This window comes from Rhodococcus cercidiphylli (genome assembly GCF_033042225.1).
GTDB lineage: Bacteria > Actinomycetota > Actinomycetes > Mycobacteriales > Mycobacteriaceae > Rhodococcoides.
In genome coordinates this window covers 1-57,671 of record NZ_JAWLKE010000009.1, presented here as the reverse complement: position 1 = coordinate 57,671, position 57,671 = coordinate 1, and the positions used below count along the sequence as shown (strand labels likewise).

The window sequence follows — 57,671 nt, the reverse complement described above, 5'->3', positions numbered from 1 at the left end:
ATTCGCAACAGGCACACCACCACGAGCGTCGAGATCAGCCATTTACCGAATTCGAAGAAATCGCCGATTCCGGTTGCCATGACGACGACCGACAGTGCGGACAGGACGATCAGCGTTATGACGGTCGTTTCGGGCAATGTGATGCGGCTCACTGCTGTGCGGTGAATCACAGTGGCGAAGATCGTCGCGACGGCGAACGTGAAGACCAACGGCGCGGGTGTTCCCGGTACATAACCGAAGGGGAGTGCCCCCAATGAAAAGGCAAGAGCGCGAGTCAAATACAGCGGATGACGTAGGCCTATGTATGCTCCCACGGTCAACGCGACGAGGGCGAATGCCCCCAATTTCGCTGGAGTTCCGCCGACGATCATGGCGAATGTAACGGTTACGGGGATTGCCACGATGGCGACCCATCCGACCCGCTGCATGATGCTCATGGGTTCTGATGTTGTCACGCTTTCATCTACTCGCAACATGTACGCCGTGCCGAATCCTTCGCTGCGCTTTATTCTTTGCCCTTGACCGTCGGTTATTCGATAGGAGCATTCGTGGAGATTCGAGAGTATTGGCGGATCCTTCGCGCGGGATGGTGGATCGTCGCTCTCGCGACGATCATCGGCGTCGCCGGGGGTTATGCCTACACGTTCTTCACGACGCCTCAGTACCAAGCGTGTGCTCGTTTGTTCGTCACCACCGAAGGCGGCAGTTCCGTCGGTGAGGCGTACCAGAACAATCTGTTCTCGCAGGAACGCGTGTCCTCCTACGCCGGGTTGGCCACCAGCACACAGGTTGCGCAGCGAGCCGTCGATCAGTTGCAGCTGCAGCAGTCCGCGGCGGAACTGCGGTCCAGGATCACTGCGACGCCGATCGAGAAGACGGTGTTGCTCGATCTGTGTGCCACCGACGCCGATCCCGCGGTCGCCCAGGCGTTGACCAATGCGGTCGCCGGGCAGCTGACGCAGGTGGTGCAGGAACTCGAAACATCCCAGCGCGGAGGCAACCCCGCGGCCGGTGCCACCATCGTCGATCAGGGTGACGTTCCGACGGCGCCGATCGGCATGGGTCTGGTCACGGCTCTCGTTCTCGGCGGCGCTGTCGGCTTCGTGGTCGGCCTCGCCCTCGCGTTGCTTCGTGGTCTGATGGATCGCTCCATTCGCGATCGGGCACGCGCCGAAAACGTCTCGGGCCGCGTCGTACTCGGCGGCCTCCCGGTGGATGCGACGCGTCCCACGGTGCCGGTGGCGTCGATGGCGACGATGGGCGAACCACTGCGCGTCCTGCGCACCAACATTCGCTTCCTCGGCGGCGGCTCCCCGCCGCGCATCATCACGATCACCAGTGCGGCTGCGGACGAGGGACGCACCAGCACGGCCATCGATCTCTCCGCCGTTCTCGCCGAGGCCGGGCACACGGTGTTGCTCGTCGGCGGCGACTTACGAAGCTCGACCCTGGGCAGCCGCTTGGGTATCGAACAGGACAGTGGCTTGTCGACAGTTCTCTCCGGTGAGCACAGCGTGGAGGATGCCATCCAGGATGACGTGTTCGACGGTGTGTCGGTGCTTCCGGCAGGGCCGGTGCCGCCGAACCCGAGTGAGTTGCTCGGATCGGACCGCGCCCAGGAACTGCTGACAGCGCTGCGCGGTGACTACCGCTACGTCATCGTCGACACCCCGCCCCTGCTCGACGTCACCGACGGCGCAATTCTCACGGCATTGTCCGACGGCACAGTGCTTCTCGCTCGCACCGGCCGCACCACACGCGACAAACTGCGGCGTGCGATCAAGGCGCTCGACGGCGTCGGCGGCACCGTGCTGGGCGTGGTGACCACCTTCGAGCCCGCGGCCCGACGCCTCCGCGGTGGCAGCTCCGCAGCAGGCGAGGGTTCCAGTGAAACAACCGCTGCTGCAGACAGTTCCGCTGTGCCGACCGCGCACGCCCCGTCGGGGCCCGCCCACGCCGCGGTCCGGCCGAGGCCGGCGAACAACGACTCTGCGACGTCCTCGGCGAGCAGAGGATAGCTTCGATGTCAGGGAGGTGGACGGTCCGAGTCGGTGCCCTGCTGTGTGCAGCAGGGGTGTCGATCTCCTGCTCACAGCAGGCTCCGATCGTGCTGCCGCCCGGCGCGCAGACGGCTCCCGTCACGGCCGCTCCGGCGACGTCGGAGCCGCTGCCACCGTCCGATTTCGGTGGTACCGCTCCGGGTTCGTTGATCTCGGCCGAGCCGATCGAGGACATCGCAGCAGACATCACCGAGCTGGGTGCTACCGCGACTCGTGTGGTGTACCGATCGACGTCGGGAGTCACCGGGGAGCCGACGGACGTGTCGGGCACCGTGGTGATCCCGGGTGGCACTGCGCCCGAGGGTGGTTGGCCGGTGGTGTCCTACGGGCACGGCACGACGGGCGTGCTCGAGGCGTGCGGGCCGTCGAGGTACGCCAACCTTCTCGGCAGTGCCCCCATCGTGGCGGCGCTGGTGCTCAACGGTTTCGCCGTCGCGATGACCGACTATCAGGGGCTCGGGCTCGGCGGGTCGTATCACCCGTACCTGGACTCGAAGACATTCGGCTACAACATGATCGACGCTGTCCGTGCAGCGAGGAACTTCATGCCCACCCTCAGTCCGCGGTGGGCCGCCTACGGTGTCTCGCTCGGCGGCATGGCGGCCTGGGCGGCAAGCGACCGCAATGCCGAGTACGGCGGCGGGCTCGAGCTGGTGGGCACCGCGGCGATGGTGCCGGTCTCGGACATGTCCGGGTTGGCCGACGCTGCCGCGAATCAGACTCTGACGCGGGCCCAGTACCCGCTGCTGATGTACGCGCTGCACACGTTGGCGATCAGTCATCCCGAGATGAACCTCGACGATTACCGATCCGGGTTGGCGCGGGAGCGGTGGGACGACTTCATGGAGTGCGTACCTCCAAAGTCCGACGACGTGCCGGGGCTGTTGGCAGGTCTGAGCGCTGCGGACCTGACACCCGTCAGCGTCGAGGCGACGGATCGGCTGCGCGGCTACCTGGCCGATATGGCTCTGCCGCAGCAGCGTTCGTCGACACCGCTGTTGGTGATGTACGGCAGCGAGGACGATCTGATTCTCGAACCGTGGACCGAGAAGGCGTTGCAGCGCGCGTGTGATTCCGGAGATCTCGTCGAGTACGAGCTGCATCAGGGTGAGGGACACGGCGATCTGGACAGCAGCCGGTCGCTGCCGTGGGTCAAGGGCATGTTCGCCGGCCAACGACCGGTGAACACGTGCGAGCTGAATCGATGATCGCGCCCACGGGTGTGCCAACCCTCAGGGACTACGGCCGTATTTTGTTGTCCGGATGGGCATTGATCCTCGCCGCGGCAATTCTGTCGGCGGGTGCCGGGTTGTTGGCGACGCAGGTGGTCGAGCCGACGTACACCGCAGCGTCTCGGGTGTTCGTCACCGCGCCCGGTCCCACCTCTCCCAAGAATTCGCTCGAGGGCAATCGTGGGTCACTGGTTCGCGTCGAGACGTATGTTCAGTTGGCCACCGGGGAACAGGTGTTGCGGCGGGTCATCGCCTCGCAGGGGTTGCCGCTCGAACCGGAGACGCTGAAGAACGACATCCTAGTGGTACCCACTCCGGGCTCGGCGCTGATCGAGATCTCGGTGGTGAACTCCGACGCCGAGCAGGCACGCGACATTGCCAATGAGGTTGCGGTGCAGCTCATCAAGCTGGTCGGTGAGATCGACCTGGGTGCAGACGGAGCGGTGTCGGAGGTGACGCTCGTCGATGCGGCCACCACTCCTGATCAGGTCACCACACCGACGCCGATGAGCAACATGATTCTGGGGGGAGTGATGGGCACGATCCTGAGCAGTGTGCTGGTTCTGGCATTCGGAATCGCACGCGACTCGATCGACCATCGCGATCAAGTGGAGAACATCGTGAAGCAGGCGGCCGCTGCCCAGCGGACGCCTGCTGCAGAGGGGGTCCGATGACACTGTCGAGAACGAGCCGAGCAAGACGAGCGAGCGGTGCCTGCGCACTGGCTTTGATCCTGGTGACGGCGGGGTGTTCCTCCGACGAACCTCCTGCTGATCCGTACTCGGTATCGGAGTCCGCTGCGTTCGGTGCGACGCTCGACGCCGATTACGGTGAGGCGGGCCCCGGTTCGCTCGAGAGCGCGCAGCAACTGCTGACCATCGATCGCCGGGTCAGTGCTGTGTCCTCGGTCGCCGCGCGGGTGGTCTACTCGTCCACTTCCGGCGTGGACGGTTCTCCGCAGCGCGTCTCGGGCACGATCTTCGCACCGGAAGGCACACCGCCCGAGGGTGGTTGGCCGATCATCGCGTACGGCCACGGCACCACCGGCGTGCTCGAGGATTGTGCGCCGTCGACCGATCCGGAGTTGCTCGGCAGCTCGCAGATCGTCGCAGCGCTGGTGCGCGCCGGGAACGTCGTCACGGTGTCGGACTATCAGGGACTGGGCCTGGAGGGCTCGTATCATCCCTATCTCGACGCTCGGACCGTCGGCAACAATCTCATCGACTCGGTGCGTGCCGCCCGCAAGCTGATACCCGAGGCGTCCACGAAGTGGGCGGCGTTCGGCGGGTCTCAGGGCGGTCAGGCCTCCTGGGCTGCAAACGAACTCGCGAGCAGCTACGGCGAGGGTCTCGAGCTGGTCGGCTCGGTCAGTTTGGTACCGGCCGCCGATATGGTCGGTCTCGCCGACGCCGCCGCGAACGGCACCCTCACCGACGATCAGAAGCCGCTGCTGCAGTGGGTTCTGGTGGGTCTGGCCCAGTCTCATCCCGAGCTGGACCTGGACGACTATCGCAGGGGCATCGTCGCCGAGAAGTGGGACGAGCTCTCGGCGTGCGGCGGCGTTCTCGCTGCCGACCGTACGTCGTTGGCGGCACAGATCAGCGACGACGATCTGCGTCCGGCTACCCCCGAGGCGACGGCGAAGCTCGCGGAGTACCTGCGCGAGATGAGCTTGCCGATGTCTCCGGCCGCCGCACCGATGCTGGTTCTCTACGGCGGCAAGGACACGTTGATCTCGCAGGCGTGGACCGAGACCGCCATCGCGGCCGGCTGCGCCGCCGGGGACACGATTCAATCTGTACTCCAACCGAATTCCGGTCACGCAGACATCGACGGTGCTGCTGCGTTCGGATGGCTCGAAGACCGGTTCGTCGGCACCGAGGCCATCAGCTTCTGCCCGCCTCCTGCGCCATGACCTCCAGAAGGTACCCATGACCGCCACTCCAGACAGCACTGCGACCGCCGCCACCGCGGTCGCCCCCGATACCGGTACCAAGCGTCCAGCCCGCCTCGTCGGGCTCGACGGCCCCCGTGGATTCGCCTGCCTGTGTGTGCTCGCCGTGCACGTCGGCGGTCACTACTCGCCGCAGACTGTCCTGACCTACAAGCTCGGGGTGCTGGGGCAGGGGTTGATCTTCTTCTTCGCGCTCTCGGGCTTCCTGATCTTCCTCCCGATGGTCCGAAAGCTGTTCGCCGGCAAACCGATGCCGAACAACGTCAGCTACGCGATGCATCGGCTGCTGCGGGTGTTTCCCGCGTACCTGTTCATCTTCTTGTTCGCCAACTACGTGATGCGTGCGGTGTTCGTGGAGAATGCTGCCGTCGCCGAACAGCACTTCACCGACAACGGCCTGGGCATCCTCACCGATCCGCTGACGCTGGTGGCCAATCTGACGCTGGTGCACACCTACATACCGAGCATGATCCAAACCGGCATCAACCCGTCGTGGTCGCTGTCGCTGGAGTTCGCGTTCTACATCGCACTTCCGCTGCTGACGAGCATCGCGTTCTTCCTGCGCAAGCGCACGTCCATCTCGGCACCGGTGCTGGCGTTGATGCCGGTGGTGATCATGTTCGTCATCGGGATCACCGGAAAGCTCTACACCGCCTCGCGCGTGGGGCCGTCGGGCATCACCGATCCGAAACTGCTGGAATGGGGACCCAACGAGATCGCGGTGCTCAGCCGTAGTTTCTGGTCGCTGGCAGACAATTTCACGTACGGGATGCTGGCGGCGGTGGTGTTCGTCGCGATCGACAACGGAATGTTCAAGGGTGCCATGGTCAGCCGCATGCGGTGGTGGACAGGCATCGCGATGATTCCCACCGCGGTGATCTCACTGATGCTGATCGACAACAACTCGCGTTGGCAGACATCCACTGTGTCCTTCGGATCGGCACTGCTCATTCTGTTCATCATCGTGCCACTGGCACGCGGTGAGCAGTCGAAGCTCGCCGAACGGGCCGATTGGACACCGCTGAGCTACGTGGGCATGATCTCGCTCAGCGTCTACCTGTGGCACTTTCCCATCCTGATCATGTTGGGGCGCTTCGGATGGATGGCAGGCGACAGCCCGTTGGGGCTACTGCGGAACTTCGTGTTGGTGAGCGCGGTGAGCATCGCGTTCGGGGCGGTGACGTACCGCTTCATCGAGAAGCCGTCGTTGACGTACGCGCGTAGATTCAAGGCGAGCAAATAGATTCATGCGCACCGTGTTTAGGCTCGTCGCTCCGCTGATGCTCCTTCCTCTGCTCGCCGGATGCGCCGTGGTGGTGCCGCTCGGTGTGCAGGCGCAGGGGGCAGTGGCAGCGGCGGTGCGTGGCTCCGATCCGGAGCCGATGGACATCGCGAATCCCGGTACCGGTAGCGGCTCCATCGTCAGCGCCGAGACGATGCCGAATCTGCCGCTGCTGGTCCGGATGTCGGGCCTCGAAGCAGCGAAGGTGGTGTACCGCTCGGTGCAGCCGGGGGCGGGTGAGCGCGAGGTATCGGGCACGGTGTTCACCCCGTCCGGTGACGCGCCCGAGGGTGGGTGGCCCGTCATCTCCTACGCCCACGGCACCACGGGTATCGAGCAGGCGTGCGCGCCGTCGCGGTCTGCGTCGCTGCTGGGTGCATCCGCGCTCGTACAGGGTTACACCACAGCAGGATTCGCGGTCGCCATCACGGACTACGAGGGCCTCGGGCATCCGGGAAACCATGCGTACCTGGACAACATCACCGCTGGCTACGACGTCATCGATGCCGTCCGGGCATTGCGTACGGTCTTTCCCGATGTGGGTACGCAGTGGGCCGCGTTCGGGGGTTCCCAGGGCGGTGGTGCTGCCTGGGCCGCGAACGAACTCGCCGCTTCCTACGCGCCGGAGCTGAATTTGGTCGGTGCCGTCGCTCTGGCACCCACCGCGAACATGGTGGGCCTGGTGGACAAGGCGGTGGCGGGCACGTTGACCGAGGACCAGGGACCGGTGCTGCAGTGGATACTCGAATCCCTCTCTCGGCGTGACGAGAATGTCGATCTCGACGATTACCGCAGCGGCAACGCCGAGCAGGACTGGGACACGCTCACCCAGTGCACGCCGGCCCAGGCGGGTGCGCGTACCGATGCGGCGAAGAGGCTCGGTAGCAACGACTTTGCGCCGAAGTCCCCGGCGGCGGCTGCGGCGCTTCGTGACGAGCTGACGCAGATGGCCCTGCCGAAGGGTCCGGCGTCGGCACCGATGTTGGTGGCCTACGGAGATGCCGACACCTACATCGACGTGGCATGGACCGATGCGGCACTGCAGTCGGCATGCGGACTGGGCGATGTCATCACCATCGACCGTCAGGCCGGACGCGGGCACGGTGACGTCAACGGCGACGCCGTCAATCAGTGGTTGGCCGATCGATTCGCGGGGACACCGGCTCAGAACGATTGCACGTGAACAGGGGGAGCGTCATGGGGTTCGGTCAGAATGCGAAGGTACGGGCCAAGGACGTCGTGAAGAAGCGTCTCGGACGCGGCATCGCGGTGGAGGCGATCGACGAGCCGTATCTTGTGGTGGCGGTGCTGGGGCAGTCCAATGCCCACGGTGCGGGCAGCGGGTTGGACCGATCGGGTCTCGATGCGCCGCATCCACGGGTGCATCAGTGGGCAGCATCGGGCCGGTCGAAGAACACCATCGTGGCGGGCAGCAATCCACTGTTTCACGAGGTGCCCTCCAAGGCAGTCGGATTCGGTCCCACGTTCGCCGCGCATCTCGCCGATGCGACCGGAAGACCGGTGTTGCTGGTTCCGCATGCGCGCGGCGATTCGGGCTTCGCGCGGATTCACGGTATTTCTTGGGATCCGGCCGATACCGGGGCACGAGTCAATTTGTTCTGGGATGCACTGCAGCGCATTCGCACGGGATTGGCGACCACGCCCGGCAACGAGCTCGCGGCGGTGCTGTGGCATCAGGGGGAGAGCGATGTGCCGCTGCTGACCGGGCCGGTGTACGCGGAGAAGCTCGACAGCCTCATCGATACCCTGCGCGGCGAATTCGGTGACGTTCCGTTCGTCCTCGGTCAGATGGTGCCGGACGAAATCGAATCCGGGGATGCGAACTACGCCGTCATCGACGCGGTACACGCCGATACGCCCAGACGCAGAGCCGGAGTGGCGTACGTGCCGGGCCCGCGGGAGCTCTACAACAGCGAGACCGAGAAGATCCACTACAACGGCGAGGGGCAACGGGAACTGGGACGCCGAATGTGGGAGGCCTTCGCCGAGATGTCTCCGAGCGTCCGACGTTCGACCGACACTGCTTGACACGGGGTGTGGATGTCGCGCTAATTGGTGGTCGGGAAAGACCGCGGTGGGGGCCACTGGGAGAAGTCGGCAACGCTGTCGATGCGTGCGATTAATGCAGTGGAAACATGTAACGACCTGCGGGTTCATGGCGATCAAACCACCGTCACCAAGTGACACGACAAGTACGACAAGATAATCTGCACGACGGGGTGGCACGGAGCTGTGTCGATCACGCAAGGGTTCGGCAACGCGTACGTACCGAGGGGAAATCAGTGTCAGTCAGCGATCTGGAAGCGCAGAGTTCGGTTGTCTCGCGGCGTGACGCTCGACGGTTGCGCAGGGTGACGTCGCGTCGTGAATGGGAAACGCATTACACCGAGGGCTTGCGTGTCACGGACACGGTGGTCGTTCTCGGTGCGGTGACGGTGGCGCAGATCATCCGCTTCGGAGACATCGATTTTCGTGAACCGTGGTCCATCGTCGGCTACTTCGGGATATCCGGGATACTCGCAATTCTGTGGCTGACGTTTCTCGCCATTTTCCGTACTCGTTCTCCGCGAGTGATCGGTAACGGCTCGGAGGAGTACCGCCGCATCGTGTCGGCCACGTTCCGGCTTTTCGGAACCATCGCGATCCTCTCCCTGTTGTTCCGTCTGGACATCGCCCGTCTGTATCTCGCGATTGCACTGCCCGTCGGCCTGGTCGGGCTTCTGTTGAGTCGGTGGGTATGGCGAAAGATAGTGTCGCGCAAACGTGCTCGTGGCGGGTATCAAACCTCGGTGCTCATTGTCGGCAGCCGTAGTTCGGCTCTGGCCATGGCCACGTCGTTCGAGCGTTCTCCCGAAGCCGGCTACAGCGTGGTCGGTATCTGCCTACCCAACTACGAGCCCGGCAACGACTCGTCGTTCACCATCGACGGCGTCGAAATTCCAGTACTCGGAGACGAACACAGCGTCGTCGAGGCCATCGAGACCTCCGGCGCAGACACCGTCGCGGTGACGGCCACCGAACACATCGGCCATCATGGTCTGCGAAAGATGGTGTGGGACCTCGAGAAGAAGAAGGTCGACCTCGTGGTGTCGCCGGGAGTGGTGGACGTGGCCGGTCCGCGTCTGGTGATGCGTCCCGTCGCGAACTTCCCGCTCATCCACGTCGAGAAGCCGCAGTACAACGGCGCGAAGCGATTCAGCAAGACAGCGTTCGACTTCCTGTTCGCCGCCTCGATCCTGTTGTTGATCTCGCCGGTTCTGATCACTCTCGCCGTGATCATCAAGCTCACCAGCAAGGGCTCGATCTTCTACAAGTCCGAGCGAATGGGCATCGACGGCAAGCCTTTCCAGATGATCAAGTTCCGCAGCATGGTCCAGGACGCCGACAAGCGAGTGCAAGAACTGGCTGCCCTCAACGAAGGGGCGGGCGGGGTGCTGTTCAAGATGCGCGACGATCCACGGGTCACCCGGGTGGGCAAGGTGATGCGCAAGTTCAGTCTCGACGAGCTGCCGCAGTTCGTCAACGTGCTCAAGCGTGAGATGAGCGTGGTGGGTCCGCGGCCGCCGCTGCGCAGCGAAGTGGAAACGTACGACGGTGAAGTGCGTCGTAGGCTGCTCGTCAAACCCGGTATCACCGGGCTGTGGCAGGTGAGTGGTCGTTCGGATCTGTCGTGGGAGGAGAGCGTGCGCCTCGATCTCTCGTACGTCGAGAACTGGTCCATGACAGGGGATCTGCTCATCATCGCCAAGACCGCAGTCGCCGTTCTCAAGAGCGACGGCGCGTACTAGTAGCGCTGAGGCTCACCCTGCGGCCGGTCGGTTTTGTTCGTATCATTGCGCAATGACAACTGTGTCGCAGAACGGACGTGATGTATCCATGGGGCAGAACACGTTTCACGATTTCCTCGCAGATCGCATCGACGTGATCGCCCGCGTCCATCTGAATAGGTCCACCTCGCTGCACGCTGTCATTTCCGACAGCGTGGACGCCTACACCTCGGCGTTCGCGGAGTTTCACGGCACCGAGGCACCGTTGGATCTTCTGGCTCCGGAGGTCCGCGCCGAGCTGAGCGATTTCGTCCACCGCTGCGCCGAGGCCGTCGAGGAGCCGGAGAACCCGCAGTTTCCCGTTCGTCGCTGAGAAACCTTCGCTCTGCCGGTTGTTCAGCTCGTCCTGTGACTGCAGTCTCCTGGGTGACGGGCGTGATGGCCTGTGTTTACTATTCCCCTGTGTGCGCGTGATCTGAAGGCGTTGTCCTCCAGATACTTACTGTGACGCTTCGTCACGGACTCTTGTCGAGTACGCCATTGCTCAGAACGACTGACGGGGAAGAATCAAATGCGAATCACAGTGTTCGGTACCGGGTATCTCGGTGCCACTCACGCCGCGTGCATGGCCGAGCTCGGCCACGAGGTTCTGGGCGTCGACGTGGACCCGGCCAAGCTCGCGAAGCTCGAAGCCGGCGAGGTCCCGTTCTGGGAGCCCGGTCTCGAAGAGGTGCTGCAACGCAACATCGCCGCCGGACGGCTCCGCTTCACCGCGTCGTATCAAGAAGCTGCGGACTTCGCAGAGGTTCACTTCCTCGGTGTCGGCACTCCCCAGAAGAAGGGTGAGTTCGCAGCCGACATGAAGTTCGTCGACTCGGTCATCGAGACACTTGCGCCGTTGCTCACCAAGCCGGCCGTGATCTTCGGTAAGTCGACTGTCCCCGTGGGCACAGCCGAGCGTCTCGGCAAGATCGCCCGCGAACTCGCGCCTGCCGGCGACGACGTCGAGGTCGCGTGGAACCCCGAGTTCCTGCGTGAGGGCTTCGCCGTCAAGGACACTCTGCACCCCGATCGTCTGGTGCTTGGCGTGGACCGCGCCCGTCCGGGTCGCGCCGAGGAACTGGCACGTCAGGTCTACGCGCAGCTGCTCGAGGAGAAGATTCCGTTCCTGGTCACCGACCTGGCGACGGCCGAGCTGGTCAAGGCGTCCGCCAACGCGTTCCTGGCCACCAAGATCTCGTTCATCAACGCCATCGCGGAGGTATGTGAAGCTGCGGGGGCAGATGTCACCGTGCTCGCCGATGCCATCGGTCACGACGAGCGTATCGGTCGCAAGTTCCTCAATGCCGGTATCGGCTTCGGCGGTGGTTGCCTGCCCAAGGACATCCGGGCCTTCATGGCGCGGGCGGGTGAACTGGGCGCTGACCAGGCACTGACGTTCCTGCGCGAGGTCGACAACATCAACATGCGACGCCGCACCCGCATGGTCGAGCTGGCGCGCGAGGCCTGCGGATCTCTCCTCGGTGCTCGGGTCGCCGTCCTCGGCGCAGCATTCAAGCCCGATTCGGACGACGTTCGTGATTCACCGGCCCTGAACGTGGCCGGTCAGATTCAGCTCCAGGGTGCTGCGGTCAACGTGTACGACCCCAAGGCGATGGAGAACTCCCGGGCTCTGTTCCCCACTCTCACCTACAACAGCACTGCGCTCGAAGCCTGCGAGGGCGCTGACGTGGTGTTGGTGCTGACGGAGTGGAAGGAATTCAAGGCTCTCACTCCTATGGACCTGGACGGCGTCGTGCGCAGCAAGAAGCTGATCGACGGCAGAAACTGCCTGAACCCGGAGCAGTGGCGTGCGGCCGGATGGAACTACCGAGGCCTTGGACGTCCCTGATCGCGTTCGACCCGAACGAATGATTCATTCGATGGAATGAATTCGTGTGGCCGTTTTCTTTCATGTGACTTTTCGTTATTTGGGCTTCCCGTGAGCTTCGATGTCGGCGATAACCTTGTTTCACCCCAGGCTGATCGGTGTGAAGGTTTGTTCAGCGCGCTATTGGCAGGAGCGAGGCCATCGATCGCACGACAAACGGCGCTACATCCTGTGAGGTCTCACATTGCAATGCCGATTGCGCTCATGTGTAACGTTTTTGGGCCGCGGCACGGTTACACCCGGTGGGTTCCTGTCGCACATATCGCCTCGTCAGAGATGGTGTGGTAAACCGGATACCTGCTGTTATTCGTTTGTGATGTGTGCCGCTCGCGTGGTGCATCGGATACCAACGTGGGACTATTTCAATTCGATACCAGTTGCTCTCCGGATTGGTTCGAACCGAATTCGCGCTTTTACCTCAGGTGGGCGCAGAAGTGCAGAGGAGGGGAGCACGTTGGCATCTGTCAGGGCTGCGCAGCGCTCTCTGTGGGGATCTCCGCGTCAACAGGACCCAGTGGCAATCCGCAAGCTGACCTCGCGGCGCGTGTGGGAGCAGCGATACATCAGACGGTTAAGGGTCACTGATGTGGTTGCCGTCGTGACAGCAGTGGGCCTTGCACACGTCGTCCGCTTCGGTGACGTTGAGGTGGCCGGTATCGCGTCGACCGTCACCTACGCGGGGGTCTCGGTGGTGCTTGCGGGCCTCTGGATCGCCTTCCTCGCGATCTTCCGAACACGCTCGACGCGGGTAATCGGCAATGGTGCCGAGGAGTACCGACGCATCGTGTCGGCCACCTTCCGTCTGTTCGGCGTCATCGCGATCGTCTCCCTGTTGTTTCGCATCGAGTTCGCTCGCCTTTACCTCGCCATCGCGTTGCCGGTTGGGCTACTGGCACTGCTGTTGAGCCGATGGATTTGGCGCAATGTCGTCAGTCGACTTCGGGGCAGAGGTGAGTACAAGACCTCGGTTCTGATCGTGGGGAGCCGTACGGCTGCGGTGTCCATGGCGCAATCGTTCGAGAAGTCTCCGGCCTCGGGCTTTGCGGTGGTCGGAATCTGTATGCCTGGGTACGACGCTCCGCGGGACGGTGTGGTTCACATCGAGGGCACCGACATACCGGTCTTGGGTGGTGAGCACGACGTACTCGACGCGATCGAGGAGTGCGGTGCCGACACGGTTGCTGTGACGGCCACCGAACACCTCGGCCACAAGGGCATCCGAAAGATGATTTGGGACCTCGAGAAGACGGACGTCGACTTGGTCGTCGCGCCGGGTGTTGTCGATGTGGCCGGCCCGCGACTGGTGATGCGGCCCGTCGCAGGCTTCCCTCTGATCCACGTCGAGAAGCCGCAGTACAACGGCGCGACCCGCTTCAGTAAGACCGCCTTCGACCTCACGTTCGCGGCTCTGGTGCTGGTGATGATCTCGCCGATCCTGCTGGCCGTCGCCATAGCCGTGAAAATAACCAGTCGCGGACCGGTGTTCTACCAGTCGGAGCGGATGGGCATCGACGGAAAGCCCTTCTCGATGATCAAGTTCCGCAGCATGACTGTCGATGCGGACAAGCAGGTTGCGCACCTCCTCGATCAGAACGAGGGTGCCGGCGGGGTTCTGTTCAAGATGCGTGACGATCCGCGCGTGACGCCTGTCGGCAAGGTCATGAGGCGTTTCAGTCTCGACGAGCTACCGCAGTTCGTGAATGTTCTCAAGCGTGAGATGAGCGTGGTGGGGCCGAGGCCTCCGCTACGCCGCGAGGTCGAGACCTACAACGGCGAGGTCCGTCGGCGACTGTTGGTCAAGCCGGGAGTCACAGGTCTGTGGCAGGTCAGCGGACGATCCGACCTGTCGTGGGAAGAGACTGTCCGACTGGACCTTTCGTACGTCGAGAACTGGTCAATGGTGGGGGATCTGCTGATCATCGCCAAGACTATGAAGGCCGTGGCTGGAAGCGACGGAGCTTACTGAGCGGCATGTCCAATTTCGTTACCAAGCCAGATCTGTGTTGGGTATCAGAGGAGTGGAAAAGATGAAACGCGCATTGATAACCGGCATTACCGGCCAAGATGGCTCGTACTTGGCGGAATTGCTGTTGAGCAAGGGCTACGAGGTGCACGGCCTGATTCGACGGTCGTCCTCTTTCAATACCTCTCGCATCGATCACCTGTACCAGGACCCGCACGATAAGGACGCCAAGCTGTTCTTGCACTACGGCGATTTGAGTGACGGCGCTCGGTTGGTCACCCTGCTCACCGAGATCCAGCCGGACGAGGTTTACAACCTGGGTGCCCAGTCGCACGTCCGCGTCAGCTTCGACGAACCCGAGCACACCGGTAACACCACCGGCGTCGGATCGATCCGCCTGCTCGAGGCAGTACGCCTCGCAGGTCTGCAGTGCCGTTTCTATCAGGCCTCGAGCTCCGAGATGTTCGGCGCAACACCGCCCCCGCAGAACGAGGACACTCCGTTCTACCCACGCTCCCCATACGGCGCAGCGAAGGTCTATGCCTACTGGGTCACCAAGAACTATCGCGAGGCGTACGGCATCTTCGCCGTCAACGGCATTCTGTTCAACCATGAATCCCCGCGCCGCGGTGAAACGTTCGTCACCCGAAAGATCACCCGCGCGGTCGCACGCATCAAGGCGGGGCTCGAACAGAACGTCTACATGGGCAACCTCGACGCCATCCGCGACTGGGGTTACGCGCCGGAGTACGTCGAGGGCATGTGGCGCATGCTGCAGGCCGATGAGCCGGACGACTTCGTGCTGGCCACCGGTGGAAACTTCTCGGTGAAGGACTTCCTTGTCGTGGCATTCGAGCGAGCCGGCTTGGACTGGGAGAAGCACGTCAAGTTCGATGAGCGCTACCTGCGCCCCACCGAGGTGGACGCTCTCATCGGTGATGCCAGCAAGGCCGAAGCGAAGCTCGGGTGGAAGGCGACGGTGCACACGCCGGAGCTCGCGAAAATCATGGTCGACGCGGATATCGCAGCCCTCGAGCACGAGGGTCGTCCGTGGATCGACCGTCCAGCTCTGCCGGATTGGGCATGAGCACCGTGACGACGAACGGGTCGGCTGCATCCGACTACACGCCAGGGCCCCTCGATCGAGACGCGCCGTTCTACGTGGCAGGACACCGTGGTTTGGTCGGATCCGCCATCTGGCGGCAGCTCGAGGCATCTGGCTTCAGCGATCTGAGGGGCCGGTCGTCGTCCGAGTTGGATCTCAAGGATCGCGACGCGGTGTTTGCGTTCTTCGAGGAGACCAAGCCAGCGACGGTCGTGTTGGCCGCGGCCAAAGTCGGAGGCATACTGGCGAACAGCACGTATCCCGTCGATTTCCTCTCGGACAACCTGCGCATTCAGGTCAATGTGCTGGACGCGGCCCTGGCGCAGAACGTGCAGCGGGTGTTGTTCCTCGGGTCGTCGTGCATCTACCCGAAGTTGGCTCCGCAGCCGATCAAGGAGGAGTACCTCCTCACCGGGCACCTCGAACCGACCAACGACGCCTATGCGATCGCGAAGATTGCAGGCATCCTGCAGATCCAGTCCGTGCGCAAGCAGCACGGGCTGCCGTGGATCTCGGCGATGCCGACCAACCTATACGGCCCAGGCGACAACTTCTCACCACAAGGCTCGCATGTCTTGCCCGCGCTCATTCGTCGTTACGACGAGGCTCGCCGCGACGGAATCGAGACGGTGACAAACTGGGGTAGCGGTTCTCCGCGACGTGAGTTCTTGCATGTCGACGACATGGCCGCTGCATGCATCCACTTGCTCGAGCATTACGACGGACCCGAGCAGGTGAACGTCGGCACCGGCGAGGACGCGACGATCAGGGAGATCGCAGGCATTGTGGCGTCCGCGGTCGGTTTCGAGGGTGAGACCGAGTGGGATACCTCCAAGCCGGACGGCACACCGCAGAAGTTGCTCGACGTGAACAAACTGAGGGCAGCGGGATGGAAACCGCAAATCGACTTGGAGGCGGGAATTGCATCGACGGTGGAGTGGTATCGCGAGCATGCCGATACGCTCCGAGAGTAGTTCGAGATTGGCGACGGAGATGACCCAGGAGCGATCATTCAGTCAACGTAGCTTTGAGGACCTGCGCATGTGCTCAACCATTGACGACGAGGGGCTGTACCTTTCGTATGGGGAAATTGGTACATGGTGGGGACTCGCCGACCATTGCAAAGGCGGTTAGAGTTGTGGCCGCAGCGACGGGGCGAGATAACGCAAAGCTAGGAGACGAGCAACGCTTATTGAACCGCCAATGTAGACGTGATCTCCAATCCTAATTTAGAATGAGGAACGCTTTGGCTACCGTAGGACTACTAGACACATCATTGGAGTCGACCAATGACGGTGACGCGATTATCGTCGAGGCGATTCTCAAAAATTTCCCGGACCTCGTCGATGTGCCGAGATTTCCTACGCATCGACGGCTTGCGAAGTCCGAGGCGCTAGCGGCTGCTAAGTGCGACTATCTCGTGGTCACGGGTACGAATATACTTAACCAAAAAATTCTACGGGATCGGCAGTGGCCGCTCGGGTTAAGGGAACTGAAGGCTTATCGCGGGAGACTCGTGCTTCTTGGAGTCGGATGGCGTCAGTATCAAGAAAGACCCGGTAAGCGAACGCAGAAGACCCTGAATAAACTGTTGGCCCACCAAATTCCTGTCGCAGCTAGGGATCATTACACTGATTCTAAATTGTCGGAGCTCTCAATCGACTCGGTGAATACCGGGTGTCCAACCACCTGGAATCTGCCGATGAGCCTGCCGCCGCTCGGCTCAGTCGACGAATGCGTCTTCACTCTGACTGACTATAATCCAGCCTGGGATATCGATGGACAAGTAATTTATGACCTGGCTGCGAGGTACAAGACAGTGCATGCCTGGCCACAGAGTGATGGCGACTTGTCTAATCTAAACAAGATGAGTCTCCCGGCCAACTTCCAAATCTCAAGACGAGGGATCGCAACCCTCGATAGTCTTCTGGAAGGACGTGACTATATCGGAACTAGGCTGCACGCAGGAATCCGTGCCGCGCAGCACGGGCGCGCGATTCTGATCATTGCAGTCGACAACCGGGCAATCGAGATTGGTAAAGATATCGGGCTCCCGGTAGTGCCGAGGCAACTAGGCCCGCACGCAATCGCAGCCGCAATTGATGAGCGATCGAGGCAAGAAGCGCTTATCCAGATTCCCCGTCGCCAGGTTGAGAGATGGAAGTTGGAGTTGAGATCGCTCCTGCGCGAGACTCCTGACACCCAACGGGAGATGAAGTGACGAAGAATGCACTCTTGCGCAATTTTTCGATCCCGGGGCCGGTCAGAGTGGTCCGCCGCCTGCGGTACATCGCACTGCGGCAATTTAGATGCTGGCAGCTGTGTCGAGTTGGAGTGAGCATTGGTCGAAATATGGAAGTCTCGCACAGGCCCATTGTCGATGTTCACCCAGGATCTAAAATAACCATCGGAAGTCGTACAGTCCTGTGCAGTGATTCTCGATCGACCGCTCTCGGTGTATCGAGGCCAGTCATCCTAAGGACGTTGAGTCCAACTGCTGAAATAGTCGTGGGTAGCGATGTTGGCTTGAGCGGAACCACAATTTGCTCCGCTTGTAGCATCGAAATCGGAGACCGCTGCCTATTTGGCTCTGACGTGATGGTCGCTGACACTGACTTTCACCCACCGCGACCCTACCAAAACCGAAGGTACGCCCCGATGCCTGACGCGAACCCGAACGACCGTATCCGTATTGGATCTGACGTCTTTATCGGGGCACGTTCCATTATTTTGAAGGGCGTCTCAATAGGTGAAGGTGCAGTGATTGGTGCGGGCAGCGTCGTGACAAGCGACGTACTACCGGCGCAAATAGTGGCAGGAAGCCCGGCGCGAGTAATCGGGAACGTGTAGTCGTGCGCATAGGACTAGCCGGCCCAGTGACGATGTCAATCCTGGCCGAGTATCTGCCGGATGGGTGCGGAAACATAGACACTTACTCGTTTCCTTATATCAGCCAACTTGCTGTCTCATACCTCAAAGCTGGACACGACGTCGACGTCTTCACCAGTTCCACCGCGGTAACTACACCTCAGGTTATTGATGCTGGGCGACTGCGGGTGTACATAGGGAGACGCCGTAAGTCTGCTCGGCACCGCGGAATCGACTTTTTTCGGGTCGAACGTAGAGACCTCAGAGATGCAATGCAACTAGCCGAGCCAGACGTTATTCACGCGCACTGGACCTATGAGTTTGCGGCAGCAGCATTATCTGCACAGAAAGACTCTTTAGTGACCGCGCATGACTCGCCACAAGCACTGATCCGACACTACCACCACGTCTACTGGTGGCTGCGTGCGGCGCTCGGGGTCGTGACCGTGCGTAGGGCAAAAAACTTGACTTTGGTGTCTCCCTCTTTAAGCAAACAGATCAAGCGAATTGCTTACAAGAAGACCTCTATTAAAGTGATTCCAAACGGTGTAAAGCCTCAGGAAGTCAACCTGAAAACTTCGAGACCACCTAGAGATGTATTCCGATACGCTTGCGTAGCAAACGGATTTGATAGTCGCAAAAACACTAAAGTCGCAATTGAGGCATTCGCTCTTGTCCGGCGTGTCTACCCTGACTCTGTTCTAGCCCTTTTTGGCTCCGGTCATGGAGTCGCGGAAGAGGCATACACGTGGTCCCGGGAGTTAGGCATAGCCGCCGGAATCGAATTTCGTGGCCAGACATCCCACGACGAGATCCTGCGGTCCTTCAGCCAAGAAATTGATGTACTTGTGCATCCAAGCGTTTGGGAGGCATGCAGTGTCGCAATACTCGAATCCGCCTCATATGGCGTCCCAGTCATTGGCGGATCGAATTCGGGTGGTGTGCCGTTCACGCTCGGTTACGGCCGAATCGGAGTGCTGACGGATATCAAAAACAAAGATTCTCTAGCACACGAAATGATTCTGATGCAAGATAACCGCACCGTTCTAGACGAGAAGCGCGTGAGCGCGCGCGATTATGTTACGGAAAATTTTTCATACGAGGACGTCGTGACAGAGTACTTAGCGCAGCTAAAGGCAATCGTTGCAAATAGGACTGCCAATGCCTAATATAGATAGCCCTGACCTGGTTCGGAAATCCACGATTGTAGTGTTGGTGACGACATTCAATCGGGTCAATCAGACCGTGAAATGTATTGATTCGCTATATAGAGCCCAGCCTGATGAAGTCGATTTCAAGCTCATCTTAGTCGATGCCGGCAGTAACGACGGGACTCCAGAAACAATACGGACCAGATATCAAGACAAGGGCCCAGTGGTTATAGAAGTTACTTCCGACCATTACTGGGCAATGGGTATGCGGGTGGCTTGGTCGAAAGCGCAGCAGATCTCCTACGACTTCATCCTCTGGTTAAATGACGATGTAATCTTGTACAAGAACTCTATATCGAACATGCTCGAATCTTGGCATAAAAAGACACATCCTGCAGTAATGGTAGGCGCCCTGGAGTCAAAACAAGACGGTTCAATCACGTACTCCGGATACCGTCGGGAACACGCTAGGCGACCACTGAATCTGACAATGCTATCGCCCAGTAATGATGAACAGCATTGCGACACACTGAATGGGAATGTTGTCTTAATTCCGGCCGCTGTCGACCGCTCGGTAGGCGGCTTCCCGAGTAAGTACACTCACTCACTCGCCGATCTTGCGTATGGTTTCGAGATACGAAACTCGGGTGCTGCGATCTATCTAGTCTGTCGAGTTGTGGGTACTTGCGAAAGGGATGGATCTTCCGCAGTCTGGACAGACACCGGCAGGCCCTTACGGGATCGTTTTAAGGAATTGCGCGGCCCGAAGGGCTTGCCCTTCGGGCCGTGGCTTCGCTTTTGTTTAAGTTATGGAGGGCCAGCGGGGCTATTGAATGCCATTAAACCTTATGTTCTGCTGCTCAAGGGAAGCGGGGTGCTAGGGCGTTGGTTGAGATGATTTCTGTGCTAGTGGCAGGAGCGACTCTTCTCTACTTGTTGGTCGAAGTAGTTGTAAGAACACCACAACTCGGACTTCTCCTAGTCGGTCTCGTTGCGGTCGTCAGCTGGCATGTGCCGGTTTGGCCATCAGTCGCGTCTTTTGCTGGACTGTCGTTTGCCGTTCCGGACTTCCTCACGGTTGTACTAATCGCATCGACGCTCGTCTACGTACTTGGTCGAGCGCAACCTAAGATTGATCGAAATTTAAAGCTCGCAATTGACGGTTTAATTGTTCTCCTGGTCGTCTCAGTGTTGAAAGGGATCGTTCAAGTCGGCCTTGCCTCGTCACTCAATGAGTCTCGAGCATGGATATATATAATTTCTATTTCTGCCTGGACAGTTGTCTTTCTTAAATCGGATCCGAACGCCATCGTCTGGCTACGTAAGGGTGTTCTGGTTACAGCGGCAGGGATAACAATGGTGGCGCTATTGAATGTTGCCTTGAATGGTTTCGGAGGAGCAAGCACCTCCTCTGTTTCTGCATCAGGGGTAGTGCTTGAGGCAGGCCGTCCAATTTCATCAGGCCAAGCGATGATTTTGGCGATTGCTGCCATCCTCTGCATCTGGTGTTGGAGTCGGCTTGGCAACCGTAGCTACTTCATCGGGTTCCTGGGTTTTACGGTCGTGGTCGTGCTGGCTCAGCACCGGTCAGTCTGGATAGCGCTGGCAATTGGAGTGGTGTTGTCGTTGCTATTCTTGCTGAAAGGGCAGGCTGCAGCGGTCGTTGGTGCCCTCGTACTCATCATCGGCACCGCGCTAGTTTCTCTAGTAATCTTTTCTGATTCTCGTATCGCGGCAATTCTCTTCGAGTCCGCTGCGGACTCCCGCACTTACGATGGAAGAGTCTACGACTGGCAGATCCTCATAGGAGCGAGTTTTGATTCTGGGCTACATACTGTGCTGACCGGCTTCCCATTTGGCTCCGGGTGGACTCGGTATCGCGAAGATGGATTGCGAATAGGGTACATTCCCCATAACTGGTATGTCGCCACCTACCTTCGAGCGGGTGCCTTTGGTTTGCTCTTCATGGTTTTTGTGGGCGCAGTCCTGATTCAGAGGGGCTGGAAGAATAGGTTTACAACGCCCGCTCTTGCAATAGCCGCAATGCTTGTCGCTTACTGTTGGTCGTACAATCTCCAGTGGTACCTAGCCCCGGCGCTGGGCTGGCTCGTTTGGTCGATGTCTCGCCCAAATGTGGTCGAAAAGCAATGTGAGATGACAGGCCAGTCGGAGAACGCGGAAACGTTGCTGACGACTGTTAGCGAAGTCAGCAGGGCCTTCGGAGAACGGCATAGCGTGCCTCATTGGAAGCGCTATAAGCTCCAATGAGCTCCAAATTAGACAAACTCGTCCGTGGAGTGTCGTGGAATTACTCCGCGCAGTTGTTGACTGCTCTTGCACAATTTGGGTATGCTGCAGCGACATCGCGACTGGTTTCTCCTGCCGGATTCGGCACATATGCGGTGGCACTTACTGTTGTCGGCCTTGTGACTCTACTCAGTACGGGGGGGCTGGGCCAATCTGTTTCAAGAATGTCGGAGGTGTCGAAGGAAGTACTCGGCGGGCTTGCTAGCTTTGCCCTTATATTGGGCATTGCCGGTTCCATATTTCTGATATTAACCGCTCCGCTGTTTGCTGCGCTGTGGGGTGATCCGAACGCGGGCCAGTCTGTGCGGGTCTTGTGCATCGTGGTCCTAATTACGCCATTATTGGGGTTAATGTCAGGGCTGTTGAGACGCACTGGTCGGTTCAAGGCCCTTGCAATCGTCACTTTGGCATCAAATGTCGCAGGGATGATGGTCGGTGTGGTGATTGTGACTGTATATCAGAACGCGGTATCGCTTGTTTCAGCGACGGTTGTTTCGCAGGTTATCTTGTTCATTTCCCTTAGTCTTATAACCAAATTCAGGCTGTTAAAATTCGGCCGCTTGAAAAGCGCCTCGAATGAAATTGGTTTCGGGAGGAATGTTATCTTCTCAAGCATGCTGTCCTATTTGGCAAACAACCTTGGGAAGTGGTCAGTATCAAGATGGGTGGGTGCTCCTGCCCTTGGGCAATGGAATCGTGCGGACGTCGTGACAAGCATCCCGTTCTTTCAGATTCAGAATGCAATTGTACAGGTGGTATATCCAGAATTTCGGCATGATCGTGAGAATAACGAACGTGCGAGAAGGGCCTGGCCCCATTTACTAGCTATAACCGCTTGGGCCAGTGTTCCAGCGGGTTCGCTCGGAGCGGCAATCCTACCTGCACTAATCCCAATATTGTTTGGAGACGGCTGGGCTATGGCGGCGTCAATGGCCGTACCACTCGCGATTATCGCTTCGCTGCAGGTGGTGACCACCGTACTGGGGGGAGCAGTAGAGGCGCTGGGAAAATTTAAGTGGATCTGGTTGTCCCAAATTTTGATGATTATGGTGCAGTGCGTTGGTGTCGTAATTACAATCGCGACGGAGTCTGTCTGGCCTGCCCTTTGGTCCCTTGGTGGGGTTGTTGTGTTAAGGCAGGCTGTTTATATTGTCCTATGTGCACGTACGGGTTACATGGATGCGAAGCTCCTGCTGAAGCATTACCTTGCTGTTGCTGTATTTTCCGTTTTAACATACGCTGGCGGTATCTTGTTTTTGAGCGGATTAGGAAACCCGTTACTAATCGTCGGTCTGGTTCTAGTCTGTGGCGTTCTTTTCGTCTTGGTCCGTATGCGTCCAATGATGTTCCCGCCAATCAGAATTATACGTGAGTACTCGTCAGCGCGTGCCGGTTAGCGATCTGTAGGCAGCTGGCACTCGTAGTTTGTCAATAAGCTCGATAAGGCTAATAACACTGAGGAGGTTTCTGATATGTCTTTGACCAGACGGGCGCTGTGGTCGATCCCCAGATTGCAATCGCGGCGGGGTGCTGGGCTGGGTAACGAGGTTATACCGTGGGCCAAGGCCTACATCGCGTCGGTGGAACTGGACGCGAGGCTGATTGATACCCCGTGGTCTCTCAACCCGAGGGGTTATAGAAAAGATTTTTTGTCTCGCCGGTCAGACCGTCTAACTTACACTGCTGCAGGGATGTTGCCCAGAATCGAAATTAATCGTGAATTGGCAATGGCGCATGACGATTACGTGGACGTCGTACGTGATCTAGTTGATGAGGTGTCGACGTTGGCAAAGCCCACCGTGTTGTGGCATTCATCGGGTATGTCGGGAGGCTATTATGGTATACGGCGTGCGAAAGGTTTCTTGCAACGAAAGTTATTCGGTCCGGCTCACGTATTAAACGATACCTATAAGCTACAAGGGGGTTTGAACACTTCTAAACTGCAGGTCGCGCTGCATATCCGTGCCGGTGATTTCTTAGTGGATTCCGTTGGTCCACGACCCGGTGAATTTAACAAGGTGGTGCCTATAGAATGGTATCGTGCGGTGGCTCAAAATTTGTTAACTCGGTTTGGTGACATGATCGAGTTTGCCGTGTTTACGGACGATGAAAATAACGTAGATATCGTGAATCTGAAGAACGCTCTACCTACGGTCGAGTTAGTCGGTCGTCAGCGTCCTCTGTTATCAGATCTTCACGCTATGTCGACGTTCGATCTGTTAGTTTGCTCAGTGTCGAGTATGTCGATGCTCGCCGGATTCTTGTCTGACAGGCCCTATGTTTGGTTTGAGCCACATCTAGGTGAGATTGGCGACTTCCGAAGTATATGGGGCCATGAGTCAGCGCAAAGAACTGGTCTTACAGTGGCAAACGCTGCATCCGTAGATTATTCTGCAAAAGATAGCTTACTCACTCGCGGGCTCGCTGCTGGCCTTGACGGTTCTTTGACCGAAGCCGGCTACAACTGGTTGGCGAGCCAACTGGATCTGAAAAATTCAGGAACTGATTTGCTAATGTATGGTGTGGTTCCGAAACGCTGGTAAGTCCGCTCTGTCGGAGGTAACCCGGATCCAGTTCGGTTGGTTGGTCCGGAACGGTCGGTTGAGTTGGTAACGCGCTAACACACGGTGCGCAGGTCGAAGCGCTGTTCTGAGTTCTTCTGTTGGATGCCTTCGTGGCGAAGCGTTTTCAGGCGCGGCCCGTCGCGCCTGGCAGACTCGCATTTAACCTTGCTTTACGGCTGTTATGCCGTTGCTTTTCTGGTGTTGGCAGACGAATGGTGTGTCAGGGGTCTTTCAGCAGTGAATGGAAGTGCGGATCGATCATGGAGATCAGTTCGCCTACAGGGGCCTTCACCTTATGTCCGACCGTTTGACTGGCACAGCCCTGTTCCATACTTTCACTAGATTGAGCTTCGTGGCTGGCGTACGCGGTGGCGATCAGGTGTAGTTGTTGGATGGAGTTTGCCCGAGCGACCTGCTTGAGGTAGGTAGCTTACTCGTGTTTTTCGATTTCATCTTTGCCAACCGCTAGCGTCCTTGCTTCTCAAAAGGAATCAATGGGAAGCCTGAGGTAATTCACTTACGGCAACATCTTCTCTTCGCTAACTCCCCGACCAAACCATGTTGAGTCGAGAAAAGGCGCAAGACGCACTGAAGACCATCGATCTGTGGCACTAGTATCTACGGTGTCGGCTTGCCGGATTCCCCTGGCGAAGTCGCCGGGAAGCGGGCTCGGGTCGTTTCGGACTATAGAGCCCATGTGGCCGGACAAGCGTTGAACCGTGGCCGCACCCGTGTCAGAGAAGACAACACTGGGGACTCCACATGCTGCGGCCTCTCCTACGACCCATCCGGCACCTTCCCGTGATGAAGGAAGAAGCAATGTGCGAGCATCTGAAATGTGCTGAATGGTCTCGCTGTGTGTCAATCGTCCGTGAAATCGAACACGGTTATCTAATCTCTCAAGACGCACGTAAGATTTGAGTGCCGAAAAGAGTGGTCCGTCACCAACGATATCAAGCGTGTACCGGCCCATTGATTGTTCGTTTAAGGCCTGAATGGCCAGCCATGGCCGCTTGCGATCTATCAGGTTGCCGACGTAGATGAGATTATTGAGTTCGGAACGATTGCAAGCGACGGGTTCGGCCACGACGTTTGGTTCAAGTACCGCGTCCAAGCCAAGCTTTTTAGCGTACTCGAATGTCGTGTCATTCTGACAAATGACAGTATCGGAGTATTTCAACGTACGTCGTCCGATTTCGGCAGCGATTCTCACGAATGTCGATTCACGCAATGTGGCTCTCTGTTTACCCCAGGGGACTACAGCTCCGTCGGGTATAGCCAGCGGCCCCCACACCCTACGGCCCGAGTTGTTGGGTAAGATCGGCGGCAAGGACGATGTCGCGAACGTGAATTGGTGTGTAATTTCGTATTCAGTCTTCGCGGCTAATTTCGCGGCTACATTTTTGGCGTGTGGGTACCAGGCCATATAGCTCGCCCGAGATTTTCTCATCGCGAATCTCTTCTGAAGCCCCTGCGATATAGCTACGGGATGCAGCCGAACGATGTGCCCCCATGGTTCGGACTGCAGGCGTTGAGCGACGAGAGGAAGATCCCGTGCGTCGAATATAAAGTCAATTCGCGAGTTACCGCGGAGACAAAGCATCTCAGCGCTGGCTTTGAGGAATTCCCAACCGACCCCACCTTCGCTGCCACTGTCTGGTCTGGTCACGAATGAGACAAGGAGCGCGTTAGTCATGACGGCAGCAATCCAGATCAGTGTCCTCTTCCAGCGCCGACGCAATTCCCTGACAGAAGCGGTCCGCCATATATTCCGTGCTGAATTCCTTTGCGAGGTGCCGACAGTTTTCGGATATGCGGCTCAGGTTGTTGGAGCCCATCGTCTTGGCGATTGTAGCCGTATAAGTAGTCACGTCATTATCGGTTACGATGACTGTTCTGTCATTTGTCAGATACTCGAATTCAGGCGCGTGATAGGGCCAATCAGTTGTGAATATGGGTAGGCCGGAGACCAAGCTGTCGACGGCAATCAAGCCAACACGTCCGGGTATCATCATGGCGCGAGAAGCTTTCATCGCGATAGCTTTATCTTTACCGAACAGTGGCCCGAGGTAGATCAGATAGTCTTCTTTGGCCGCGAGATCTGCCACTCTGCCTGCGTCGTCACCGGCACCCACCACAAGCAGACGGTAGTCTTCATCAATATCGTGAAGTCCTTGTGCTGCGGTCAGTAGAAAATCGATTCGTTTAGCTGAATCGATGCCGCCAATGTAGATGAGCGTTTTGTCGGTCAAGGAGTGCAATCTAATGAAAGATTCAACCTCAAACCGCGTTGCAGCATCTAGATCAATCTTCAGACTAGTGGTATCGATGGAGTTCTGAACAACCGTGGTTCTTTCCTCCGGGTAGCCCGCACGTGTAATCGAACTTATACCACCTTCTGTGTAAGAAAAGAACCACGATGCCTTCTGGGTGAGCTTCTGTTTGAAGAATTCTTCTGCTCTCGATTTGCGAGCAGTATATGTGCGACCGTGCCCCCAGAAGGCGATACGTTTGGCGTATCGACGACGAAACATGAAAAGTTGATATGTTTCAATATTCCGGATTGCCTGTTCGACGATGAGCAGGTCGTATGGCGATTGACTCCTAACGGGTCGAAGCCTTTTGTAACTGAGGCTTCTTCCACGAATGTTGATGAACTTTGTGCGTAGTTTGATTGCCCTGTCTGGATTGCTACTGTCCGCTCGTGCGTTCCACTCGGGAGGGGTTTCGCCGTAGAAGACTCGAAGTTCTATCGATTGGGCACGAAGCTTGGATTCAAGTTGGTTAAAGAAATCGACTCGATATTGTGGCATCCAGGGGTGTACTATCGCGACTCTACGCATCGAGTTGACCTGCGCTGGCTTGCTTCATCCAACGGGTGCCCGAATTGCGCAATAGTTCCCAGTGTCTCTCGAAATCTTCCTGAGAGAACCGTGCCTTGAGGACTCGTGCGGGCACACCAGCGGCGATCGAGTTGTCCGGCAGGTCTTTCGTGACTACAGAACCGGCGCCTACGAGGCAGCTATTCCCAATCCGGATTCCGGATTGCACGACTGCGTTGAATCCTATCCAGACATCAGATCCGATATGAGTTTCTTCGGAGAGATCGGGTGCATCTCCGACCCAGGCTGCGTTGCGAATTGCGGTTCCGACTTGCGTGTAGTCGTGGTCGTGTCTACCCACTACCCCGCATCCGTTTGCAAATAGAGCGCCGTCGCCAATCGTTCCGTCAAATTGTAGTGTTACATTTTTGCCGACGTATACGTCGTTGCCGACACTTAGCAGGCGTGGTGCCCATAGTACCGATCCTGGTCCAACGTGTAGACGCGCCCCGTGTACGACATTGGATCGGATCGCGAGTCTTTGCAGCAGTACCTGCTTGAAGTTCGGGAATATCATATCTGATCACTCTCTTCAGCTCGAACGTCTCGTCTGTGATTACTCGCTACGACACTTAACAGGAAACGAACGTTTCCAAATATGTATCTTCTCCAAAGCCTTTTCGGCTCAGTTGCGAATCGGAAGATCCATTCGGTTCCGGTCCGCTGCATCAGTTCCGGTGCTTCTTTGGTGATACCGGCCTCGAAGTCGAATGCTGCGCCAACACCGACGCAGGGCCGTCCCAGTCTCGCCGCTAGTTCAGCTGCTAGAAAGTCTTGCTTGGGTGTGCCGAGCGCGACCCAGATGACATCAGGGTCGCTATTCCCGATCTGTTCTACGCACTGGGCGATGAATTCTTCGTCTAGATCCGAGTACGGAGGCGCGTAACGTCCGGCGATGGATAGGTTGGGGTAGCGCTCGCTTAGAGATTGGCACAACAGGTCTAAAGTATTCGAATTCGTGCCTAGGAAGTAGTGCCGAACGTTCGCGGCTTGACCCTTGTCTATTGTGAGTCTGAAGAGCGAAGGGCCACGTACTCGGTTGGTTCTGTCGATTGATTTACCCGATACACGCATCGCCCACACCACCGGGAGGCCGTCCGGGAAGTTGAGCCCAGATTCGCGTAGGAGTTGTGCGTAACGATCGTCTGTGGACGCTAGAGCTACACAGTATGCATTCGACAGTCGGATTGGTAGACCCTCTCGCCCAGCGGCAGCCCTAAGTATTCGATCCGCTGCTTGGTGGAGGTCTGTGACCTGGAATGGCACGAGGCCGACCCAGACCCGACGATCCGGGATCGCGGCCATCTGCATGTGCAAGCTCCTGTCGGTGGTGCGTTGGTCGATTGCATCGGGGTCGCAATGTCTGCTGCCGAAATGTGCGACGTGGCGGTTCGCATTCGCATGGGTCACTGTAGGACACATCTGTCAGCTGCACTGGGTGTGCGGGCAGCTGAGGGTTGTGATTCACCTCCTGGGTGTCAGACCCGCATCGATCGATTGGTTGGTATCGCCATGCATTCCGGGTGTGTACTCCGGGCCCGGGCTCGGGCACGCGAGACCCTGTTCGATGGTGTGCTCGGACTGATGGTCCTCTGGTTCCCATAAGGTTGCCGGAGGGTGATCACCCTCGGTTGCAGGGTATTTTGGCGGAGTATCCTCTTCTCGGTGCACCCGTCGTCGCGGTACCGACGACGACGGCTTTGAGATCTTGGCAGCACGTGTTGCCGTCATCGGCCGGGCATCATGGCAGAGAATGAGTTCTACGGCGTGGAAAGGTTCAGCGCGGCACCTAGCGTTCGGGCCCAGAGAGTTTGGCCTTCGTCACTCGGTTGAAAGTCGTCGTCGCGGATCAGGGGTGCCAATTCAGGAGCATCTTCGAACGCTTGCCAAACGTCCACAACCTCAACATCGGCTCGGTTCCCAAACTTAACCCTCAACGCTGCGACCTTCGCCTCTTGATTGTCGGCGCTTGCGTCCAGCCGGGGATTCTGAAGAAGAACTCCGATCGTGGGCAGAGTGTTTGGCCATGCCCCGCGCACCCTTGATAACAGGTTATCTACCCCCTGCACCGCCGCGTCCGGTGTGGTGTGATTATGCGCGTGATTTATCAAGACCAAGTCCGCCGGCTCTGGTGCAAGTGCTTGCAAGAACTGGATGGAATACCCCGCGTCCTTTCCCGATGCTGATCCATTCCAGATCGTTACAGGGGCGTTGGGGCGGTCTGCGCCGAGGGTATTCTGTCCAAGATAAGTGTTCGTCTCGACGGACCAGTCGTGAATTATTACTGGGCGGTTGTAGAGCTCGGAGATCTGTCGACCCAGCACATAGATGAATTCGGACTGCTCGTTTCCCGTCGAATCACCCAGGACAGCGAACACCCGAGGCACCCCGACATCGGCAAGTTGCGGGCCGACGTCGGTCAGTTGACTGAAGTTGCTATCGATTGTTGCGGGCGGTTCGTAAGTCGAGACGTAGTGGTCCTGACCGTCTTGTGTGAGAGCAATAATTCCGGCGGACCCTGCGAAAACGAGGGCTAATACTGTCACGACGACCATGCCAACAATCCAGTTTTTTCGAGTCCGCGGCGACCGTAGTCCGCCGATGCGTTCTGCCATACAGTGCATTGTGCCGCACCGATAGTCGCAATGCAGAACCATGCGTAGAACTCACAGTACCCTCTGGCCGTAGCCTCGATCTCGCATCCGGTTGGTGTATTGGCCTGAGCGCTTTCAGGGTGTCATTTCGTTTCGGGGTTGTTATTTCGGACCGTAATCTGGCGGTTAAGCACGACAGGTCGGCTGATGTCGGTCGGTTTTCTGCCGAGTTCCTGAGGTCCGGATGAACTCCGTCGGATCGCAGGTGTGCGTTCTGTGGGTCAGTTCGTTGTCGGCAACGCCGCACGTCTGGTGGCTGCAGTTGCCAACAAGGTCGGAGAAGAGTTCCTTCTTTGGGCAGTCGAAGGTGTACGAGCCGGGCATGGCTTAGCGCGCGGCCGACGAGGGAAAGGCACGCAATCGTTTCGGTTCCCACCTGCGCGCATAACGCTCGGCGAAGCCGCGCACATGTGTCCACGCGGGAGGTCGAGGCGAGATAGACGGCGGTGAGCCGGATGAGGTTCTGGTCGAATCGGTGCAGTTGATGGTTTTCGGGCCCAGCTTCTCTTGCGTCTCGGGTTCGGTCTTCGGGCCGTGCGCGTTGACGGTACCGAAGCCTGGGTCATTCTGCCTGGCCACCGGTTTCCGGTGGCATCGACGGACCGGCGTTGCACCACGACATAGCTTTGGTCACCAGAATGGTGCCCCTCGTGGTGGCTGGATTGTTTCTCCAGCAAGATCTTCTTAGGTCAGAGAACCATTTATGTTTGACGCCATCCGAACCGACGTCCCTGATGGACTCGGTCCCTCGCGGTTGACAGTCCGTACGACGGGTGTCGAGAATCACCTCGGTTGTCGCGGGAGGTGCATCTGTAGCTACAGTCCCTGTCCAGCGGGCCGAATCTGCAAGTCGCGCCGGTGTCGAATGGTGTGGTTCGGGTGCCGTTATCGGGTGCGGCTGACGCGGTGGCGCTCAGCAACGGGGCAATCGCCTGATTGTGTTCGTCAATCGAACGAATGAATTGACTCGTTCTGTGGTCAAGCTCATCCGGTGCACAGAAACCAATTACCTATGTAACGATTGAGCCACGCAGTGACACGTTGCGAGTTGTACGAACGGACGAGGAGCTCGAAGCATGGAGATACAGGATTACTTTAAAATCCTGAAAGCGCGATGGATCATCATCGTAGTCACCGTGATCGTAGCGATCCTGGGGGCATTGGGTGCGTCCCTTCTCACGACGCCGTTGTACGAGTCGAGCGCCAGAATGTTCGTCTCGACGTCCGGTGGCACGTCGGTCAGTGAGACCTACCAGGGCAACTTGTTCTCCCAGCAGCGTGTGGCGTCGTACTCGGAACTGGTGACCAGTGAGGCGCTGGCAGCCCGGGTACTCGATGTTCTTCCACTCGGTCTGACCCCGTCGCAGCTGGCTGCCAAGGTCAAGGCGTCGTCGACTCCCGACACCGTTCTGTTCGACATCACCGTCAGTGACTCGTCCTCAGCGCGAGCTCGCGACATTGCGAACGCGATGGCGGCTGAACTGATTAATCAGGTGCGTGAACTGGAGACCCCAGAAGGCGGGGGCGCTCCGTCGGCGGGTGTCAAGACCTTCCAGCAGGCCGACGCGTCCGCCTCGCCGGTCAGTCCGAACACAAAGCGTAACCTCGCCCTCGGTGCCGCAATTGGCCTGTTGCTCGGGCTTGCTCTGGCCGTACTACGGGACCGCCTCGACAACACCATCAAAAACCGTCGAGAGATCGAGTCGATCTCCGGCAAAGCTCTGGTCGGCACCATCCCGTTCGACAAGGAGCGCAAGACACATCCGGCCGTCGACTTTCAGGACCTCACCCAATCGGCCAGCGCCGAGGCCTTCCGTGAGCTCCGCACCAACCTGCAGTTCCTCGAAGTCGATCATCCGCCGCGCGTCATCGTCGTCACGAGTGCGATTCCCAGCGAGGGCAAGACGACCACTGCGCTGAATCTGGCGATCTCACTCGCCGAGGCCGGCCACCACGTCGTTCTCGTCGAAGGCGATCTGCGTCGTCCTCGCATCTCGAAGTACATGGGCCTCATCGGTTCGGTCGGCCTGAGTACCGTCCTTGCGGGGCAGGCGAAAGTGGACGAGGTGCTGCAGCCGACCAAGTACGAGGGTCTGCAAGCCATGGCGTCCGGTCCGATACCGCCCAATCCGTCCGAGCTGCTGGGATCGGAAGCGTCTCGCGCCATGCTGGTAGAACTGCGATCGAAGTTCGACTACGTCATCGTCGACGGAGCTCCCCTGTTGCCGGTCACCGACTCGGCCGTCCTGACCACCCATGCCGACGGTGCTCTCCTGGTTACCCGCTACGGGCATACCAAGAGCAACGAATTGTCCAGGTCCATAGGCAATCTGGAAACAATCGGAGCGCACGTCCTCGGTGTGGTGCTGGCATTGACTCCCTCGAAGAAGGGCGACATGTACAGCTACTCGTACAACTACACCGCCGATACCAACTTGCCCGAGCAGGTGACACCGCCAGTTCCCGCGCCTGCACCTCAGGCGCCGGCCGCCTCGACGACGCCGGTGTCCCCACCCGCTCCCGCGCCGGTGCATGCTCCGCCGACGCGGCAGTCCGCCCCTCGCTCTGCTTCCGCATCGCCTGCCGCCGGCCCGCGTACCAGAGAGGTAACCCGGGAATCTGAGACCGACCCCCGATCTCAGCGGCCGGAGACTCTGCCCAGAAACGGCACCGAAAGCCCGGGACTGCGAAAGTAGTTGGTAGAGGGCCGGACTCACTTCGATCCTGAGGAGTCCGGCTTCGGCCGTCCGCTGGTCCCGATGACAATCCCCGCGAGGGTCATCGAGGCAAGAATCACCGGCGTCGAGATGTTCGGAATTTGCGTCGTGAAAGCGACTGCGGCTAGCAACTGAAACACCACTGTGAGCCTGTCGCTGATGGTCGATTCGATCTTTTTTGCTTGCTCATGTACAGCTCCTGACGTGGCATTTGTTGATGACATCGTCGAAGCTACTCGTCGTTGAGGTACGTCAAAAGCCCTGGAACGCAGGGGAGTTCAGAAGTTATGTTCCCTTTTTTGGGCACATAACGAGACTTATGCGACCGTTGAGTTGAAGGCCGACACGATCCATTACCCGGCAGGGAGCGATAATCCTGACTATCAGATTGGAGGCGGAATTCGTACGGATTTCACCTACGACAGCGAGGGCAGGTGCGCCACCGAGACCAGGCTCGGCGTCGTCAAGACGTGGACGTATGACTCTGCGGGAAACCCGGTGTCTTCGTCTCTGAGCCCTGCTCCCTAGCGCGGATGTCTTCCAACGACGATCGCGTCCATCGCCCCGACCCAGGTGAGGTCTCCGTCAGACGATCGAACTCTGGGAGCAGATCTAGGTGCGCCACGCGGTACAGGCTCGCGGCACCGTCGAGGTTGTCCGCCACCGACCGAATGTTCTCTTCACCGACATCCATGCGAACGTCGAGCATTCCCTTCCTGGTGCGAGTCACAAGCGAGACGCCGTCCGCGCTCCACTGGATTCGCCAGTGCCCGTGCAAGAGTCGATTTCGTTCACGCATAGCCGTTTCGGCGAACTTGCGCGCACTCCTGAAATGCCTGGCACCGATCGACGCGGGACGCGTCTTGAGATCGAACAAGCTCTCGATCAGCCCGTTGAGTCGCTCGAACGTCATCCCTGCAGTAACAGCCATGCCGATTCGCTCGTCGGCGTCGATGAGCTCCCAGGCGAGCGCCGCAGCGTTGAACTCCAGCTCAGCTGCGTTGGCAGAAACTGCTCCGAGCAGTGCCAAGTGTTCGTCACTCAAAAATCCATGGGTCACTTCAGGGACCCTAACGAACAGGAGGCACTGATGGACCCCGTAACCCTCGGCATGGCGAAGGCCGCGACCCGCAAGACGGTGGAAATGGCACCGGCCCTCGCGAAGATGTACCGCAAACTCGCACTTGCCGGGTCCAGCGACGCCAACATTTTGGTTGTCGGCGATTCCACCGGCAACGCGCAGAACGAGTGGGCCTTCTACCTCGCGCAGAAGTTCGCAGCGCACTTCCCGAACCACACCGTCGTGTGGGCGCTCTGGGCTGATAGTACGAAGAACTTCCCGGCAGGCGACCGCGTCACCGTCCAGACCGGAACCAACGGCAAGACCATCACGTTCTGGAACGTCTCCGTGTCCGGCGAGATCGTCGGCTATGCAGCGGCGAACCACGGCACCATCCGGTCCGGCCTGTCCGCAGGCGGCGCACTCCCGCCCGATGTCGTGATCTTCAACTACGGGCACAACAGTCCGCAGCTAGACGCCGCATACCGGGCAGTTCAGATTGAGTCGATCAACGTCTACACCGGCTACTACCCGAGCGCGGCAATAGTGCAGATCGCACAGAACCCGCGTGCGGGAGGTGACGCCTCGTTCGCGAACGGCCAGAACAAAGCCGCGCAGGTCGCGGCACTGGCGTTCGATGAGGGCCACGTGCTCATCGACGTCAACTCGGATTTCATCGCGCGTAGTGACTACGCGACTGCGTACCTCGATCCCGATGGGCTGCACCCCAACCCGGCAGGCTCGCTACGCTGGGCAACCGTCGCGTGGGAGCAGCTACAGCCACGAGCGCGGGTGACGTTCGCAAGTAGACAGCCACGCGAGGACCATCAATGGATCCCGGCGACAAGCTTCTACATCTCACAGGGCACACCAGAGCTGGCGATGCGCGGAGTCCTACCCGGCTGGTCACTCGATCCAGCCGCTCCCGAGGCAGTCGTCACGTCGATGAGTTACCCCGGCGACTGGACGGCAGTGAACGTCATAGCCCTGTTTGGATCATCGGGAACGCCTGGTGTCGCGGTGTGCCGTTGCTGATGGCGCTCATCGAAAATGCTCAACTTCGCTCAGCGAAAGTGCTCACCCGGTAGCGGTGATCACTGTAGCGGTTGACGGGTCCCGGTGACGGCTTTGCGGAGCTTCTCCGATCGTGCGTTGTGATCGCGGAGCCGGTAGGAATCACCGGACATATCGAGGACTACCGATCGATGCAGGAGACGGTCGAGCATGGCTGCTGCGACGGTGTCGTCACCGAGAACCGTTCCCCACGATCCGACACCACGATTGCTGGTGATCACGATCGATGTCTTCATATACCGTTGCGAGACAACCTGAAACAACGCCGAAGCCGCCTCTCCCGGCAACGGAAGATACCCGAGTTCGTCGATCACCAACAGTGTCGGCCCGGCGTAGAACCGCATCGTCGTCGCCCATCTGCCTTCGATCGCAGCCCGGTGACATCGAGCGGCGAGATCGGCGGCGGTGGTGAAATACGTCCGATACCCGGCATGCGCAGCAGCCCGCGCCAACCCGACCGACAGATGCGTCTTCCCGACCCCCGGCGGGCCGATGAGCAGCACATTGGTAGCGGTCTCCAAATATCTGCAGGTCGCGAGCTCGTCGATCAGCTTCTTGTCGACCCCGGCGGCGTTGTCGAAATCGAAGTCCTCGAGCGATGCCGGGGTCGGCAGGCACGCGAACCGCAACCTGCCTGCCAACCGCCGCGCTTCGGTGGCAGCAACCTCGATCGAGAGCAACCGCTCCAGCGCCGCCGTCATCGACAGCTCCTCCGCCGCGGCCTGGTCGAGGACCGCCGGCAGTGCTTCGGCGGCGTCGGCGAGTTTGAGGACCCCGAGATGGCCACGCAAACGTTGGTAAAGGCTCGCTGCTTCCGCGGTGTTCGGTGCGGGAAGTCGATCGGCAGCGGCACCTCCTTTCGGTGTTTCACTCATGCGAGAGTGTTCCTTCCCCGTGCAGCCCGCTCGTAGGCCGAGAGGTCGATGACATCCGATGATGCTGCCGCGGAATCGGTTTCAGCTGCTCCTGTCGAGTAGTTCGTACTATGGAAACTGCTGCCACGCAATACTTCTGCCGCCCTGAGCGCATCAGGCCCGGGTGGTATCCGTTCTTTGCGGCGGTGCGGTTTGCCGGTGTTCGCGGTCGCCATCGCGGCCCGTTCGAGTGCGACGACATGACCGCTGTCGCGGACGATCATGCCGAGACCGTCGGCGGCGACCGCATGCCTGGCGACAGTGATGCCGGAGGCGGTGACGATGTCGAGATGACTACCGCCGACGGGGCGGGTGACGGTGACCTGCGCGGACGCCAACTCCGGCGGGACGGAGTACTGGTTGCCGCGGTAGGACACCAACGCTTGCCGCGACGCCGTCCGACTGTCGCCGAGAATCACCGGATACGCCGTCGCCGGCGGTTCCTGCAGGGGTTCGGCCGCTGCGAGGTCGGCGACAGTGCTGGTTCCGTCCGGGGTGTGGCGGGTGCGACTGTCGGAGATGGCGGCACAGAAGTTGTCGAGATGCGCTTGGGCCTGCTCGACGCTCATGTCCGGTAACGACCGCCACCAGCGTTGTGCTGCAGTGTGATTCGCTTTCTCGACGACACCTTTGCGGTTCCCTCTCCGCGGTGGGCAGATCGCGACCGAGACCCCGTAGTACTTCGCGACGCCGGCGAAGCTGGCGGTCACCGCACCGGACTCGGGGTGGCAGACAGTGGCCATCCGGTCGAAACGCCAGACTCGGGTGGTGCCGCCGAGAGCGCGGACAACGCGGTCGAGATTGTCGACCAGATGTGGTTGATCCATCGACGGGGTCAGTACCGCCCGCCATTTCCCCGAGTGTGCGAGGGAGCCGACCCACAGGTGTGCTGTTCTGCCCCAACCCCATTCAGTCGGCGGGTTCGGTAGATCGACGTAGTCCCATTGGGTTTCTTCGCCCGGTGGGTGGTCGATGATGGCGTTGGCTCGGTCGGTTGCGGTCCTGCAGGCCAGGCAGATCGGGCGTAGTTTCTGCTGCCGGATCTTGCGGGTCATCGTCGGATAGGACAGTGCGAAGCCCAGGGCCAACAGTTCGTCGAACAGGGCGACCGCCCACAGGTGCGGGTCCTCGGTGAATCGGTAGCGGATGTAGTCGATGAAGTCCTCGAACGGGTCCGTCGTGGACTTTCGTCGCACACCTGGGGTGGTGGTTCCGTTGATGTAGTTGCGGACGGTGCGGCGGTTGCGGCCGGTATGGCGGGCGATGTCCGAGATCGACATGCCTCGTTTGTGCAGTGCGGATATCTCCATGTCCTCTTCCCATGTAAGCATGAGATCGCGGGTCTCCTTCGGGGCGCTGGTGTGTGGTCAGAGACCATCAGCATCGGAGGAGGCCCGCCCTCATTGGCGGAGCCACACGGGTGAGCACTTTCAGAGATCAGATCTGGGCACTTTCACTGAGCGCCGTCATTGCAACTTCCTGTACCTGGGAGACGCGGCTGGCACCTTCCAGTCCGGAACGAACCCGACCGTGTTCACAGCGGGAGGGGCCACGAACGTCACAGCGCCGACTGCCGCAAACGCGCAGGTTCCCGCGCGACTGCAGAACCGGGTCGGATGGTCGTCGCGGCCGATCGCCTTGCAGGTTCAGCGTGACGCTGCAGCCGCCGCCGATGCCATGGCAGCAGACCTCTATTTCTACGGTCTGATGGTGCTCAAGGCGTCGTGATGCCGAGGGCGTAATCGAGCGTGCATCATGCCGTACTGCCCAGGTTTGGTGTGCGCGTCAGTTGGATGACTCGATAATCCGAGCGGCCTTACCTACCGCGGTAGCGCCCGCAGGAACGTCGTGGAGGACGACAGCGCCAGCGCCGATGCTCGCACCGGAACCGACGTGTATGCCGCCGAGGAGCACGGCGTTCGCGCCCACGGTCACGTTGTCACCCAGCGTGGGCGCGGCGTTGTCCTTCTCGCCGAGTGTCACGTTCTGATGGATTTCACAGTTCGATCCGATGCGGCATTTCCAGGAAATGACGATGCCCTGTCCGTGGCGCAGCAGCAAGCCTGGGGCGATCTGAGTCTGTAGGGGTAACGAGATTCCCATGACTACGTCGACCAGGATGTAGTAGATCGGGTGGTAGAAGCGACGGGCTCGCGGCGGTAGTGCTTGGCCAATGCGGAACAGTCGCATCACCAGTCGGCCCTTTGCGCTACGTCGGTTGGCGACCAGGTCTGCGTTCAAGATGCGCTGGTAGGTCATGCCCATTGATCTTGCCGTACTGCCCGGTCTGGCCGCGATCCGAACGGGCGCATAACGCGAGCAGTTGTAGCTCTATCAGCGGACGTTATTTGGCCTGCCATCGCATAAAAGTTCATTCGAGTGAATGACTGATGCGGGCAATTTACGGTGCGATCAGCATTCCGGAACGTCGATGGTCACTGTTGGCTGATCCACCAAAGGCTGCACGGGCACCGTTGCCTTGCCCGGAGCCGACGGCTCCTCGAGTTCCCACGTCACCGTCTGCGACTGACCCGGCGGGATCGTGAGGTATGCAGCCTGCACCGGCCGGCCGAGCTCGGTGCCGGCCTGGATGGAGAATCCCGTGATGCCGTTGACCTTCATGGACGTGATCTTCGCGCCCTGAGTGCCGTACAGATAGACGATCGATTCGTTGGTCCCGTACTCCACCGTCGGCTGGAACGTGCTCGCCACGTACGACGTCAGGCCCGCCGGATCCACGTTGTTGGTCAGCGTTGCCGTCACGGTCGACTTGCGGGTACCCGCGGTGCAGGATTCGGCCGAATACGTGATGTCGCGGGTCAGGTAGTAATCGAGCTTGTTGCCGCCGGCGTTGTTGACCACCACGTTGGCGTACGGGGCCGGGCTGTCCGGCAACACGTGACCCACCTTGGTGCCGGCCAGAATTGCCTGCTCGGCCGGGTCGGCGCTCCACACCGAGATGCGGCCCTCGCTGCCGGCGCGGCCCACCGCGTCGAGCAGAGACCTGGTGGGTGCCGCGCCCGTGGTCATCTTCTGCACCACTGCCGCCGCGATCTCCTGCAGGTATGCCTTGCGAGCCAACTGGTCGTCGCCGAACCTGGAATACGCCGTGCTGAGGGTGATTTCGACGACGTTGTCTGCCGTGATCTGCTCACCGTCGGCCAACGTGACCGGGCCGGTGGCACCGAGGATGTAGCTCAACGCAATCGGGTCGGTGGCGATAGCACCGTTGAGCACCTCACCCGTCTGCTCCGTCCACATCGACGACCAGATCTGGCCGGCATACGGAAAGTGCGGGCTGGCATTCGAGTTACGGAAATCGGTGGTGGTGTTGCGTGGGGCCCACAGCGCGTTGTATTCGGGCCCCAGATCGATGGGCTGTTCCGCGAATTCGAGTTCGTTGTTGGCACCGAGAGTGTCGACGCGAGCCGTGCCGTTCTCGGCCCGAATGATTCCGTAGCCACCGAGCAACCCGCCGGTACCCCGAGCCTCCGCATTGGTCTGGAACGCGAGAAAGTAACTACGCGGGCCGTTGTCGCCGAGCATCGACGGCAGCAGCTCACTGGCGATCCGGGTGTTGGTGAGCAGAGTCGCGAGTTCGTGAGTCTGATCGATCAACGACGTGCGAGCTTCGTCCACCACGCCGAGGAACGCCGGCTCGTCCACCTGCTGGGCCCGCTCACTGAGCTCGTCGGCTGCGGCGGAGGTCTGCTGCAGTACCGGCTGCGCGTCCCGCAGGGCCGCGGTGTCCACCTTGCCGCCGCCCTCGACGAGGCTGCTCGGATTCAAGCTCGCACCCGCGGCCGACGCCGGGGCGAGCACGTCCACGGCCAATCCCTGCACCACGTCGCTGATCTGCGCTACCGATTTCAAAGGACTACCAAGGTATGGAACGGCTTTGGCTATCGAAAACGGGATGGACGTCGTCGCCGAGACCGCATCGTCGGCGGATTCGGAGGCGCGGGCCGCTGCGGCCTCGGCCCCGGCCGAATCGCCGTCGAGCAATGCGTCCTTGGCCTGTGTGGCCGAGTCGCGAGTGGCGGTCAAACTCGACTGCGCGGAATAGGCCTCGTAACCGAGCCACACCACAAAAGCGATGACAATGACCAGAAATACCCCCACCGAGATGAGAATCGGCCGCTTTCTGCCCGATTTCCGACCCCGGGTATCGGTGGAACTGGTTGCCATCGTCGGTGGCCTCTCGGTCGAGGAAATGTATTCGAGTGCACAGCCTAAAGGGGAGTGGTCGATCTGGCGTACCTGTCTTCGATCCAGGTAGAGCATTCACAGTGTGTCGACTAGTTTGTAGTGGGCGATGAAAAGATCGACGTCGATGAGCGGTGCCGCCGGCCGAATCGAAGCCGTCAGGGTGCGTGCGTTGAGGAGGTCGGGGAGTGTCGCCAGAGGCGGACGATCGGTTCGAGGATGGCCGCTTCCCTCTGTCGGCTGCTCAGATGAACATCTACCTCGCTCAGCAGCTGGCCCCGGGTGTGCCGTTCACCATCGCTCAATACGTCGAGATCCGCGGTGATATCGACCCGTCCGTGTTGATTCGCGCGACGGACATCGCCTGCCGACGGCTCGAATCGCCCGCAGTGCGGATCGGCGTGGACGACGGTCACCCGTACCAGTGGTCGGATCTGCGAGTGCCGTACGCGATGATCTACCGCGACTTCACCGACTGCGAGCATCCCATCGCCGATGCTCAGCGCTACATGGACGAGCAGTACCGGAAACCTGTGGATCTGGTTCGCGACCAACTGATCGCCTCCGAGATCATCCAGGTGGGCACGTGCCACTACTACTGGTACAGCCGGGCTCACCACATCGTGATGGACGGCCTCGGCGCAATCTCGGTGCAGGAGCGCACCGCTGCGGTGTACACCGCGTTGATCACGGGCACCGAGATCCCGAAGACCCGCGCCATCGGAGTGCGGGAGATCTACGACTACGAGGCCGCATACCCCAATTCCTCCCGCTACGAGACCGACCGTCAGTACTGGCTCGGTCGACTCGACGGCCACCTCGAGGCCCCTCGGCTGGGCGGCAGCCCACACGAGCCTGCCGCTCCCAGCGGAGTGACGGTCAGTGTCGGTGCTGTGCTGGACGCAGACCTCACCGAAGCCGTTGCAGCAGTGGCACATCGGTACAACTCCTCCGACGTCCCCGTTGTGCTCGCCACGTTCGCGCTCTATCTCGCGCGCATGACCGACACCGACGACGTCATGCTCAGCTTGCCGGTATCGGGCCGAGCGACCACCAAACTGCGGGAATCGTCCGGCATGATGTCAAACGTCGTGCCGCTGCGCATCGGCGTCGAACAAGGGGTCACCGTCGAAGAACTCCTTCGACGGATTCAGGTGGAACTCACCGGCGCACTTCGCCATCAGCGATTCCGCGTCGAGGACATGCAGCGGGCCACCGGCGACGGTACCGGCAGTGCCGCTGCCGGACGCGGGGTGTTCGGTCCCACGGTCAACATCATGATGTACAACAGCACAATTCGGCTCGGCGACGTGATCGGCGAATACCGCGTGCTCTCCAGCGGCCCCATCGACGACATGATGGTCAACGTCTACCCCGGTGTCGCAGGCACGAGCACCCGCGTCGACTTCCTCGGTAACCCGGCTCTCTACAGCACCGACGAGCTCGCGGCCCATCACCGTCGCTTCCTGGCACTCCTGCGCGAGGTGGTCCATGCCCCCGAGGGGCTCGCGGTGTCCGAGCTCGAAGTGCTGGGTGCCGAGGAGAAGACAGCGCTGCTGGGCGGGCATTCCACGGCGACCGTAGCCCCCGCACTGCTTCCCTTTTTGCTGACGACCGGCGCGGTGGTGCGTGCCACCGGAGTCGATCAATCCAGTGACGACTTCACCAGGGTCGCAGAACACATTGCTGCGCAACTCGCCTCGATCGGAGCAGGCCCGGAGAAGCGAATCGCCGTCGCCATCGAACGATCCTACGAATCCTTGCTTGCCTCGTGGTCGGTCTCGATCTCGGGCGCGTCGTTCGTTCCACTCGACCCCACCGAGCCCGCCCAGCGGCTGACGGCAGTGCTCGCCGATGCGCACGTGGAATTCGGCATCACGACTCGTGCCGCTGCGCAACACCTTCCGAGCACTGTCCGATGGTTGCTCATCGAGGACCTGCTCGACGCCGACCCGATCGCGTTCACGCCGCCGACCCTGCACGTCGACAACGAGGCCTACGTCATCCACACCTCGGGGTCGACGGGTAAACCCAAGGCTGTCAGCGTCACTCACCGCGGGCTCGCGCAACTCGCAGCCAACGTCGTCGACCGATACGCCGTCACCCCCGATTCGCGCGTACTGCAGGCGGCGTCGCCGGTCTTCGACGCATCCATCCAGGAGCTCCTTGCCGCGTTCGCTGCGGGTGCCACCCTGGTGATCGCTCCGGCCGACGTCTACGCCGGTCCCGCCCTCGCCGGCGTGTTGGACCGCGAGAAGATCACGCATCTGATCACCTCGCCCACGGTGCTGGCCACTCTGGACCCGGCCGACCTCAGCTCCATCGACGTCTTCGACGTCGGAGGCGAGGAGTGCCCACCCGCATTGCGAGACAGGTTCGTCTCCGCCGATCGAACGATGCGCAACGCATACGGGCCGACCGAGACGACGGTGTTGGCCACGCTGTCCGACCCGATGCGCGCCGCCGAACGGGTGACCATCGGCGCGCCACTGCCGGGTGTGAGGGCGTTGGTGCTCGACGCGCACCTGCGGCCCACGCCGTACGGAGGCGTCGGCGAGCTTTATCTCGGTGGAGACGGACTGGCCCGCGGCTACAGCGGGCAGCCGGGGCTGACCTCGACGCGGTTCGTCGTAGACCCCGGGACAGCCGGAGCTCGGTTGTATCGCACAGGAGACATCGTCCGTCGGTCGTTCGACGGGTCCACGATGGAGTACCTCGGCCGCAGTGACCAGCAGATTCAGCTGCACGGGCGTCGTGTCGAACTCGGCGAGGTGGAGTCCGCGGCCACAACGTGTGCGGGAGTGACCGCGGCCGTGGCCGTCGTGAGCGACAACCGACTCGTTCTGTACGTCACCGGAGGCTCGGCGGAGCTGGACGGTCACCTGCGGAACCGTCTGCCCGCGTGGATGGTTCCCAGCACCGTCGTTGCTTTGGACGCGCTGCCCATGACGGCGAGCGGCAAGGTCGACCGTCGTGCGTTGCCGGCCCCCACGGCATTCGTTAATACCGAATACGTGGCACCGCAGTCTGATACCGAACGCACCGTGGCGGGAGCCTTCGCCGACGTCCTCGGTGTCGAGAAGGTGGGGCGCGAGCACTCGTTCTTCGAGCTCGGCGGTGACTCGCTCAGTGCTACCCGCGTTCTCGCACGCCTCGGTTCCGCAATCTCGTTGACCGTCCTGTTCGCCGACCCCACCGTCCGCGCAGTCGCGGCGGCCATCGACGCGTCTTCTGCTTCCGAGCCGTCGCTCGAACTACTCGATACCGTTGTGCCGGGGCGTATCCCGCTGTCGTACGCGCAGCAGCGGCTGTGGTTCCTCAACCAGTTCGATCCCGCATCGCCCGCGTACAACATGCCCGTGGCAGTGCGAATCGGAGCCGCTGACGATCCCGCGATGGTTCTGACGGCCCTGCGCGACGTCATCGAACGACACGAAGCCCTGCGCACCTACTACCCGTCCGACGACGACGGTCCGCGGCAGGTGGTGCGGCCCACCGACACCGTCCTCGTCGACGTACCCGAACGCACTGTCACCGAGCGTGACCTGGACTCCGCGGTCGCAGCGGCCGCGACCGCGGGCTTCGATGTATCGGCCGAGGTACCCATCCGCGCAACGCTTCTGAACGTGAACGAATCCGGCGACACCGTCGCCGTGGTGGTGGTGCACCACATCTCTATGGACGGGTGGTCGGTCGACCCACTCGTACGCGACTTCGCCTTCGCCCACGCCTCTCGGGCAGCAGGTCACGCGCCCACCTGGCCACGTCTGCGCGCGCAGTACGGCCAGTACGCGGTATGGAACCGAGCAGTGGTGGATTCGGTTGCCGAAGAACAGCTCTCGTTCTGGGCGTTGGTTCTGAGTGATACCGATACCGCGGCGGCAGAGCTACCGGCGGACTTCCCCAGGCCTGCGGTGCAATCGATGAGAACGGACGCAGTTCCGTTCGAGATCGGGCCGCAGCTGCACTCAGGCATTCGTGAGTTGGCTCGATCGACCAACTCGACCACGTTCATGGTCGTCCACGCCGCCGTGGCTGCGGCCCTGAGCCGCTTCGGTACCTCGAACCGGGTGGTGGTCGGGTCTCCGACCGCAGGGCGAGGACACGAAGCGCTCGACGAGATGGTCGGGATGTTCGTCGGAACCCTTCCTCTCGCAGTCACTGTGGACCCGTCGGACAGTTTCGCGTCCCTGCTCGATGCAGTCCGCACCGCTGACCTCGACGCCTTCTCGCATTCCGACGTCCCGTTCGAGCGGATCGTCGACGCCCTGGCGACCGATCGATCCCTCGACCGGCATCCGCTGTTCCAGGTGATGTTGGCATTCGACAATGCGACGCACCGATCGGTCGAGGACTTGCCCGTCTCGGTGCTCGAGATACCCACTCGCACCTCGGAATTCGATCTGACGCTCGTGCTCGAGGACGAACACGGTGATTCGGCGTCGTCGACCGGCCAGATCGAGTACGCGGTGGACCTCTACCAGCGGGCCACCGTCGAACAATTTGCGTCGGTGATTCTGGCCATCCTGAACACAGCGGTCGCGAACCCGGCTGTTGTCGTCGGTGATCTTGCGCTTGCCGACACGCCGGCCCTGCCATCGTCGATGCCCGACGGCACGCTGCTGGACGTATTGAGCGGTGGCACAGCCATGTCCGGTGCTGTCGCCATCGACGGCCTGGAATCGATGACGTACACCGAGCTCGATTCTCGCTCGAACCGGATCGCCCGGCTGCTCATCGCACACGGCGTCGGACCGGAAACTCTTGTCGCACTGTCCCTCGAACGCTCGGCCGAATACATCGTCGCGCTGTGGGCCGTGGTGAAGGCGGGCGGCGCGTTCGTACCCGTGGATCCGCGGTACCCGGCCGCTCGCCGGGAACAGATGCTGGAGCACATCGAGATCGGCTTCGGCGGATTCGAGCCGACAGTGCACTGGCTCGACGAGACGCAGGCCCAGCAGTTCAGCGGTTTGGCCCTGACCGATGCGGATCGCCTGGCAGCGCTGAAACCGACGCACCCCGCCTACGTGATCCATACGTCAGGTTCGACGGGAACACCCAAGCCCGTGGTGGTGACGCATCAGGGTGTGTATGCGCTTGCGCAGCAGGTCATTCCGCGGTACGGCGTGACATCGAGTTCGCGCGTGCTCCACGGCTACTCGGTCAACTTCGATGCCGCAGTGCTCGAACTCGTCCTTGCTTTCGGGGCCGGGGCGACCATGGTGATCGCGCCGCCGGACCTACTCGGCGGGGACGAGATGTCGGCCTTCCTCACTGCGCATCGTGTCACCCACTACCTGTCCACACCCGCGGTGCTCGCCACCGTGCCGCCGACCCCCGGGATCGAGACCGTCGCCGTCGGCGGTGACGTGCTGGGCACCGGTGTTGTCGACGATTGGTCGGCCGGGCGGTCGATGCTGAACGCCTACGGTCCCAGTGAGGCGACGGTGGTGGCCACGTTGGCCGAGTCGCTGCGTGCCGGGGAACCGGTCACCATCGGTCGGCCGCTGGATCATGTGGGCGCGCTCGTGCTCGACGACCGACTGCATCCGGTGCCACTCGGTGGCGTCGGGGAGCTGTACCTCGCAGGCTCGGGCGTGGCTCGCGGCTACCACGCGGACCCGACGTCGACCGCCGCGCGCTTCGTCGCGGCACCCGGCGGCACGCGGATGTACCGGTCCGGTGACCTCGTTCGGCAGCAGCCGTCGGGCATGCTCGATTACCGCGGGCGCCGAGACGACCAGGTCCAGATCAACGGTGTGCGCGTCGAACTGGGGGAGATCGAGAGTGTTCTGACGGCGCACCCCGACGTCGGTGGAGTGGTGACAGCGGTACGCGAGAACAGAATTCACGCCTGGGTGGTGGGCCTCGATGGGCAGGACGCTGCCCAGTGGCTGCTGGACCGGCTGCCGTTGTCGATGCAGCCGGCGGTCATCACCCGGATCGACGGTATTCCGCTGACCGGCAACGGCAAAGTGGATCTCGACGCCCTGTACTCGGAGACACTGCCGGAGGGCGATCCGGCGGGGGCGCGCACCCTGGCGCAGGAGGTGGTGCTCGGAATCTTCGCCGACCTGCTGGGTATCGAGAATCCTGCCGTCGACGACAATTTCTTCGTCCTCGGCGGGGACTCCCTCGTCGCGACGCGTGCTGCAACCCGCATCAGCGCGGCGCTCGGTACTCATGTTCCGGTGCGGACCGTCTTCGAATCTCCCACCGCGCAGAAGCTTGCGTCGGCGATCGAGTTGTTGTCCGAGAACTACACTCCGCTTCCCGCTCTGCTCCACGATCCCGACGCGCGGTCGTACCCCGGTCTTGCCCCGGCCGAGCGCCGAATCTGGCTGCAGAATCGATACGACCCGACCTCGGCCGCGTACAACATCGCCGTCGAGGTACCGCTTCCGGCGGGCCTGGACCTCGATGTTCTGCGCGCCGCGATAGCCGATGTGCTGGAACGGCATACACCGCTCCGCACGGTGTACCCGTCGACCGCGAATGGTCCCGTCACTGTTGTTCTCGACCCGCAGATCGTGCTGTCGACGTTGGACGATGCTCATGCAGGGCACGATGCTCTAGCCCTGCACGGCTTCGATCTGACCCTCGAAGCGCCGCTACGCCTCGGCCTGCTGGACCGAGGCGGTGAGCGGGTGCTGTCCGTTGTTGCGCACCACATCGCGGTCGACGGACTCTCGCTCCGTCCACTGGCCCGAGACGTCGAGACCGCTCTGCTGGCCCGAATGGCCGGATCGACAACGGAATTCGATTCTCTCGCCGTCGACTACTCGGATTACCGAGTGTGGCAGCGCACTGTGATCGACGCCGTGGCGTCGGATCAGCTCGAGTTCTGGCGTCGCACCCTGGCCGGTGTGCCGGAGTTCCTCGACCTGCCGACCGGAACCCCTGATCCCTCGGCCGATGCGACGGCCGTGGAGTTCTCCGTCGGCCCGGACACCCTCACGCTGCTGCGTTCGCTCGCGCATCGTGTGGGCGCAACGGTGTTCGTCGTGGTCCACGCGGCGTTGGCCGCCGTCCTCGCAGAAGCCAGTGGTACCCAGGACATCGCCATCGGGACCCCGGTGGGTGGCCGAACCGACCCGGCACTCGATCACCTCGTCGGCATGTTCGTCGGTACCGTCGTGCTCAGGACGGAGGTCGATCCGTCGTCGACGTTCGAGGACTTCGTGACCTCGGTCCGCGACCGGGATCTCGATGCATTCGCGAACTCGGACGTCCCGTTCGAGCAGGTGGTGGATGCGGTGCAACCCACCCGCGCCGTCGATACCCATCCGCTGTTCCAGGTGCTCCTGGCCTTCGGTGATACGGCAACTCCGACAATCGAACTGGGGTCGACGTCGATCACCCCGCGTCGCGTGGACATCACGGACACGCAGTTCGACCTCGAGGTCCTGGTCGACGAGTCCGAGGCCGGACTGATCGGTCATCTCGGGTACTCGCCCGCACGGTTCTCGCGATCGGTGATTCTCGGACTCGCCGAGCGCCTGACCGAGGTGTTGACGATGGTCTCCACGCAGCCGAATATTCGGCTGGGCAGCGCGGAGTTCGGGCACGCCCCGTCGGCCGTTACCTCTCACCGCGACAGTGCACCCGGACTCACACTGGCGGCAGTGTTCGAGCAGGCAGTGCAGAGTTGGCCCGACAATGTCGCGGTGATCGAGGGCTCGCGATCGTTGACCTACCGTCAGGTGGATCGACAGTCGAATGCGCTCGCCGACAGACTGATCCGCGCGGGTGCTCGGCCAGGTGTACTGGTGGCGATTGCCTATCCTCGCTCCGTCGACTACCTCGTCGCGATCTGGGCCGTGGCCAAGACCGGAGCGGGCTTCCTGTCCATCGACCCGTCTCAACCCGTGGCCCGAGTGCAGGAGATTCTCGATCGCGCTGCCCCGGTCACAGGAATCTCGGCTGCCGACTTCCATTCGGGCGGTGCCGACTGGGTGAGCGTCACCGGCGACGAGCTCGACCGCGTCGATGGTCGCGAAGCACCGCTGGACAGCGTGGCCTACGTCGTCTACACCTCCGGTTCCACCGGAGTGCCCAAGGGCGTGCGGGTGACGCACCGCGGCATCGCGAATCTGGTGCAGAGCCAACGAGATCTCTTCGGAGTGGAGCCGGGATCGCGGGTGCTGCAGTTCGCGTCGCCCAGTTTCGACGCGTCGATCTTCGAGACACTGATGGCCGTCGGGGCGGGAGCCAGCACGGTGATCGTTCCGCCCGAAGTACACGGAGGGCGTGAACTCGAAGCGCTCATCGAGCAACATCAGGTGACCCACGCGTGCCTCACTCCGACCGTCCTACAGGTGACCGACGCAGAGGCCGTGCCGTCGCTTCGAGTGATCGTCATGGCAGGCGAGGCCGCCAATTCGGCACTGCTGCAACGATGGTCGCGTCGACGCTCGGTGTTCAACGCCTACGGCCCCACCGAGGGGACCGTCATGAGTACCTGCACGACGGACCAGCGTGAGTGGGGCCCGGCGGTGCCGGTGACCATCGGCGGACCGGTTCGCGGCTTCGACGCAGTGGTACTCGATACCCGTCTACGCCCGGTGGGCAACAACGTCGTCGGAGAGCTCTACCTGGGCGGGGCAGGCCTCGCCGAAGGGTATCTGGGACAGAGCGGAACGACGGCGAGCAGCTTCGTTGCCGATCCGTTCGGTGACGGTCGGCTCTATCGAACAGGCGATCTGGTGCGCTGGGTTGTTCAAAGCAGCGTTGTTCGGGGCAGCGATCGTGAACTCGAATATCTGGGCCGAGTCGATTCGCAGGTCAAGGTTCGCGGTCACCGCATCGAGCTGTCCGAGGTGGAAGCGGCACTGCTGCGTCACCGAGATGTGCGTCAGGCCAGCGTGATCGGTCGTGGGCAGTCGCTCGCTGCCTACGTGGTGGGCGGCGTCGAACCGCGGGAGGCTCGCGAGTTCCTGGCCAGGACACTCCCGGCGTACATGGTGCCCAGTACCGTTACCGTCGTCGACGCACTCCCGATGACGTTGTCCGGCAAAGTCGATGCGAGCAGGCTGCCCGAGCCCTCGATCATGTCGACCGAACGACGCGCCCCGGTCTCCGCGAACGAAGTACTGGTGCACGCCGTGTTCTCCGACGTATTGCAGGTCGCCGCCGAGGACATCGGTGTGGACGATAATTTCTTCGATCTCGGTGGGCACTCCCTTTCCGCAGTACAGCTGATGGATGCGCTGGGGGACCGGATCGACCGCCGGCTTCCGATCAGCCTGCTGCTGGTACATCCGACGATTTCGGCCCTGGCAGCGCAACTCGACACGGGCGAGCATGGTGCGGACAGTGCCTTCGAGGTGGTGCTTCCGCTCCGAACCGAGGGCGTGGGCGCACCGCTGTTCTGTGTGCACCCGGCCATCGGAATCGCGTGGAGCTACGTCTCGCTGCTCGGGGAGACCGAACGTCCGCTGTACGGCCTTCAGGTGCCCGGCATCGCCGACGGTGACCCTGCGCCGACTTCCATCGAGGAGTTCGCCGAGAGATACGTGCGCGAGATCCGAGGTGTTCAGGCGCACGGCCCCTACCATCTGCTCGGATGGTCGCTCGGCGGCGTGATCGCGCATGCTGTTGCGACGCAACTGCAGTCGGAAGGTGAGGACGTCGCGCTGCTGGCGCTCGTCGACGCGCAGCTCTCGGCACCGGAGGGTGCCGCTGAGTTCGGCATCGACGATCTTGCTCGTCAGCTCGGGGTCGAGGGTGACTCGTTCGAGACCATCGTGGATCGATTGCGCGAGAACATAAGTGAACTGGCGTTTCTCACCGTGGATCATCTGCGGCGAATGTATCGTCCCGTCGCGGAGTCTCCCACCTGGGTGGCGTCGTACGCGCCTGCTGTGTTCGCGGGGTCGGTGCACTACTTCGCCGCTCGCGGCTCGCACGGTGCGGAGCAGTGGACGCAGTTCGTGGGCGGGCGGATGTCGGTTCACCCGGTCGATGTGGAACACGAAGACATGCTGGGCGAGTTCGGTGCCCGTGCACTAGGCCGAGTGATCGGCACCGAAGCTGTGGGGAAAGGTGTGGCGTGATGAGCGAACAATTGGAGCCGTACGTCGATGACGTGCGAGCGCACTACGACCTGTCGGACGAGTTCTTCGCGTTGTTCCTCGACCCGAGTATGACGTACAGCTGCGCCTACTTCGAGCGTGAGGACATGACGCTGGAGGAGGCGCAGACGGCCAAGATCGACCTCGCCCTCGGCAAGCTGGATCTGAAGCCGGGCATGACGTTGCTCGACATCGGCTGTGGCTGGGGCGCTCTCGCCAAGAGGGCGGTCGAGAAGTACGACGTCAACGTCATCGGTTTGACGTTGAGCCGAAATCAGTACGAGCACGGTCGCACCGTCGTGGCCGATCTGTCGACCGACCGCACCGTCGACATCCGGTTGCAGGGGTGGGAGGAATTCGACGAGCCCGTCGATCGGATCGTCAGTATCGGCGCGTTCGAGCATTTCAGGCGTAACCGGTACTCGGCATTCTTCGCGAAGTGCCGCTCGGTACTGCCCGTCGACGGACGAATGTTGTTGCACACCATCGTCATCACCCCACCCGACCCGGCCTCCGGTGCGGGCGGCCTCACGCGTGAGGATGCGCACTTCTCACGCTTCATTCTGCGCGACATCTTTCCCGGCGGACAGTTGACGCTCGTCAAGGTGATCAAGGCGAAAGCCGCCGACGCCGGATTCGAGTTGCTGCGGGAGCATCCTCTGAGGTTGCACTACGCGAGGACACTCGATACCTGGGCCGAGAAACTGATCGCGTCTCGCGACGAGGCCATTGCCGTGTCCTCGGAGGCGACGTACGAAAAATACGTGCAATACCTCACCGGCTCGTCAGCGCGATTCAAGAGTTCACGCATCGACGTCGTGCAATTCACGCTGGCCGCTGCAGACATACCCGAGAAGTGAGTGTGCGACTGACACTTGACTAACGAGTCAAACTAGTACCCTGGCTAACGGCGAGGGGCATGTCCGCGATTTTTCTCGTCCGCCGGTCCGAATGAGACTGCTTCTGACGTTGGGGATTCCATGCACACAGTTTCTGGGGCACCCAGTTTTGCGGCCGTGTATTTCCTCGCGGCTCTGGCGCTACTCATCCTGTTCCTCGCCGTCGGTGCGAACATGGCAATAGCCGCACCGCTGATCCTGGCTTCGATCGGGATGGGAGTTGCTGTGCTTATTCGGAATCGGATGGTTGGCCGATGACGTGGCGGGCACTATGAAGAATGTCCGGCGCTTTGTTGCCATTGGACTGTTCACTTCCTCGGTTCTGGCATTCATCGCGACGTCCACCGGCACCGCTGTTGCGCCACCCGGGCCGGTCGTCGGCCCCCACTAGTTGCCTCGTCACGGCTGGTGCCTCGATGATCTGGCCGTCGGTTCCCTCCAGAAGTGGAAGTCGACATACGTTATTCGCCCCAAGTGGAGACCGAGCTCACCTGCGGCAGTGCCGGTCGGATCACATCGGCTGTCCAGAACGCCATCTCCGTCACCTATGCCCGCGACTCTGCGGGGTGCATTCAGTCCGAGATCAAGGCGGGCAAGACCGCCATGTACAGCCGCGACAGTGCGGTCGCGTCGCGTCTAGTGAGACCGTGAACGCCTGATGGACATCCTCGCGATCGACGAAGCAATTCGCCGACGCCGCCACCAAATACGGTCGCGTCATCTCTGGCTCGACCGCACTCGGCATGGGCGGGCGACAGGTCCCCTGACCGACCACGCCGACTGCCCCTCCTTGAATGGCAACAGCTCCGGCAGCGTAAACACCATCGGCAACAACCCTGCTTACGGCCCGATTGCAATTGTCGGAGTCAAGCACCGAGTTGATTCGGATTGTCGGCGTACTCGGTGACTCGATCGGCGCGGCGAGGGCGATAAGTCGGTCGCTTTGGACTGAAACGCTTACTGGGGATACATCAACCGCGCCCTGTTCACCGCAGGATTCCCACGATCAACCGCGCCAATGCGGGCGAGCGCGCGGTGGAGTTCGTGCTGATCCAGAAGTCTTTCCGACGCCGGTCCTAGATGCCCGGATGCACCGATGTCATCTGCAAGTACGGAATCAATGACCTGGGAAACAGCCCGCACATTCGTCCACCTCGCAGCCGACTCGATCAAGGGGTGGCGACATCAGGCGGACAGTGGGTGCCAGTTGTTGGCGACCACGCTGACACCGTTTTCGCTGTCGACAGATGGGTGGTCGACCGAAGCGGGGCAGGCCACCAAGGCGTCAAATGCGCCGTGAGTTCAGTACAACGACCGGATCCGAGACGCCGCACCACACTGCACCCGACAACCTTCGCTGCGCTCGCTGGGGGTTGCCAACGGAGTGGTCGTACGGGCGGGCGCGGCCGGAAACCCCTTTGGAGGAGTATTTTGAGGCTGCAGACGCCGTCGAGCGCACGCAACTCAGGCAACTGGGAGCTGGGCAATCGCATCGCCACAGACGCCGCCATGACATCGGGGTTGAGCACGACGACCAGGGCAACAGCCGCGTTCAGCAGAGCCGACCGCGGTCGCATCATCACCGTGGCAGGTGCGGGCACATCGGCCTCCCGGTACTACTCCTACGTCTCGGTCGTCGTCTCCGCTACGCAGATGACGACTGAGAACGCCGCTGCATCCACAGTCTCGGCAGCGCCGGCGGGAATCGGAACCGCAGACGTTGACGGGCTACATCTAGGTTCCGAGATGGCCATCGCAATGGTTGCAACGAGACAAGCAGGTGTCTCACGCGGCCGACGTCGTAGTCGATCTAGCTTCCATGGCGGGCTAGCGCGAGTACGGGCGTTTTGCATCACGTTCGCGGGCAGCAGGTGTCTCAGATCGGTCTCAGCGACGAGCGGAACGATCCCTTACAGCTGAACGTTGTTCTGACAGATGAGAGGGTGTGCGTGCCGTTTCGAAAGTTCTGAAACGAGTCAGAATGGAGCTACGTGAACGAGCCGAGCTATCTGTGGCTAGAGTTGTCGCATGGTTGACATGGGGCCGAGTGCGATGGCGCTGCCTTCGTTTGCCCAGCCTCCTGTAGTCGAGGTGGCTATGGGAGTGGAGTTCCTTCCCCTCCCTGCGCTGACTGTCGTGCCGCTTGTAGATGTTGCGCGGACTTGGGCGAACGACTATCCGATCGTGCAAGAACAGCCCGCGCTTCCTCCCACTGGCGGTCCGTTTGGTCCCGCAGGGTTCAACTTTGAGGTCAGCGCCGGCGTCCCACCCATACGTTTGTGGTTATTGAACAGAGCGAACACCGAGCTGATCCAGATCCAGGGTGACCGTTTCATCCTTAATTGGAGACGGATAAGTGATTCCGAGTCATATCCCCGTTATAGATACCTAGCGCCGAGGTTTGACAGTCACTGGCTACGATTTGCCGAGCAGGTGGAGGCCTTCGGGCTTGGACCGCTACAACCCATCACAGCAGAAGTGAGCTTCGTAAATGCTTTCTACTTGGAGCCTGACGAGACGCTTTTCGACGTATTGACCATCCTGTCCGACCAGTTTCAAATGAAAGCTGCGGAACCTTCCATTGAGCTGGTCATGAAACTCGATGGGAAAAACCAGGATGATGCTGTGGGCGAGCAGAGGATCTCAGTGTCACGCACACCCGGTGAGATTAACCGTGTCTCAATGACGTTGATCACACGAGTAACGGTGATCAATGAGGATGCGAATCCTATACAAGAAGCGCTTGGCCGCGCTCACGCGATCGGAGTAACTAGCTTCGCTCAGTTGACTACCCCGAAGATGCACCGAAGGTGGGAGATCAAACTATGACGACCGCATGCGAACTCCCAGGGAACGCGACGATGGCCCCTGTCCGAGCATCAACTTTCTTGGTCGATAGTCACGCTCTCCTTTCAGGGAGTTGGGGATTCTGGAACACTGACACCATTGTGTCTCGGAGTGCCCTTATGGGGTATACCCAGAAGCAATTGGTCAAGCTAATGAAACTCCGACGTGACTGGGATGAGGAAGGTGGCTTACCCGTAGCGCCTAGCGTGGCGAAGCTGGTTCTGATGCTCGTCGACGCATTCATTTTTGAAGACAACCTCGCGACTCCGCAACTCTCGCCTCAAAGGACTGGGGGCGTTGATGTTGAGTGGTTGATCGGCGGCAATCACATGTCGTTATCAGTTTCGGCTGACGGTGACATCGTGGCTTGGGCGCTATCCCCCCAGGGCCACGAGCTCTTTAGCTTCGATTCAGATGTTGACATGTTCGACGCTAAGGGAGTCGCCCGGTTGATCAACGAAGCACGTCGTTTTCTGGAGGAGTTCAGCCCCAAAGTTCAGAAGCGCATTCTGATCTAGTGACTGCCGGACCTCCTGTCGCGCCCCCTGTGATCAAGGCAGACGACCTCACCATTCCCGGTGATGACATGCTGTATAGACGTGTGCCAAGGATCCCAATGGAGCACATGGTTCTGGTGGACGAGACTGACGGCAGCATCGTTTTCAGCAGGGGCGCTTTCAAGTTCAACAAGAATGACGGCTGTTCCGTTTATAGGCATTCGATCCTGCAGGACAACTCTTTCACGTGGGAGGACGCGAAGAACGCCCCGGACAACGGGGTGGCGTCAGTAACCGTGTTAGATGTTCGCGAGGTCAATCTTGGCATCGCAGATGATCCGCACCCGCCACTACCTCTTGTGCTCCAGAAACCGCGGGATGTTGCGCACGCAGTAATAGTGCATGCTGCCAGCGGCCCGCTGAGCAACTCGAAGCGTGAGCAGGCTCTTACTGCTCTCGCCAAACGTGCTCAGTCGGTCGGACCGGCTTAGGGCAAGCTGTCCGACACTGCCTGGGCCGTCTTGGTGCGGCGGGTCCAAAACTTCGCGCAATAAGGATCTAGGAGGCACCCGCGCGGGCAATGCAACACGTTCCCGTAGATGAGACCGTCCGATGACCCGCACGAGTGTGCGGCAGCGATGACCGGCGCATCGGCGAGCTCGCGCACAGGGTTGTTCGACTCCCTGATGGGGTCACGCCAGCGGACGAGAATCGTCTACAGCTTGTCGTTTCGAGGGTCGCGTGGGTCAGTGGGGTACAGGCCGTTCTGTCGGTTGATCGTCGCAACGCCACCTGACAGCGCATCGAAGACGGTGTGGAGTGCCGAGTCGGCGTACTGCTCCGCGTTCGTCGGTAACTCGTTCTTGTCTTCCATTTCGTACCACGCCGCGATCAAGGTCTCTCGCAGGTGGTCGACGAGATGTTGTCCAGCGCTGCGCGCGTACCCGTATGCCATGCGTCGAGACTTTACAGAATCGAACGTTCGGGCGGCCATGCAATCGGGCGCACGAAGCTTGAAATGCTCCTAGCCGTGTGGTCGTACGCATGGAGGTATTGTCGCGTGCAACGCTCACCCGGTACACGTGCGCGAGTCATCTGTGCCAGGATTTGAGGACACTTACGCCCCGGCCCGACGATCACCGGACAGGAATCCGCATAATGAAGAAGGCCCAACTCGGTTGTGTCAGTGGACTGTTCGCTGCCGCGGTGCTGGCCGTCAGCGCGATGGCTCCCGGAACCGCTGCTGCGGCACCTCTTCCGGTCGTCGGACCCGGTAGTGGCTTCGTCACCACTGGAGGCATCGACGACCTCACCGCCTGCTCCATCGCGGCCGTCGGATACGACGACGCCGGCCGACTCGTCGCCCTGACCGCAGGCCACTGCATTCTGCGTACGGGTCTGCCCGTCACCCTCGTCGGATCGCCCACGGCCCCGGTCGGCACCACGGCCGTCGGGCATTGGGGACCCGACTACGGCGTCATCGTCCTCGATCCCACCAAGGTCACGCCGGTGTCCAGTCTGGGCGGAGTCACCGTGACGGACATCGGGACCGGATCGGTGGGTCAGCCGGTCTGCAAGAGCGGAGTTGGCAGCGGACTGACGTGCGGCACCATTGTCGAGAACCGGGGCGGGGACCTGATGCCCGATGCCGTCACCGTCTGGGCCGACTCCGGGGCACCGCTGGTGGCAGGTACCACGCTCGTCGGGATCGCCAGCCATGCCTCGGGCGTTCCGTTGCTCAGTCCCACCGCCTACGCATCGGCGTCGGAATCGATGCGATTGCTGAGTGCATCGGGGGCACCGGGTGCGGGCTTCCGGCCGGTGGGAAGCTGATAGCGAGAGCCCTCGCGATGTGGGTGCGAAGTGTGGGGACGATCATCGGTGCGGGTTGGCGCGTGGTCGCGGTGTCGATCGCATTGGCGATGGCAACGGCGTTCGGGATCACCTTGCTGACGACACCGGTATACGAATCGCGTGCGCATATGTTCGTCTCTACCTCAGGGGCGAAGTACAGCCCTGATGTGTACGAGGGAAACCTGTTCTCGCAACAGGCGATTCCGGCGTATGCGGGATTGGTGACGAACGACGTTGTTGCGTCGGCAGTGATCGCCGATCTAGCACTCGATCTCACTCCGGCGGAGTTGGACGACAAGGTGACGATGACCTACTCGCCAGAGACCGTTGTGTTCGACATCGTCGCCACCGATTCCTCGCCGGAGCTCGCGGCCGATATTGCGAACACTATGGCCACAGAGTTGAGTGCAGTTATTGCGGACCTGGAGGCTCCCGAGGATGGCGGGGCTCCCTCAGTGGCGTTGAAGATGTACAGCCAGGCCGAAGCGTCGGATGCACCGATCAATCCGAACACCGAGGCGTATCTGGCGTGGGGTGCCGCAGTGGGGCTGGTCATCGGAACTGCGTTGGTGCTCGTCCGTCACCGCTCGCGCGGGACTGCGCAGTAGGTCCGAACTACACCCGATCCATTCCCGCCTTGTGGGTCGGGTCGATGAGGAACAGGCTGCTGCCGTCCAATCCGTCTCTGCGGTGGATGTTTCCGCGCAATCCGGCTTCGACCAGTCGCACCGCTATTTCGTAGATCTCTTCGAGGCGATCGTCGGTGAGATCGGGCTTGATCGCGAGATGGATTTCGTCGCCGATGTGCCGCAGCACCGCTTGAAAGTTCGGGCTCACCGCGCTGTAGAGCTCCTCGCACTGGACCAGCAACGCGTCGGACATGACGAAGTCGTCCTCGGCCCCGAGCAATGGCATCACACCGAAATCCTCGAGCAGATCGATCAGCTGCACGGCACTGCGGCCGGCTGCCGTCGACCGGTCCGCCTGTACACCGGATTCCACTTCCTTCGTCGTGAAGATCAGTGTCGCCTCGGCGCTGGGATCGAGCAGACCCAGATCGGCGCGCATCGCCTTGAGCAGCAACGAGTGCATTCTGGTGATGTAGGCATGCTCGCTCTGCAGACGTTCGTGTGCGGGAGCGGGGATTCCGGTTTCGGGAGCGAGCGGTGCGAACACCCGACGATCGATGCCCGTGGACAACTCGAGCGCCAACGGATGGACGCGCCTGCGTGCGACCACCAGTGCGGCGGTGAGCGCCAGATTCAGTTGGTCGTAGGCCTTGTCCAAAGACCGTGTCGCAGCCTTCAGGTCGCCGACCGGAGTGGAGACCACCGCTGCCGAAATCTCCTCGGCAACAACCCGATCGACGTTGGACAGCGCGAAGAGTAGTTCCTGGTATCGCGCGGTCACCTGGTCGCGGTTCCACGAGTCGTTGTCGCTGGACTGGCGCACCTGACGATCGACGGCGGTGTGCAACGCCGCCAACTCCCGCGACATCACCTCCTCCTTCGCGCCCACGCGTCGAACACTCAGCGCAGCCAACGCGGCACCGAGCGCAGCGATGACGACGAGAATCAAGGTCCACACCGCAATCGCGGTCACACCGGACTCGGTCGCAGCTACGACGCTGGTAGTCATGGGCACATCATGCACGAATGTGTTACGTATCGTTCTTCTTTCGCCGCTCTAACTGTCAGGTAATTGTGGGTGCGAGGGACTGTCTGAATAACGGTTGATCCGGTCCTTGGTTCGACACGCCGAGCTCAGCTTGGTGGGAAGGATCGACGATG

The 57,671-nt window shown here is 60.8% G+C and carries 43 protein-coding genes (1 of these 43 running past the window's edge); 30 read left to right on the top strand and 13 right to left on the bottom strand.

Going from position 1 to position 57,671, the window contains the following annotated elements:
- On the bottom strand, positions 1-437 hold the start of the coding sequence (locus R3P95_RS21760) for an O-antigen ligase family protein (RefSeq protein ID WP_317549491.1). Its footprint begins 985 nt before the window's first position; the window shows 437 of its 1,422 coding nt (coding positions 1-437); the start codon lies at positions 435-437; its stop codon lies off the left edge, out of view.
- A gap of 111 nt (positions 438-548) precedes the next feature.
- On the opposite strand from R3P95_RS21760, the gene R3P95_RS21755 reads away from it, so the two are divergent.
- The 20 genes from R3P95_RS21755 to R3P95_RS21665 all read left to right on the top strand — a co-directional run bounded on the left by R3P95_RS21755 (position 549) and on the right by R3P95_RS21665 (position 24,183).
- Positions 549-2,018, top strand: coding sequence for a polysaccharide biosynthesis tyrosine autokinase (locus R3P95_RS21755; RefSeq protein WP_317549490.1), 1,470 nt, complete (start codon positions 549-551; stop codon positions 2,016-2,018).
- A 5-nt stretch (positions 2,019-2,023) separates the two neighbouring features.
- Positions 2,024-3,268 (top strand): alpha/beta hydrolase family protein, encoded by a 1,245-nt coding sequence (locus R3P95_RS21750; protein WP_317549489.1) that lies wholly within the window; start codon positions 2,024-2,026, stop codon positions 3,266-3,268.
- On the top strand, positions 3,265-3,966 hold the full coding sequence (locus R3P95_RS21745; protein WP_317549488.1) for a YveK family protein: 702 nt from the start codon (positions 3,265-3,267) through the stop codon (positions 3,964-3,966). Before R3P95_RS21750 ends, R3P95_RS21745 begins: the two co-directional genes overlap by 4 nt.
- Positions 3,963-5,207: a lipase family protein gene (locus R3P95_RS21740; protein WP_317549487.1), complete on the top strand. Its 1,245-nt coding sequence runs from the start codon at positions 3,963-3,965 to the stop codon at positions 5,205-5,207. Before R3P95_RS21745 ends, R3P95_RS21740 begins: the two co-directional genes overlap by 4 nt.
- Before the next feature lie 16 nt (positions 5,208-5,223).
- The gene (locus R3P95_RS21735; protein WP_317549486.1) at positions 5,224-6,489 is read left to right on the top strand and encodes an acyltransferase family protein; all 1,266 of its coding nucleotides are present in this window, start codon (positions 5,224-5,226) and stop codon (positions 6,487-6,489) included.
- A gap of 4 nt (positions 6,490-6,493) precedes the next feature.
- Positions 6,494-7,711 carry an alpha/beta hydrolase gene (locus R3P95_RS21730; RefSeq protein WP_317549485.1) on the top strand — a complete coding sequence of 406 codons (1,218 nt, stop codon included), beginning with the start codon at positions 6,494-6,496 and terminating at the stop codon, positions 7,709-7,711.
- Positions 7,708-8,577 (top strand): sialate O-acetylesterase, encoded by an 870-nt coding sequence (locus R3P95_RS21725; RefSeq protein ID WP_317549484.1) that lies wholly within the window; start codon positions 7,708-7,710, stop codon positions 8,575-8,577. The genes R3P95_RS21730 and R3P95_RS21725 overlap by 4 nt, the downstream gene beginning before the upstream one ends.
- A gap of 254 nt (positions 8,578-8,831) precedes the next feature.
- Positions 8,832-10,337, top strand: a complete 1,506-nt coding sequence (locus R3P95_RS21720; RefSeq protein WP_394855451.1) for a sugar transferase — start codon at positions 8,832-8,834, stop codon at positions 10,335-10,337.
- A 52-nt stretch (positions 10,338-10,389) separates the two neighbouring features.
- Positions 10,390-10,689, top strand: coding sequence for a hypothetical protein (locus tag R3P95_RS21715; protein WP_300522628.1), 300 nt, complete (start codon positions 10,390-10,392; stop codon positions 10,687-10,689).
- 198 nt (positions 10,690-10,887) lie between these two features.
- Positions 10,888-12,207: a UDP-glucose dehydrogenase family protein gene (locus R3P95_RS21710; RefSeq protein WP_317549483.1), complete on the top strand. Its 1,320-nt coding sequence runs from the start codon at positions 10,888-10,890 to the stop codon at positions 12,205-12,207.
- A 523-nt stretch (positions 12,208-12,730) separates the two neighbouring features.
- Entirely contained in the window at positions 12,731-14,212 is a 1,482-nt protein-coding gene (locus tag R3P95_RS21705; RefSeq protein WP_317549560.1) for a sugar transferase, read from the top strand.
- 61 nt (positions 14,213-14,273) lie between these two features.
- Positions 14,274-15,296, top strand: coding sequence for a GDP-mannose 4,6-dehydratase (gene gmd / locus R3P95_RS21700; RefSeq protein WP_317549482.1), 1,023 nt, complete (start codon positions 14,274-14,276; stop codon positions 15,294-15,296).
- Entirely contained in the window at positions 15,293-16,288 is a 996-nt protein-coding gene (locus tag R3P95_RS21695; RefSeq protein WP_317549481.1) for a GDP-L-fucose synthase family protein, read from the top strand. Before gmd ends, R3P95_RS21695 begins: the two co-directional genes overlap by 4 nt.
- A gap of 302 nt (positions 16,289-16,590) precedes the next feature.
- Positions 16,591-17,535 carry a polysaccharide pyruvyl transferase family protein gene (locus tag R3P95_RS21690; protein ID WP_317549480.1) on the top strand — a complete coding sequence of 315 codons (945 nt, stop codon included), beginning with the start codon at positions 16,591-16,593 and terminating at the stop codon, positions 17,533-17,535.
- Positions 17,536-17,666: 131 nt separating this feature from the next.
- Positions 17,667-18,164, top strand: coding sequence for an acyltransferase (locus R3P95_RS21685; protein WP_317549559.1), 498 nt, complete (start codon positions 17,667-17,669; stop codon positions 18,162-18,164).
- 32 nt (positions 18,165-18,196) lie between these two features.
- Entirely contained in the window at positions 18,197-19,351 is a 1,155-nt protein-coding gene (locus tag R3P95_RS21680) for a glycosyltransferase family 4 protein (protein ID WP_317549558.1), read from the top strand.
- Positions 19,344-20,231, top strand: coding sequence for a glycosyltransferase family 2 protein (locus tag R3P95_RS26195; protein WP_394855450.1), 888 nt, complete (start codon positions 19,344-19,346; stop codon positions 20,229-20,231). Before R3P95_RS21680 ends, R3P95_RS26195 begins: the two co-directional genes overlap by 8 nt.
- Positions 20,219-21,601: an O-antigen ligase family protein gene (locus tag R3P95_RS21675; protein ID WP_317549479.1), complete on the top strand. Its 1,383-nt coding sequence runs from the start codon at positions 20,219-20,221 to the stop codon at positions 21,599-21,601. The genes R3P95_RS26195 and R3P95_RS21675 overlap by 13 nt, the downstream gene beginning before the upstream one ends.
- Positions 21,598-23,037, top strand: a complete 1,440-nt coding sequence (locus tag R3P95_RS21670) for an oligosaccharide flippase family protein (RefSeq protein WP_317549478.1) — start codon at positions 21,598-21,600, stop codon at positions 23,035-23,037. Before R3P95_RS21675 ends, R3P95_RS21670 begins: the two co-directional genes overlap by 4 nt.
- 75 nt (positions 23,038-23,112) lie before the next feature.
- Positions 23,113-24,183 (top strand): O-fucosyltransferase family protein, encoded by a 1,071-nt coding sequence (locus R3P95_RS21665; protein WP_317549477.1) that lies wholly within the window; start codon positions 23,113-23,115, stop codon positions 24,181-24,183.
- A gap of 538 nt (positions 24,184-24,721) precedes the next feature.
- Here R3P95_RS21665 and R3P95_RS26190 read toward each other — a convergent pair.
- From R3P95_RS26190 to R3P95_RS21645, 5 genes are all read right to left on the bottom strand, one after another.
- The gene (locus tag R3P95_RS26190; protein WP_394855457.1) at positions 24,722-25,630 is read right to left on the bottom strand and encodes a glycosyltransferase; all 909 of its coding nucleotides are present in this window, start codon (positions 25,628-25,630) and stop codon (positions 24,722-24,724) included.
- A 262-nt stretch (positions 25,631-25,892) separates the two neighbouring features.
- Entirely contained in the window at positions 25,893-27,047 is a 1,155-nt protein-coding gene (locus tag R3P95_RS21660) for a glycosyltransferase (RefSeq protein ID WP_317549476.1), read from the bottom strand.
- Positions 27,040-27,603: an acyltransferase gene (locus R3P95_RS21655; protein ID WP_317549475.1), complete on the bottom strand. Its 564-nt coding sequence runs from the start codon at positions 27,601-27,603 to the stop codon at positions 27,040-27,042. The genes R3P95_RS21660 and R3P95_RS21655 overlap by 8 nt, the downstream gene beginning before the upstream one ends.
- Entirely contained in the window at positions 27,600-28,391 is a 792-nt protein-coding gene (locus tag R3P95_RS21650; RefSeq protein WP_317549557.1) for a WecB/TagA/CpsF family glycosyltransferase, read from the bottom strand. Before R3P95_RS21650 ends, R3P95_RS21655 begins: the two co-directional genes overlap by 4 nt.
- Before the next feature lie 455 nt (positions 28,392-28,846).
- Positions 28,847-29,701 (bottom strand): SGNH/GDSL hydrolase family protein, encoded by an 855-nt coding sequence (locus R3P95_RS21645; protein ID WP_317549474.1) that lies wholly within the window; start codon positions 29,699-29,701, stop codon positions 28,847-28,849.
- Positions 29,702-30,816: 1,115 nt separating this feature from the next.
- Here R3P95_RS21645 and R3P95_RS21640 point away from each other — a divergent pair.
- Positions 30,817-32,436: a polysaccharide biosynthesis tyrosine autokinase gene (locus R3P95_RS21640; RefSeq protein WP_317549473.1), complete on the top strand. Its 1,620-nt coding sequence runs from the start codon at positions 30,817-30,819 to the stop codon at positions 32,434-32,436.
- A gap of 484 nt (positions 32,437-32,920) precedes the next feature.
- Here R3P95_RS21640 and R3P95_RS21635 read toward each other — a convergent pair whose 3' ends face one another.
- Positions 32,921-33,517 (bottom strand): hypothetical protein, encoded by a 597-nt coding sequence (locus R3P95_RS21635; protein ID WP_317549472.1) that lies wholly within the window; start codon positions 33,515-33,517, stop codon positions 32,921-32,923.
- Positions 33,518-33,547: 30 nt separating this feature from the next.
- Between R3P95_RS21635 and R3P95_RS21630 the strand changes: the two genes are divergently transcribed.
- Positions 33,548-34,552, top strand: coding sequence for an SGNH/GDSL hydrolase family protein (locus tag R3P95_RS21630; RefSeq protein WP_317549471.1), 1,005 nt, complete (start codon positions 33,548-33,550; stop codon positions 34,550-34,552).
- 59 nt (positions 34,553-34,611) lie between these two features.
- Here the strand turns inward: R3P95_RS21630 and istB are convergent, their stop codons facing one another.
- Positions 34,612-35,466 carry an IS21-like element helper ATPase IstB gene (istB, locus tag R3P95_RS21625; protein WP_008720604.1) on the bottom strand — a complete coding sequence of 285 codons (855 nt, stop codon included), beginning with the start codon at positions 35,464-35,466 and terminating at the stop codon, positions 34,612-34,614.
- Positions 35,463-36,836, bottom strand: a complete 1,374-nt coding sequence (locus R3P95_RS21620) for a Mu transposase domain-containing protein (RefSeq protein WP_008720605.1) — start codon at positions 36,834-36,836, stop codon at positions 35,463-35,465. Before R3P95_RS21620 ends, istB begins: the two co-directional genes overlap by 4 nt.
- Positions 36,837-37,035: 199 nt before the next feature.
- On the opposite strand from R3P95_RS21620, the gene R3P95_RS21615 reads away from it, so the two are divergent.
- Positions 37,036-37,233: a hypothetical protein gene (locus R3P95_RS21615; RefSeq protein ID WP_317549470.1), complete on the top strand. Its 198-nt coding sequence runs from the start codon at positions 37,036-37,038 to the stop codon at positions 37,231-37,233.
- 57 nt (positions 37,234-37,290) lie between these two features.
- On the opposite strand, the gene R3P95_RS21610 is transcribed toward R3P95_RS21615, so the two are convergent.
- Entirely contained in the window at positions 37,291-37,764 is a 474-nt protein-coding gene (locus R3P95_RS21610; RefSeq protein WP_317549469.1) for a serine O-acetyltransferase, read from the bottom strand.
- A 153-nt stretch (positions 37,765-37,917) separates the two neighbouring features.
- Positions 37,918-39,693 (bottom strand): DUF4012 domain-containing protein, encoded by a 1,776-nt coding sequence (locus R3P95_RS21605; RefSeq protein WP_394855449.1) that lies wholly within the window; start codon positions 39,691-39,693, stop codon positions 37,918-37,920.
- Between the two features lie 206 nt (positions 39,694-39,899).
- Between R3P95_RS21605 and R3P95_RS21600 the strand changes: the two genes are divergently transcribed.
- The 5 genes from R3P95_RS21600 to R3P95_RS21580 all read left to right on the top strand — a co-directional run bounded on the left by R3P95_RS21600 (position 39,900) and on the right by R3P95_RS21580 (position 54,518).
- Complete coding sequence (locus R3P95_RS21600; RefSeq protein ID WP_317549467.1) at positions 39,900-49,766, top strand: non-ribosomal peptide synthetase; 9,867 nt, start codon at positions 39,900-39,902, stop codon at positions 49,764-49,766.
- Positions 49,766-50,644, top strand: a complete 879-nt coding sequence (locus R3P95_RS21595; protein ID WP_269596751.1) for a cyclopropane mycolic acid synthase family methyltransferase — start codon at positions 49,766-49,768, stop codon at positions 50,642-50,644. The genes R3P95_RS21600 and R3P95_RS21595 overlap by 1 nt, the downstream gene beginning before the upstream one ends.
- Before the next feature lie 2,067 nt (positions 50,645-52,711).
- Positions 52,712-53,512 carry a TIGR04255 family protein gene (locus R3P95_RS21590; protein WP_269596752.1) on the top strand — a complete coding sequence of 267 codons (801 nt, stop codon included), beginning with the start codon at positions 52,712-52,714 and terminating at the stop codon, positions 53,510-53,512.
- 224 nt (positions 53,513-53,736) lie between these two features.
- Complete coding sequence (locus R3P95_RS21585; protein ID WP_283347933.1) at positions 53,737-54,048, top strand: hypothetical protein; 312 nt, start codon at positions 53,737-53,739, stop codon at positions 54,046-54,048.
- 98 nt (positions 54,049-54,146) lie between these two features.
- Positions 54,147-54,518, top strand: coding sequence for a hypothetical protein (locus R3P95_RS21580; RefSeq protein ID WP_269596872.1), 372 nt, complete (start codon positions 54,147-54,149; stop codon positions 54,516-54,518).
- Positions 54,519-54,742: 224 nt separating this feature from the next.
- Here the strand turns inward: R3P95_RS21580 and R3P95_RS21575 are convergent, their stop codons facing one another.
- A complete protein-coding gene (locus tag R3P95_RS21575; protein ID WP_269596873.1) occupies positions 54,743-54,982 on the bottom strand; it encodes a hypothetical protein in 240 nt (79 codons plus the stop codon).
- A 203-nt stretch (positions 54,983-55,185) separates the two neighbouring features.
- On the opposite strand from R3P95_RS21575, the gene R3P95_RS21570 reads away from it, so the two are divergent.
- Together R3P95_RS21570 and R3P95_RS21565 are read left to right on the top strand one after the other, a co-directional pair.
- A complete protein-coding gene (locus tag R3P95_RS21570) occupies positions 55,186-55,860 on the top strand; it encodes a chymotrypsin family serine protease (RefSeq protein WP_269596874.1) in 675 nt (224 codons plus the stop codon).
- Between the two features lie 32 nt (positions 55,861-55,892).
- On the top strand, positions 55,893-56,489 hold the full coding sequence (locus R3P95_RS21565) for a YveK family protein (protein WP_317549466.1): 597 nt from the start codon (positions 55,893-55,895) through the stop codon (positions 56,487-56,489).
- A gap of 7 nt (positions 56,490-56,496) precedes the next feature.
- Here the strand turns inward: R3P95_RS21565 and R3P95_RS21560 are convergent, their stop codons facing one another.
- Positions 56,497-57,519, bottom strand: coding sequence for a hypothetical protein (locus tag R3P95_RS21560; RefSeq protein WP_269596876.1), 1,023 nt, complete (start codon positions 57,517-57,519; stop codon positions 56,497-56,499).
- Positions 57,520-57,671 lie beyond the last annotated feature (152 nt).

Bases quoted from the DNA above. Each gene is read 5' to 3' on its own strand.
- R3P95_RS21580 (WP_269596872.1), top strand. From the start codon at position 54,147: ATGGAGCACATGGTTCTGGTGGACGAGACTGACGGCAGCATCGTTTTC.
- R3P95_RS21670 (WP_317549478.1), top strand. From the start codon at position 21,598: ATGAGCTCCAAATTAGACAAACTCGTCCGTGGAGTGTCGTGGAATTAC.
- gmd (WP_317549482.1), top strand. From the start codon at position 14,274: ATGAAACGCGCATTGATAACCGGCATTACCGGCCAAGATGGCTCGTAC.
- R3P95_RS21560 (WP_269596876.1), bottom strand. From the start codon at position 57,519: ATGACTACCAGCGTCGTAGCTGCGACCGAGTCCGGTGTGACCGCGATT.
- istB (WP_008720604.1), bottom strand. From the start codon at position 35,466: ATGAGTGAAACACCGAAAGGAGGTGCCGCTGCCGATCGACTTCCCGCA.
- R3P95_RS21650 (WP_317549557.1), bottom strand. From the start codon at position 28,391: ATGGCCGCGATCCCGGATCGTCGGGTCTGGGTCGGCCTCGTGCCATTC.
- R3P95_RS21590 (WP_269596752.1), top strand. From the start codon at position 52,712: ATGGTTGACATGGGGCCGAGTGCGATGGCGCTGCCTTCGTTTGCCCAG.
- R3P95_RS21605 (WP_394855449.1), bottom strand. From the start codon at position 39,693: ATGGCAACCAGTTCCACCGATACCCGGGGTCGGAAATCGGGCAGAAAG.
- R3P95_RS21680 (WP_317549558.1), top strand. From the start codon at position 18,197: ATGTCAATCCTGGCCGAGTATCTGCCGGATGGGTGCGGAAACATAGAC.
- R3P95_RS21660 (WP_317549476.1), bottom strand. From the start codon at position 27,047: ATGCGTAGAGTCGCGATAGTACACCCCTGGATGCCACAATATCGAGTC.
- R3P95_RS26190 (WP_394855457.1), bottom strand. From the start codon at position 25,630: ATGGCCTGGTACCCACACGCCAAAAATGTAGCCGCGAAATTAGCCGCG.
- R3P95_RS21595 (WP_269596751.1), top strand. From the start codon at position 49,766: ATGAGCGAACAATTGGAGCCGTACGTCGATGACGTGCGAGCGCACTAC.
- R3P95_RS21655 (WP_317549475.1), bottom strand. From the start codon at position 27,603: ATGATATTCCCGAACTTCAAGCAGGTACTGCTGCAAAGACTCGCGATC.
- R3P95_RS21710 (WP_317549483.1), top strand. From the start codon at position 10,888: ATGCGAATCACAGTGTTCGGTACCGGGTATCTCGGTGCCACTCACGCC.
- R3P95_RS21570 (WP_269596874.1), top strand. From the start codon at position 55,186: ATGAAGAAGGCCCAACTCGGTTGTGTCAGTGGACTGTTCGCTGCCGCG.
- R3P95_RS21730 (WP_317549485.1), top strand. From the start codon at position 6,494: ATGCGCACCGTGTTTAGGCTCGTCGCTCCGCTGATGCTCCTTCCTCTG.
- R3P95_RS21610 (WP_317549469.1), bottom strand. From the start codon at position 37,764: ATGACCTACCAGCGCATCTTGAACGCAGACCTGGTCGCCAACCGACGT.
- R3P95_RS26195 (WP_394855450.1), top strand. From the start codon at position 19,344: ATGCCTAATATAGATAGCCCTGACCTGGTTCGGAAATCCACGATTGTA.
- R3P95_RS21645 (WP_317549474.1), bottom strand. From the start codon at position 29,701: ATGGCAGAACGCATCGGCGGACTACGGTCGCCGCGGACTCGAAAAAAC.
- R3P95_RS21735 (WP_317549486.1), top strand. From the start codon at position 5,224: ATGACCGCCACTCCAGACAGCACTGCGACCGCCGCCACCGCGGTCGCC.
- R3P95_RS21630 (WP_317549471.1), top strand. From the start codon at position 33,548: ATGGACCCCGTAACCCTCGGCATGGCGAAGGCCGCGACCCGCAAGACG.
- R3P95_RS21695 (WP_317549481.1), top strand. From the start codon at position 15,293: ATGAGCACCGTGACGACGAACGGGTCGGCTGCATCCGACTACACGCCA.
- R3P95_RS21745 (WP_317549488.1), top strand. From the start codon at position 3,265: ATGATCGCGCCCACGGGTGTGCCAACCCTCAGGGACTACGGCCGTATT.
- R3P95_RS21715 (WP_300522628.1), top strand. From the start codon at position 10,390: ATGACAACTGTGTCGCAGAACGGACGTGATGTATCCATGGGGCAGAAC.
- R3P95_RS21750 (WP_317549489.1), top strand. From the start codon at position 2,024: ATGTCAGGGAGGTGGACGGTCCGAGTCGGTGCCCTGCTGTGTGCAGCA.
- R3P95_RS21665 (WP_317549477.1), top strand. From the start codon at position 23,113: ATGTCTTTGACCAGACGGGCGCTGTGGTCGATCCCCAGATTGCAATCG.
- R3P95_RS21620 (WP_008720605.1), bottom strand. From the start codon at position 36,836: ATGCTTACATGGGAAGAGGACATGGAGATATCCGCACTGCACAAACGA.
- R3P95_RS21575 (WP_269596873.1), bottom strand. From the start codon at position 54,982: ATGGCATACGGGTACGCGCGCAGCGCTGGACAACATCTCGTCGACCAC.
- R3P95_RS21740 (WP_317549487.1), top strand. From the start codon at position 3,963: ATGACACTGTCGAGAACGAGCCGAGCAAGACGAGCGAGCGGTGCCTGC.
- R3P95_RS21685 (WP_317549559.1), top strand. From the start codon at position 17,667: ATGGAAGTCTCGCACAGGCCCATTGTCGATGTTCACCCAGGATCTAAA.
- R3P95_RS21640 (WP_317549473.1), top strand. From the start codon at position 30,817: ATGGAGATACAGGATTACTTTAAAATCCTGAAAGCGCGATGGATCATC.